At 65.4% G+C, this 57,201-nt stretch carries 49 protein-coding genes and 1 pseudogene (2 of these 50 cut by a window edge); 14 read left to right on the top strand and 36 right to left on the bottom strand.

From position 1 onward, the window contains the following. The 7 genes from LGQ10_RS16055 to LGQ10_RS16025 form a co-directional block, all read left to right on the top strand. Nucleotides 1–236: the 3' portion of a PsiF family protein gene (locus LGQ10_RS16055; RefSeq protein ID WP_058438073.1), read on the top strand. The gene continues 64 nt to the left of window position 1, outside the view; the window shows 236 of its 300 coding nt (coding positions 65–300); its start codon lies off the left edge, out of view; it ends in the stop codon at nt 234–236. 236 nt (nt 237–472) lie between these two features. Next, nucleotides 473–2,176, top strand: a complete 1,704-nt coding sequence (locus tag LGQ10_RS16050; RefSeq protein WP_226522536.1) for a ShlB/FhaC/HecB family hemolysin secretion/activation protein — start codon at nt 473–475, stop codon at nt 2,174–2,176. Between the two features lie 35 nt (nt 2,177–2,211). After that, complete coding sequence (locus tag LGQ10_RS16045; protein ID WP_226522535.1) at nt 2,212–11,829, top strand: hemagglutinin repeat-containing protein; 9,618 nt, start codon at nt 2,212–2,214, stop codon at nt 11,827–11,829. Further along, complete coding sequence (locus LGQ10_RS16040) at nt 11,826–12,680, top strand: hypothetical protein (protein ID WP_226522534.1); 855 nt, start codon at nt 11,826–11,828, stop codon at nt 12,678–12,680. Before LGQ10_RS16045 ends, LGQ10_RS16040 begins: the two co-directional genes overlap by 4 nt. 2 nt (nt 12,681–12,682) lie before the next feature. Further along, a complete protein-coding gene (locus LGQ10_RS16035) occupies nt 12,683–13,138 on the top strand; it encodes a hypothetical protein (RefSeq protein ID WP_226522533.1) in 456 nt (151 codons plus the stop codon). Then, complete coding sequence (locus tag LGQ10_RS16030; RefSeq protein WP_226522532.1) at nt 13,138–14,028, top strand: hypothetical protein; 891 nt, start codon at nt 13,138–13,140, stop codon at nt 14,026–14,028. Before LGQ10_RS16035 ends, LGQ10_RS16030 begins: the two co-directional genes overlap by 1 nt. Nucleotides 14,029–14,152: 124 nt before the next feature. Further along, complete coding sequence (locus LGQ10_RS16025) at nt 14,153–15,163, top strand: AI-2E family transporter (protein ID WP_058436007.1); 1,011 nt, start codon at nt 14,153–14,155, stop codon at nt 15,161–15,163. Between the two features lie 13 nt (nt 15,164–15,176). Here LGQ10_RS16025 and LGQ10_RS16020 read toward each other — a convergent pair whose 3' ends face one another. Continuing rightward, nucleotides 15,177–16,085, bottom strand: a complete 909-nt coding sequence (locus tag LGQ10_RS16020) for a hypothetical protein (protein ID WP_226522531.1) — start codon at nt 16,083–16,085, stop codon at nt 15,177–15,179. 55 nt (nt 16,086–16,140) lie between these two features. Continuing rightward, on the bottom strand, nt 16,141–17,406 hold the full coding sequence (locus LGQ10_RS16015) for an Hsp70 family protein (RefSeq protein ID WP_226522530.1): 1,266 nt from the start codon (nt 17,404–17,406) through the stop codon (nt 16,141–16,143). 299 nt (nt 17,407–17,705) lie between these two features. Here LGQ10_RS16015 and LGQ10_RS16010 point away from each other — a divergent pair, with 299 nt between their 5' ends. Together LGQ10_RS16010 and LGQ10_RS16005 are read left to right on the top strand one after the other, a co-directional pair. Next, entirely contained in the window at nt 17,706–18,644 is a 939-nt protein-coding gene (locus LGQ10_RS16010; RefSeq protein ID WP_226522529.1) for a DnaJ C-terminal domain-containing protein, read from the top strand. A 20-nt stretch (nt 18,645–18,664) separates the two neighbouring features. Next, nucleotides 18,665–18,970 (top strand): chaperone modulator CbpM, encoded by a 306-nt coding sequence (locus LGQ10_RS16005; RefSeq protein WP_226526146.1) that lies wholly within the window; start codon nt 18,665–18,667, stop codon nt 18,968–18,970. Nucleotides 18,971–19,118: 148 nt separating this feature from the next. On the opposite strand, the gene ureC is transcribed toward LGQ10_RS16005, so the two are convergent. The 25 genes and pseudogenes from ureC to LGQ10_RS15880 form a co-directional block, all read right to left on the bottom strand. Then, nucleotides 19,119–20,819: an urease subunit alpha gene (gene ureC, locus LGQ10_RS16000; protein ID WP_226522528.1), complete on the bottom strand. Its 1,701-nt coding sequence runs from the start codon at nt 20,817–20,819 to the stop codon at nt 19,119–19,121. Between the two features lie 114 nt (nt 20,820–20,933). Further along, nucleotides 20,934–21,239 carry an urease subunit beta gene (locus LGQ10_RS15995; protein WP_058434539.1) on the bottom strand — a complete coding sequence of 102 codons (306 nt, stop codon included), beginning with the start codon at nt 21,237–21,239 and terminating at the stop codon, nt 20,934–20,936. Next, on the bottom strand, nt 21,236–21,769 hold the full coding sequence (locus LGQ10_RS15990) for a GNAT family N-acetyltransferase (RefSeq protein ID WP_058434540.1): 534 nt from the start codon (nt 21,767–21,769) through the stop codon (nt 21,236–21,238). The genes LGQ10_RS15995 and LGQ10_RS15990 overlap by 4 nt, the downstream gene beginning before the upstream one ends. Before the next feature lie 7 nt (nt 21,770–21,776). After that, a complete protein-coding gene (locus LGQ10_RS15985) occupies nt 21,777–22,310 on the bottom strand; it encodes a GNAT family N-acetyltransferase (RefSeq protein ID WP_058434541.1) in 534 nt (177 codons plus the stop codon). A 9-nt stretch (nt 22,311–22,319) separates the two neighbouring features. After that, nucleotides 22,320–22,622: an urease subunit gamma gene (locus LGQ10_RS15980; RefSeq protein WP_058434542.1), complete on the bottom strand. Its 303-nt coding sequence runs from the start codon at nt 22,620–22,622 to the stop codon at nt 22,320–22,322. A 43-nt stretch (nt 22,623–22,665) separates the two neighbouring features. Next, on the bottom strand, nt 22,666–23,505 hold the full coding sequence (locus LGQ10_RS15975) for an urease accessory protein UreD (RefSeq protein ID WP_058434543.1): 840 nt from the start codon (nt 23,503–23,505) through the stop codon (nt 22,666–22,668). A 30-nt stretch (nt 23,506–23,535) separates the two neighbouring features. Beyond that, a complete protein-coding gene (gene urtE / locus LGQ10_RS15970) occupies nt 23,536–24,234 on the bottom strand; it encodes an urea ABC transporter ATP-binding subunit UrtE (RefSeq protein ID WP_226522527.1) in 699 nt (232 codons plus the stop codon). Nucleotides 24,235–24,373: 139 nt separating this feature from the next. Further along, nucleotides 24,374–25,234: an urea ABC transporter ATP-binding protein UrtD gene (urtD, locus tag LGQ10_RS15965; RefSeq protein ID WP_226522526.1), complete on the bottom strand. Its 861-nt coding sequence runs from the start codon at nt 25,232–25,234 to the stop codon at nt 24,374–24,376. After that, nucleotides 25,231–26,310, bottom strand: coding sequence for an urea ABC transporter permease subunit UrtC (urtC, locus tag LGQ10_RS15960; RefSeq protein WP_226522525.1), 1,080 nt, complete (start codon nt 26,308–26,310; stop codon nt 25,231–25,233). The genes urtD and urtC overlap by 4 nt, the downstream gene beginning before the upstream one ends. Beyond that, nucleotides 26,310–27,803: an urea ABC transporter permease subunit UrtB gene (urtB, locus tag LGQ10_RS15955; protein ID WP_226522524.1), complete on the bottom strand. Its 1,494-nt coding sequence runs from the start codon at nt 27,801–27,803 to the stop codon at nt 26,310–26,312. The genes urtC and urtB overlap by 1 nt, the downstream gene beginning before the upstream one ends. Before the next feature lie 114 nt (nt 27,804–27,917). Next, complete coding sequence (urtA, locus tag LGQ10_RS15950) at nt 27,918–29,183, bottom strand: urea ABC transporter substrate-binding protein (RefSeq protein ID WP_226522523.1); 1,266 nt, start codon at nt 29,181–29,183, stop codon at nt 27,918–27,920. A 293-nt stretch (nt 29,184–29,476) separates the two neighbouring features. Beyond that, complete coding sequence (locus tag LGQ10_RS15945) at nt 29,477–30,487, bottom strand: FecCD family ABC transporter permease (RefSeq protein WP_058438634.1); 1,011 nt, start codon at nt 30,485–30,487, stop codon at nt 29,477–29,479. Continuing rightward, the gene (locus LGQ10_RS15940) at nt 30,484–31,443 is read right to left on the bottom strand and encodes an ABC transporter substrate-binding protein (RefSeq protein WP_226522522.1); all 960 of its coding nucleotides are present in this window, start codon (nt 31,441–31,443) and stop codon (nt 30,484–30,486) included. The genes LGQ10_RS15945 and LGQ10_RS15940 overlap by 4 nt, the downstream gene beginning before the upstream one ends. Continuing rightward, nucleotides 31,440–32,228: an ABC transporter ATP-binding protein gene (locus LGQ10_RS15935; RefSeq protein ID WP_226522521.1), complete on the bottom strand. Its 789-nt coding sequence runs from the start codon at nt 32,226–32,228 to the stop codon at nt 31,440–31,442. Before LGQ10_RS15935 ends, LGQ10_RS15940 begins: the two co-directional genes overlap by 4 nt. Nucleotides 32,229–32,268: 40 nt before the next feature. After that, on the bottom strand, nt 32,269–34,407 hold the full coding sequence (locus tag LGQ10_RS15930) for a TonB-dependent receptor (RefSeq protein ID WP_226522520.1): 2,139 nt from the start codon (nt 34,405–34,407) through the stop codon (nt 32,269–32,271). A 154-nt stretch (nt 34,408–34,561) separates the two neighbouring features. Continuing rightward, nucleotides 34,562–35,944 carry a PepSY-associated TM helix domain-containing protein gene (locus tag LGQ10_RS15925; protein ID WP_226522519.1) on the bottom strand — a complete coding sequence of 461 codons (1,383 nt, stop codon included), beginning with the start codon at nt 35,942–35,944 and terminating at the stop codon, nt 34,562–34,564. A 171-nt stretch (nt 35,945–36,115) separates the two neighbouring features. Continuing rightward, nucleotides 36,116–38,233: a TonB-dependent copper receptor gene (locus tag LGQ10_RS15920; protein ID WP_226522518.1), complete on the bottom strand. Its 2,118-nt coding sequence runs from the start codon at nt 38,231–38,233 to the stop codon at nt 36,116–36,118. An 88-nt stretch (nt 38,234–38,321) separates the two neighbouring features. Continuing rightward, on the bottom strand, nt 38,322–38,768 hold the full coding sequence (locus LGQ10_RS15915) for a DUF2946 domain-containing protein (RefSeq protein ID WP_226522517.1): 447 nt from the start codon (nt 38,766–38,768) through the stop codon (nt 38,322–38,324). A 22-nt stretch (nt 38,769–38,790) separates the two neighbouring features. Then, complete coding sequence (locus tag LGQ10_RS15910) at nt 38,791–39,285, bottom strand: copper chaperone PCu(A)C (RefSeq protein WP_058435052.1); 495 nt, start codon at nt 39,283–39,285, stop codon at nt 38,791–38,793. Nucleotides 39,286–39,334: 49 nt separating this feature from the next. After that, nucleotides 39,335–39,733, bottom strand: coding sequence for a DUF2946 domain-containing protein (locus LGQ10_RS15905; protein WP_058435053.1), 399 nt, complete (start codon nt 39,731–39,733; stop codon nt 39,335–39,337). Between the two features lie 99 nt (nt 39,734–39,832). After that, a complete protein-coding gene (locus tag LGQ10_RS15900; RefSeq protein WP_058435054.1) occupies nt 39,833–40,123 on the bottom strand; it encodes an addiction module antidote protein in 291 nt (96 codons plus the stop codon). Nucleotides 40,124–40,126: 3 nt separating this feature from the next. Further along, nucleotides 40,127–40,440: pseudogene (locus LGQ10_RS15895) on the bottom strand (type II toxin-antitoxin system RelE/ParE family toxin). A gap of 178 nt (nt 40,441–40,618) precedes the next feature. After that, nucleotides 40,619–41,347 carry a cobalt-precorrin-6A reductase gene (locus tag LGQ10_RS15890; RefSeq protein ID WP_226522516.1) on the bottom strand — a complete coding sequence of 243 codons (729 nt, stop codon included), beginning with the start codon at nt 41,345–41,347 and terminating at the stop codon, nt 40,619–40,621. Then, the gene (locus LGQ10_RS15885) at nt 41,344–42,441 is read right to left on the bottom strand and encodes a cobalt-precorrin-5B (C(1))-methyltransferase (protein WP_058435056.1); all 1,098 of its coding nucleotides are present in this window, start codon (nt 42,439–42,441) and stop codon (nt 41,344–41,346) included. The genes LGQ10_RS15890 and LGQ10_RS15885 overlap by 4 nt, the downstream gene beginning before the upstream one ends. Before the next feature lie 105 nt (nt 42,442–42,546). Continuing rightward, nucleotides 42,547–43,752 (bottom strand): bifunctional cobalt-precorrin-7 (C(5))-methyltransferase/cobalt-precorrin-6B (C(15))-methyltransferase, encoded by a 1,206-nt coding sequence (locus LGQ10_RS15880; protein ID WP_058435057.1) that lies wholly within the window; start codon nt 43,750–43,752, stop codon nt 42,547–42,549. A gap of 137 nt (nt 43,753–43,889) precedes the next feature. Here LGQ10_RS15880 and cobG point away from each other — a divergent pair, with 137 nt between their 5' ends. The 5 genes from cobG (at nt 43,890) to LGQ10_RS15855 (ending at nt 48,841) form a co-directional block, all read left to right on the top strand. Continuing rightward, nucleotides 43,890–45,203: a precorrin-3B synthase gene (gene cobG / locus LGQ10_RS15875; RefSeq protein WP_319003954.1), complete on the top strand. Its 1,314-nt coding sequence runs from the start codon at nt 43,890–43,892 to the stop codon at nt 45,201–45,203. Continuing rightward, nucleotides 45,196–45,822, top strand: coding sequence for a precorrin-8X methylmutase (locus tag LGQ10_RS15870; RefSeq protein WP_058435058.1), 627 nt, complete (start codon nt 45,196–45,198; stop codon nt 45,820–45,822). Before cobG ends, LGQ10_RS15870 begins: the two co-directional genes overlap by 8 nt. Then, a complete protein-coding gene (locus LGQ10_RS15865; RefSeq protein ID WP_226526145.1) occupies nt 45,822–46,553 on the top strand; it encodes a precorrin-2 C(20)-methyltransferase in 732 nt (243 codons plus the stop codon). Before LGQ10_RS15870 ends, LGQ10_RS15865 begins: the two co-directional genes overlap by 1 nt. Next, a complete protein-coding gene (gene cobJ / locus LGQ10_RS15860; protein ID WP_226522514.1) occupies nt 46,553–48,274 on the top strand; it encodes a precorrin-3B C(17)-methyltransferase in 1,722 nt (573 codons plus the stop codon). Before LGQ10_RS15865 ends, cobJ begins: the two co-directional genes overlap by 1 nt. A gap of 321 nt (nt 48,275–48,595) precedes the next feature. After that, a complete protein-coding gene (locus LGQ10_RS15855) occupies nt 48,596–48,841 on the top strand; it encodes a hypothetical protein (protein WP_058435060.1) in 246 nt (81 codons plus the stop codon). A gap of 73 nt (nt 48,842–48,914) precedes the next feature. Here the strand turns inward: LGQ10_RS15855 and LGQ10_RS15850 are convergent, their stop codons facing one another. The 9 genes from LGQ10_RS15850 to purH all read right to left on the bottom strand — a co-directional run. Next, the gene (locus tag LGQ10_RS15850; protein WP_226522513.1) at nt 48,915–49,343 is read right to left on the bottom strand and encodes an SMI1/KNR4 family protein; all 429 of its coding nucleotides are present in this window, start codon (nt 49,341–49,343) and stop codon (nt 48,915–48,917) included. Continuing rightward, nucleotides 49,340–49,885 (bottom strand): CPCC family cysteine-rich protein, encoded by a 546-nt coding sequence (locus tag LGQ10_RS15845; RefSeq protein WP_058435062.1) that lies wholly within the window; start codon nt 49,883–49,885, stop codon nt 49,340–49,342. Before LGQ10_RS15845 ends, LGQ10_RS15850 begins: the two co-directional genes overlap by 4 nt. 26 nt (nt 49,886–49,911) lie before the next feature. Further along, complete coding sequence (locus LGQ10_RS15840; protein WP_058435063.1) at nt 49,912–50,364, bottom strand: hypothetical protein; 453 nt, start codon at nt 50,362–50,364, stop codon at nt 49,912–49,914. 28 nt (nt 50,365–50,392) lie between these two features. Further along, entirely contained in the window at nt 50,393–51,070 is a 678-nt protein-coding gene (locus LGQ10_RS15835; RefSeq protein WP_226522512.1) for a hypothetical protein, read from the bottom strand. Nucleotides 51,071–51,073: 3 nt separating this feature from the next. After that, nucleotides 51,074–51,979 (bottom strand): hypothetical protein, encoded by a 906-nt coding sequence (locus LGQ10_RS15830; RefSeq protein WP_058435064.1) that lies wholly within the window; start codon nt 51,977–51,979, stop codon nt 51,074–51,076. A gap of 52 nt (nt 51,980–52,031) precedes the next feature. Continuing rightward, a complete protein-coding gene (locus LGQ10_RS15825) occupies nt 52,032–52,628 on the bottom strand; it encodes a MarC family protein (RefSeq protein WP_022642054.1) in 597 nt (198 codons plus the stop codon). Nucleotides 52,629–52,669: 41 nt separating this feature from the next. Next, complete coding sequence (locus tag LGQ10_RS15820) at nt 52,670–55,456, bottom strand: hybrid sensor histidine kinase/response regulator (RefSeq protein WP_226522511.1); 2,787 nt, start codon at nt 55,454–55,456, stop codon at nt 52,670–52,672. 99 nt (nt 55,457–55,555) lie between these two features. After that, on the bottom strand, nt 55,556–56,845 hold the full coding sequence (gene purD / locus LGQ10_RS15815; RefSeq protein WP_226522510.1) for a phosphoribosylamine--glycine ligase: 1,290 nt from the start codon (nt 56,843–56,845) through the stop codon (nt 55,556–55,558). Nucleotides 56,846–57,034: 189 nt separating this feature from the next. Then, nucleotides 57,035–57,201 carry the 3' end of a bifunctional phosphoribosylaminoimidazolecarboxamide formyltransferase/IMP cyclohydrolase gene (gene purH / locus LGQ10_RS15810; RefSeq protein ID WP_226522509.1) on the bottom strand. 1,441 nt of this gene lie beyond the right edge of the window, so the window shows 167 of its 1,608 coding nt (coding positions 1,442–1,608); its start codon lies off the right edge, out of view; it ends in the stop codon at nt 57,035–57,037.

Genomic DNA, 57,201 nt, shown 5'->3' with positions numbered 1-57,201 from the left:
CCACCGCCCAGCAGAACAAGATGACCACCTGTAACGCCGAAGCCACCACCAAGAGCCTCAAGGGCGACGAACGCAAAGCCTTCATGAGCACCTGCCTCAAGGCCGCCCCGGCTGCCGCTGCGACCCCCACTACCCCCCAGGAAAGAATGAAGTCGTGCAACGCCGACGCCACGGCCAAGGCGCTCAAGGGTGACGCGCGCAAGACCTTCATGAGCGACTGCCTGAAGAAAAAGTGAACCTGGATCGATGAGGGCGAGGTGCCGAGCCACAGCCCATCCTGGCCCTCCTCGATACCTGACGGTTTTTCAGCGAGAAAAAAGGCAATTGTTTCAATTGGATACGTATGTTTCGACCGTTCGTCGGTTTTTATAAGGCTAATCTTATTTACATTTAGACTTTATCCCCTTCGAAAACAGGCGCCTGGATGCGCCATACGGACACGCCCTCGTGTCTGTTTCAAGGGAATGACAGCATGCCGCGTCTTGGCTGGTTAAAGCCTGTTGTAGCGTTTTGTGCTCTATCTGGTTCTTTTGTCGTTGCCGCCGCGCCTTTCCAGACGCCGGGCGACCGCGACCTGATTCGCGATCGGCAGCAGCAATTGTTGCAGGAACAGCAACGGCGCCTCGATGAACTCCAGCAACTGCCTGGCAAGACCCTGCCTGCCGAGCCTGTCCCCCAGCCTGGTGAACAACGCTGCTTCACCATCAGGACAGTGGTCCTCAAGGGCGCTGAGCACCTCAGTGCTGACGACCAGGAGCGTCTGATAGCGCCTTATCGCGACCAATGCCTGTCGGTCGCGCAGATCAACACCCTGCTCAAGGCCATCACCCACCACTACCTGCAACTGGGCTACGTCACCACCCGCGCCTACCTGCCGGCCCAGGAGCTGGCCTCCGGTCAACTGACGATCGTGGTGGTCGAAGGCCGGCTGGAGAGCCTGGACAGTTCTTCCCTGGCCAGCTCCCGGGAGCTGGCCATGGCCTTTCCCGGCACTACTGGCGAGGTGCTGAACCTGCGGGAACTGGAGCAACTGGTAGACCAGCTGACCCGCCTGCCATCGCGCCAGGTCGAGCTGGAACTGGCCCCGGGCGACCAGCTCGGTGACAGTCGCATGGGGCTCAAGGGCCAGCGGCTCAAACCCTGGCGGCTGTCGGCAACCCGCAACAACAACGGTGACAAGAGCACCGGCGAACAGCAGATGGGCCTCGGCCTGGACTGGGACAGCCCGCTCGGGCTGGCGGACCAGTTGAGCCTGCGAGCCAACCAGGACGCAGTCAGTGACCGCTGGCGTCATTCCGACAACCAGAGCCTGTTCTACAGCCTGCCCTGGGGCTGGTGGACCTTCAATTACTCCTACAGCCAGAGCTACTACCGCACCCGCAACGACGCCACGGGTTTCAACTTCGCCATGGACGGCCAGAGCAAGAGCCAGCAGTGGCGGGCCGAGCGCGTGCTGCACCGGGACAACCTCAGCAAGACGGGCATGAGCCTGGGCATCAGCCACCTGCGAACCCGCAACTACATCGACGACAACCTGATCGATGTCTCCAGCAACCGCATCACTGAAAGCCAGCTGGGCTTCAACCACGGACGACGCATCGGCAATGCCCTGGTCAACGCCGACATCGGCTGGCAGCAAGGCATTGGCGCCCTGGATGCCCAGGGCGGCGGCCATCCCCACGGCAGCGAACCGGTGGCCCGCTACAACAAGTACAGCCTGACCCTGAGCTACCTGCAGCCCTTTCGCCTGTGGAACGAAAACTTCAGCTTCGACAGCATGGCCACCGGGCAGCGCAGCGAGGACGTGCTCTTCAGCCCCCAGCGCATCAGCCTGGGTGGCATCAACTCGGTACGCGGCTTCCAGGACCAGACCCTCTCCGGCAACAGCGGCGGCTACTGGCGCAACCAGTTGCGCTGGCGCCGGGCCGTGACCTGGTCGGCGCTGCAGCCCTTCGTCCAGGAGTACGGCCTGGCCTTTGCCTATGACGTCGGGGCGATCAAGGGCGACCGCTACAACAAGGACGCCAAGGGGCGCTTGAGTGGCAACGCCATCGAACTCAGTGCCCGTGGCCAGTACCTGGCTGCGTCGGTCAGTTTCGCCCGCTCCCTGGAGCGGCCGGCAATTATCGAGAGGCGAGAACACCCGGTGTACTTCCGGGTAGACCTGTTCTTCTGACCTTACTCAAACGTTAGTGGATGGATGATTTGCACATGGACGTACGCAAGCCCTTTGCCCAATGCATTGCCTTGTCGCTTTCGGGAATCCTGTTCCTCAACCCGATCGTCAGCGTCGCTGCCGACCTGGCCCTGGACCCGGCCGCCGGCGGCAACGCGTCCATTGGTGCGGCCGGCAACGGCGTGCCGGTGGTCAACATCAATGCAGCCAACGGCAGCGGCTTGTCCCATAACAAGTTCAGCGAGTACAACGTCGGCAGCAACGGCCTGATCCTCAACAACGCCACTGGCGCGACGCAGCACACCCAACTGGGCGGCTACATCCTGGGCAACCCCAACCTGCAGGGCCAGGCGGCGCAGGTCATCCTCAACGAAGTCACCGGCAGCAACCGCAGCAAGCTGGCCGGTTATACCGAGGTCGCCGGCCAGGCGGCCCGGGTCATCGTCGCCAACCCCCATGGCATCACGTGCAATGGCTGCGGCTTCATCAACACCCCACGGGCGACCCTGACCACCGGCAAGCCGGTGATCGAAGGCCAGAGGCTCGACCGGTTCCAGGTCGATGGGGGCGACATCACCATCGAAGGGTCCGGGCTCAATGCCAGCAACATCGACCAGTTCGACCTGATCACTCGCAGCGCCAAGCTCAATGCCAATCTCTACGCCAAGAAACTCAACGTCATCACCGGGCGCAACGACGTCAAGGCCGACGACCTGAGCGTCACGGCCCATGATGGCGACGCCGAGGCCAAGCCGGAGCTGGCCATCGACAGCTCGGCGCTGGGGGGCATGTATGCCGGGGCGATTCGCCTGGTAGGCACGGAGAAGGGCGTGGGCGTGAACATGTCCGGGGACATGGCCGCCAGCACCGGTGACATCCAGATCGACGCCAACGGCAAGGTCACGATGGCCGGCATCAGCGCCAATCAGGCCATTGCCGTGAAGGCCACGGACATCGATCTCAAGGGCAAGGCCTACGCCGGCACCGAGGCGACCTTGCAGGCCAGTGAGCAGGTCCAGGTGCGCACCAGCCTGGCGGCCCGGGACCGGGTAGAAGTGGTGGACGCTGCGCAACTGGTCAACCACGGCATCATCGAGGCCGGCGTCAATGCCGACAACAGTCGCAATGACCACGGCGAGCTCAAGGTGGTCGCCGGCAACCTGGAGAACCGTGGCAACGTCCTGGCCAGCCGCAACCTCGAACTCACGGCGCGCCAGGCCCTGAACAATCAGGGCGGCGTGATCCAGGGCCCCAAGGTCGAGGTCAAGACCGCACGCCTGATCAACCAGGGCGCCGACGCCCGGGTGCTGGCTCAGGCCGAGCTGGTACTCAACACCCCGGCCATCGCCAACTTCGGCGGGCTGATCCGCTTTGGCGACCGGCAGGCCGCGAACCTGACCCTCGATAGCCTGAACAACAACGGCGGCCGCCTGGAAGTGGCCGGCGCCGACCTGACCCTCAACGCCCGCGAAGTGAGCAACCAGAACGGCTCGATGATCGCCGACCAGGTCGACATCAGCGCCGCGCGCCTGGACAACCAGCACGGCCTGATCGGCGCCAGCCAGGGCGATGCGACCTTCACCATCGGCCAGCAGCTCGACAACACGGGCGGCCGTCTCCAGGCCCAGACCCTGCTGAAGACCTCGGGCGGCGAATTGCTCAACCAGGGCGGCAAGCTGCTCGCCGACCAGGTCACGGTGACCGGCAAGCGCCTGGATAACAGCCAGAAGGGCCTGGTCAGCGCCGAGAGCGGCGCGTTGCACCTGGACCTCGAACAAGACCTGGCCAACGCCAGCGGCCAGCTCCAGGCCACCTCGCTGATCGACCTCAAGGCCGCCAGCGTCGACAACCGCAACGGCACCCTGGTCGCTCCACAATTGGTCGTTGCCAGCGCCGGCAAGCTCGACAACCAGGGTGGCACCCTGGATGCCGACCGCCTGGAACTGCACACCACCGATATCGACAACCAGGGCGGGCTGCTGCAAGGCAAGGCCCACTTGCTGCTGGTGGCCCGGGACCTGGCGAACAACCAGGGCCAGGTCATCGGCAATGAAGTGGACGCGACCCTCGACAGCCTTGGCCAGAACCAGGGCGGTGTGGTGAGCGCCGAGACTGGCAAGCTGACGCTGACTGTCGCGCAGCACCTGAACAACGCCCTGGGGCACCTGCAGGCCAAGCGCGGCGACGTCGAGCTCAAGACCGGCGGGCTGACCAACCGTGGGGGCGTGGTCGTGGGCAACCAGGTGCAGGTCATCAGCCATGGCCTGCTGGATAACCGCGGCGGACAACTGGTGGGGGACCGACTGACCGTCGGCGCCCAGCGCCTGGACAACCGTGAAACCGGCCTGCTGGCAGCAGGCAGCGATGGCCTGAGGCTGACCCTCAAGGCCGACGGTGCCACCCAGGGCCAGTTGCTCAACAGCCAGGGTCGCCTGCAAAGCGATGGCCACTTGCAGCTCAACGGCGGCCAGTTGGACAACAGCGCTGGGGTGTTGCTGGGTAACAGCGTCGGGATCGATGCGGCCGGCCTGGACAACAGTGCCAAGGGCGCGGTGGTGGCCAAGGCGGGCGGCGTGGAACTGGACCTGCACAACGGCGTGCTGGACAACCGCGGCGGCACCCTCGATGCCGGTGAGCAGAAGTTGCGGGCCAGCCAGTTGGCGCTTCTCGATAACCAGGGCGGCACCCTCAAGGGCAAGCGCCTGGATGTCCAGGGCACGACCCTGGACAACCGCCAGGGGCAACTGCTGGCGGGCGCCGATGGCTTGAGCCTGGTGGCTGGCAGCCTGAACAACCGCCAGGGACTGATCCTGGCCAAGGACAGCCATGGCGAGATCGCCCTCGGCCAGGGCACCCTCGACAACCAGGGCGGCACCGTACAAGGAGCCTCCGTGGGCGTGACCGCCGGGGTCCTGGACAACAGTGCCCTGAGCGGCAAGGCCGGGCTGATCAGCAGCCAGGCCGGCACGCTCAAGCTAGTGGTGGACCGCCTGACCAACCAGGCCGGCAAGCTCTACGCCAACGGCTTGCTCAACAGCTCCGGGCAGGTCCTGGACAACCGCCAGGGCGGCGAGATCAGTGCGCGGCAGCTGGACCTGAATGCAGCGGCCAACCTCTACAACCAGGGAGGCCTGGTGGAGTCGGCCGGTTCCTTGCTGCTGGTCGGCGGCAGCCTCGACAACAGCGCTGGCGGGCGTGTCCGGGCGCTGGCTGGCGAGCAGAGCCGGATCACCCTGGGGGGTGTCCTGAACAACCAGGGCGGCTCCCTGGCCCTGGGGTCCAGCGCCCTGGCGCTGAGTGCCGGGCAACTGAGCAACATCGGTGGTGGCATCGAGCACGCCGGCACGGGCCTGTTCAAGCTCGACCTGGGTGCGCTATCCGGTTATCAGGGGCGTATCACCGGCCTGGGCCGTGGCGACTGGGACATCGGCGCGGTGGAGCGCAGCGGCCTGATGCAGCTCAACGGCACGCTGGACCTGAGCACCGGCGGCGACCTCACCCTCAATGCCGGCGACCGCATCGCCAGCGCCAGTGGCCTGCGCCTGGGCGCCGCGACCCTGAACAACGCCGGCGAGCTGGCCAGCGACGGCAACCTGACCCTGGACCTGGGCGGCAACCTGAACAACAGCGGCCTGCTGTCGTCCCGGGGCAAGCTGACCGTCGGTGCCGGCGACCTGAACCAGAATGGCGGGCGCATCGCCAGTGGCGGCGATACCGAGCTGAACCTGCGTGGCACCCTGGACAACCTGGGCCGGCTGATTGCCAGCCAGAACCTCTATGCCTCGGCGGCGCAGATCACCAACCGCGGCACCCTGGGCGCCCTGGGGCAACTGCAACTGCGTTCCGCCAACGGCATCACCACCGGCGCCGACACCCTGATCTACAGTGGGGCCGACATGCTCCTGCGGGGCAACAGCCTGAGCAACAGCTACGGTGACATCTACAGTGGCGGCAACCTGAGTTTCGCGGCGCTGAACGGCGGCCGGGCGAGCCTGCTCAGCAACCGCTCCGGGACCATCGAGAGCGAGGGCGACATGACCCTCGACATGGCGACGCTGGAGAACGCCATGGACTGGTACAAGACCCGCCAGAGCCTTGCCAAGCGCTTTATCGAGGTCAATTGCACCGACTGCTCCGGCGGACACCACACCGGTACGTTCATCGTCAACACCACCTACCAGGACGTCATGGACGATCACGCGGCCGCCGCCCGGCTGGTGTCCAACCGCAACCTGACCATCACCGCCGACACGGTGGAGAACAAGCAGAGCCTGATCGCCGCCAACCGCAACACCTCGGTCACGGCCAACAACTTCTATAACCGTGGCCTGACCCTGGACCAGCGGATCGAGACCAACACCTACTACTTGCTGGGGGTGAAAAAAGGCTCGTTCCGCGCAACCCTGAGGGCGGTCGACGCCTGGAATGCGAGCAACGCGAACCGCGCGCCGGACCAGCAGGCCCCGCTGCCCAACCTGCTGACCCGGTATCCGCAGCTGGCACCCCACACCGTGGTCCGGCCAGGTAGCCAGACCGCCTACGCGGCAACCCTGCAGGCCGGTGAACACCTGAACCTGCAGGTCAGCGGCAACCTGGAGAACGGTGTGCTGAATGACCAGACCCGGTCCCAGCTCACCGGTCAATCGCTGAACAACAACGTGTCCCAGGTGGGCGGCCAGGTGATCACGGTCAACGCGCAAAGCTCCGCCGCCGCCAACCAGGTGGCCAAGGATGTGCAGCGCATCGAACGGGTCGCGGCCGACGGCACGACCCAGGTCAGCTTCGTCCCGGTGGACTTCTCCGGCGTGCCGTTCGCCGCAGTAGACCCCACCGCGCTATCGAGCTTCCGTGTGCCCCAGGGCGAGTACGGCTTGTTCGTCAAGAGCCAGAACCCCCAGGGGCGCTACCTGATCGAGACCAACCCGACCTTCACCGACCTGTCGCGGTTCATGAGCTCGGACTACATGCTGGGCCACTTGAACTACAACGATGACAAGACCTGGCGCCGCCTGGGCGATGGTCTCTACGAGACCCGGATGATCCGTGATGCGGTACTGGCCCAGACCGGGCAGCGCTTCCTGGCGGCCGGACTGACCAGCGACTACGACCAGTATCGCTACCTGATGGACAACGCCATCGCCTCCCGGGACCAGTTGAACCTCAGTGTCGGCGTGTCCCTGACTGCGGCGCAGGTGGCTTCGCTGACCCACGACATCGTGTGGATGGAAACCCGCCAAGTGCAGGGCGAGCAAGTGCTGGTGCCGGTGCTGTACCTGGCCCAGGCGGACAGTCGCAACCTGCGGGGCGGCAGCCTGGTGCAGGGCCGGGACATGAACCTGGTCGCCGGTGGCGACCTGAGCAACGTCGGCACTTTGCGCGCCAGCCATGACCTGACGGTGAACGCCGGGGGCAACCTGTACCAGGGCGGCCTGATCGAAGCCAACGAGCGCGTCAGCCTGATGGCCCAGGACAGCGTGCGCAACGCCCTGGCCGGAGAGATCCGTGGCAACCAGGTCAGCGTCAGCGCCATCAAGGGCGACATTCTCAACGACCGCACGGCCGTGGCGGTAGGGTATGGCTCGGGCAGCCGGACCATCCTCGACCAGGGCAGCCAGGTCAGCGCACGGCAGACACTGGACCTCAGTGCCGGACGCGACCTGACCAACAAGGGCCAGATCGCCAGTGCCGGCGATGCCAAGCTCAGCGCCGGCCGGGATATCGACCTGCTGGCGGTGCAGGACCACACCTTCACCCAGAGCGCCATCCGCCGGGGCCTGGTGACCAACGACACGGTGCAGACCCTGGGCTCCAGCGTGAGTGCTGGCGGCAACCTACAACTGGAGGCCGGGCGCGACCTGGCGGTGGTCGCCAGCAAGGTCGGCGCTGGCCATGACCTCTCCCTGGAGGCCAAGCGCGACATGGTCATCGCCTCGGCGCAGGATGAACATTCCTCGACCTTCCAACAGAAGAAAAAGGGCTCCTGGGGCAAAAGCAAGACCACCCGCAGCAGCGATTCCTCGACCACTAACGTCGCCTCCGAAATCAGTGCCGGGCATGACCTGATGGTCAACGTCAGCCAGGACAAGGACGGACGCATCAGCCTCAATGGCGGGCGTGACGTCACCGTGGTCGGCAGCGAGCTCAAGGCCGGCAACGACCTGCTGGTGGGCGCGACCCGGGATGTCAGCGTGGTGTCGGCCCAGGAACATCAGGACAGTGCCTACAGCCAGAAGAAGAAAGGCAGTTTCGGCCTGAGCAAGAGCGGCACCAGCCGCACCTCCAGCAGCACCACCCAGGTGGGCAGCGAGCTCAGTGCCGGCAACGATGCGGTGCTGATCGCCGGGACCAACGTCAACCTTTCGGCCAGCTCCATCGAGGCCAAGCGCGACGCCGAAGTGCGCGCCGGTCTGGTGGACAAGAATGGCGATATCAACCTGATGGATGCCGCCAACACTTCCAGCAGCCATAGCGAGAAGTACAAGAGCAAGGTCGGGCTCTCCAGCTCCGGCGGTTTCATCTCGGTCGCCTCGGGGAAAAAATCCGGGCAGGAGCACTTGCAGAGCCAGAGTGTCGGAAGTGTGGTCAGCGCCGGACGCGACACCACCCTGCAAGCCGCACGTGACGTCAACATGATCGGCAGCACGGCGGCGGCCGTGCACGACCTAAATGTCGGCGCTGGGCGCGACGTGAACGTCCTGGCCGGCAGCAATAGCCAGGATCAGAGCCACTGGAAATCGGAGAAACACACCGGCTTGTCCCTGTCCAGCGATCGCAATGGCGTCACCGCGTTCCTCGGCCATGAAAGCCTCAAGGAAAAATCCCGCAATGCCCAGGAGACGGTAGCGTCGAGCCAGTTGCTGGCCGGCCAGGATGCGACCATCAAGGCCGGTCGTGACCTGACCCTGGAAGGCTCGCGGGTGGACGCCAAGCGTGATGTCAACCTGCAGGCCGGGCACGACATCAACATCGACGCCGGCAAGGAAACCAGCATCGAGGAGCGCAGTAAAAGTCGGGATCGCAATGGCCTGACGGTCAATGTCAGCCACAACTTCGGCAACACCATGGATGCCCTCAAAGGCACGGGCAAGGGCGAGGACGGGGTCAGCAAGACCTCCAGCGTGCTGAGCACCGTGGATGCCATCAACCAGTTCACTTCGGGGCCGACCGCCGCCACCCACCTGGGCTCGGCCAGCCAGTCCACCAGTTCGCGCCAGGAGACCCACGGCAACAGCCCGAGCAGCCTGGGAGCGGGCCGCGATATCAGCGCCGTGGCCGGCAATGACATCAGCATTCGTGGCGGGCATTTCGATGCCGGGCGCGATATCTCCATGGTGGGCCGCGACATCGTCGTCGATGTGGCCCGTGGCTCGGTGGCGACGGAGCAACAGAGCAACCGCAGCCAGGGCGGGATCAATGGCCAGAGTGGCGGCGGCAGTGCCCGCGCCGGGATCGGCGGCAGCAACGGCACCGCCAGCGAGCAGATGAGCCAGGGCACCAGCACGCCATCGGTGTTGCTGGCCGGGCGTGACGTCAGCCTCGAGGCCCGGGAGAACCTGACCCTGGTGGGGACGCAGGTGCAGACCGGGCGCGACATCGACCTCAGCGCCGGCAAGGACCTGACCATCCGCGCCGCAGAGAACGATTCCAGCAGTGAATCAAAGCGCCACAGTGGCGGCGGTGAAGTGGGGCTGGCCTTGGGCGGCAAGGACTTTGTCTCGGTCTACGCCAGTGTCGACATGGGCAAGGGCAAGCTGGAACGCGAAGGCCTGGCACAGCAGAACGCGCACCTGGTCGCCGGCGACCAACTGCGCTTCAGCAGCGGCAAGGACACCACGGTGGCCGGTGCCACCCTGCGTGGGGGAGAAGTCATTGGCCGGGTGGGCGGTGACCTGACGGTGTCTTCGGTGCCGGATACCGGCAAGGCCAGCGGCAAGCAGATGGACGCCAGCGTCACCGTGAGCATCGGCCTGGCCGGCGGAGGCAGCGTCAGCGGCTCCCTGGGGCTGGGCAAGACCACGGGCAAGACCAACTGGGTACAGGAGCAGACCAGCATCACCGGCCAGAACGGTGTGGATATCCGCACCGAGAAGCACACCCAGCTCGACGGTTCGCTGCTTGCCGCCGACAACGGCAAGCTCAAGCTGGACACCGGCACCCTGGGCTTTCGCGATATCGCCGGGCAAGACAAGGAGCACAGCTATTACCTGAACGCCGGTGGCACCTTCGGCTGGGGGCCTGGCGATGGAGCCAAGTCCACCGGCGGCAAGGACGTGGCCTTCACCACCGACAAGAGCCTGGAAGGTCGGGGCAAGACTGGCAGTTCCGGCTGGAGCGTCAGCGGCTACAACTATCGCAAGGAGCGGGAGCAGGAGGTGCGTGCCACGGTGGGCACCGGCACCATCACCGTGCGCGACGATGCCCGGACCGGCCAGGATTCCACTGCCGGCCTGAACCGTGACCTGTCACGGGCCTATGAGATCACCAAGGACAAGGAGCGGCGCACCGACCTGTATGTCTCGCAGTCATCCCTGGACTCGGTGAGCCATCCGATCCAGACCCTGAACCAGTGGAAGGAGGGGATGAAGAACTATGGCAAGAATACCTCGGGTCTCTTCACCCAGTTTGGCGACCTGAGCAAGGCGGCGGACCAGGTAGTGGCCGACAACCCGTCGTTGCTGCCGTTGGCCTGGATTCCCGGGCTCCTGGAAACCGTGCTCGACAAGGCTGGCAAGTACACCGGTGGCGTCATGCCTGGCGTCGAGAACCATGGCGGCCTGATCACCCAGGTGCCGGCCTTGATCACGGGCGACATGCGCTTCTATCGGGTCGAGACCAAGTACCAGTACGAGTCCGACGGCAAGACCATCAAGGTGGACCCCTTGTCTGGCAAACCGATGATCGAGAGCGTGCAGAAACTGATGGAGATCGAGCGTCCCGATGGTGATGGTGCGGTGTTCACCAACGGCATCCAGAACTCGCTGATGGCGGCGCTGGTCAACGGTGCGATGCAGACCGGCTCCGATTCCTTCATGCAGGCCTACAACCCCGAGCACGGGATTCTTGGCGACTTGGTCGAGTCGCTGTGGGATGTGGCGCTGGGTGGGACGGTGCGCTCTGGCAACGCCCAGCAGTTGCACGATTTCTTCCAGGCCGGGATCAAGGATGAGTACAAGCTGGACGTTGCCGGCCACAGCCAGGGCGGTCTGTTGACCTACCGGGCGATTTCCGGCCTGGACTTCAAGCTCAATGGCCAGGCGGGCAGCATTCAGCTGTCGGGGGCACCGGTGGGTTCCAAGAGCTTCTTCGAAGCCGCCGATGCCGCCGGATTCGATATCGGCAACGGCTCGTTCTTCCAGGTCAACCGTCCGGGGTCCAAGACGTTCTTCGGCATGTTGCCGGTGACCGACACTGTGTCAGACTTGCTGGGGCAGAATTTCACTCACTCGTCCGACCCGGTGGCTCGCTTCTTCGGTTCGCTGGCGACCAGCACCTCGTTGATGGGAGTGGACAGCCCGCACTCGAACTATCTGTGTGTTGCCAAGGGCATGTGCGGTAATGCGCCCAATGCGCTGCAGGACCAGTTCAAGAAAAATCCCCGGTACATTGAACCTACGTTCATCGATGCCAATGGCAAGGACACTATCCGCAGATGAGGGGCAGTCAAGGTGTGGTGGTGGGGCTGGCATTGCTGCTCGGAGGGTGCCTGAACCTCCCCGCCAAGCCGCAGGAACGACGCACCGAGCAGCGCATGCTGTGCAGCGAAGGATCTCAGCGGGTGACCTTGCCCCAGCGTTTTTCCTTCGACCTGCCGGAGCCCTTCCGGCATGCCGAATGCAGTGCGCAGATGGGCGGTTTCTCCTACGACCGAATCAGCGACAGCTTGTCGGTCGCTACCTCGGGCACTTTCGCCTACGGCGATGTCCAGGTATCGGCGTCGTCGCTGTACATGAAGGTCAGCAGCTTTCTCGACGGAGAAGGTTATGGGTTGATGTACCCCCGGGACGCCTTTCTCCAGGCCAAGCTGGCTGCACTGGCGTTGCCCGGTAGTGGAGCAAGGCCACGCGAGGTGGAGTGGGTCACCCGGGGCGGTTATCAGTGCCTGCGTTTCCATGAGCACTGGCAGGGCGCGGCAGTGGGGCTGCAGGAAGATGAGGTCAGGTACTGGTGCTGGGAAGGGGAAAGCGGCCTGGGCCAACCGTTCTACGTACACGCCGGGCAACGCCTGGCGTTGGGGGCCAAGGGCTACGACCTGGACCAGACCTTTATCCTGCCGTTCTTCGCCAGTTTGCAGATCAAGCGCCTGGCGCCCTCGACCCTGGCCCAGGCACAAAGCCGATTGCAGGCGGTCTGTGCCCGCGGCAAGGCTCGTTATGACCGGGGCAGCGCCTGGGGCAGCGATTATCCCGACAAGCGCCTGACCCTGACCCGCCTGCACTACTGCGGCTACGACGTGCCGCTACCCGACCTCCAGGTCCCTGCGCCACCCGACAGCACAAGGAAATGAACATGCACAAATATTGGGTCATCGCCTGCTTGCTCCTGGCCTTGGGCGGCTGCGCCTCGCAGCCGGCGCAGAAGAGCCAGGACGAGGTTCTGGCGGAGGTCGCGGCCCTGGTACGCCAGGACGGAGCCGCCAGTGACCGGCCCTTGTCGTTGCTGGTCACGCAGATCAACAGCCACGGCCTGTTGGCCGACCGTGTGGTGATCGCGGCAGGCGGCGCCAGCGAGCGTCTCAATGTGCGTGGACTGTTCGCCACGGCTTCTGCCAGCCAGGCGGGGCGGGTGCTGATCGTCGGCGCCAACCCGGCCCTGGACCAGGCCATCGTCGGAGGGGCGCTGAGCGAGCAGCGCTACCCCGGGGTCTGGCTGTTCTTCGTCGGTGAGCCAGAGCAGTCCCGGCAGATGCAGACCCTCGCCGAGGCAGCGGGGCTCAGGTACTCGTTCATCAGCAAGTATCAATGATGAACCCGGTCCGTGGGACGAGGCTGGCAGGGGCCTGTTTCAGGCTCGGCGCGACCGGCCTGGTTCTGCTGGCGAGCGGTGGCTGCGGCAGCAGCAAACCCTGGACCTATGAAAATGAGCACTCCGCGGCTCGTCTGCTGTGCCAGGAGGCATCGCAGCGGATCACTTCGCTGCAGCGCTACTCCTTCGACCTGCCGCTGCCGTACCGGCAAGCACAATGCGCAACTTCCTCTCCAGGGTTCTATCTGGACAAGCGCCGTGATGAGCTTTCTGTAGGAACGTCGGGAGTTTTCACCTACGGCAACATCCAGGTGACGGCTTCTGCGCTCTACATGAAGGTCAACAGCTTTCTCGATGGCCGGGCGGATGGCCTGCTCTATCCGAAGCAGGCCTTTCTTGAGGATCTGCTGGCCAGGCAGGCGCTGCCCTCCCATACCGGCATCAAGCCCAGCAGGCTCGACTGGGTGAGCATGCAGGGTTATCAATGCCTGCGCTCCTACGAACGTTGGGAAGGGACAGCGGTTGGCATCCTCGAGGACAAGGTCAAGTACTGGTGCTGGGAGCAGGAGAGCGGCCTGCAACAGCCGTTCTATGTGCATGCAGGCCAGCGCTTGCCCTTGGGGAGCAAGGGTTACGACCTGGACCAGGTATTCATCGTGCCGTTCTTCCAGAGCCTGAGGATCAACCCCTTGCCGGCGCCGGTGCTGGCCAAGGCACGGGCCGATCTCCAGGGGTTCTGTGCCCACATCAAATCGCGCTACGACCAAAACCTCAGATGGGGGGATGACTATCCCGACAAGCGCCTGACCCTGACTCACCTGCACTACTGCGGCTACGACGTGCCGCTGCCCGACCTTCGAGCCCCGCTGCCCCAGGCCAGGGCCGACTGAACCTTCATCCGTCACGACACTCAAGTACCCTGTAAGCCCGTGCCCTTGCGGCGCCTGCCACTATTCCTGCGGGGTGAAGGCTGGCAGACTGCCGGTCTTTTCCCGCTGTCCGTCTTGAGGCTATATGCCAACGTTTTCACAGCGTCATCTGTTGTTCATCAGTTGGATCATCATCTTTGGCGGGCTGCTGCTGGCCTTGCCGTTGCGGCTGCTACCGAGCCTGCTGGCGGGGCTGCTGGTGTTCGAACTGGTGAATATGCTTACCCCGCAACTGCAGCGACTGATCGAGGGCCGGCGCGCGCGCTGGCTGGCGGTGGCCCTGCTCGGCACCCTGGTGGTCAGCCTGCTGACCCTGCTGTTCGCCGGCGCCATCAGTTTCCTGCTGCATGAAGCCGAGAATCCCGGCGCCTCGCTGGGCAAGTTCATGGTGGTAGTGGACAAGGCGCGGGGCCAGTTGCCGCCGTTCCTCGATTCGTACCTGCCGGCCAGTGCCGCAGAGTTCCAGGCCGCCATCGGCGCCTGGGCCAGCAAGCACCTGAGCGAGCTGCAACTGGTGGGCAAGGACGCGGCGCACATGTTCGTGACGCTGCTGATCGGCATGGTCCTGGGGGCGATCATCGCCCTGCAGCGCATCCCCGACCTGACCAAGCGCAAGCCTCTGGCGGCGGCGTTGTTCGACCGCCTGCACCTGCTGGTGCAAGCCTTTCGCAACATCGTCTTCGCGCAGATCAAGATCTCCCTGCTCAACACCTTCTTCACCGGGATCTTCCTGGCGCTGGTCCTGCCGATGTTCGGGGTCAAGCTGCCGCTGACCAAGACCCTGATCGTGCTGACCTTCCTGCTGGGCCTGCTGCCGGTGATCGGCAACCTGATCTCCAACACCCTGATCACCATTGTCGGGCTGTCACTGTCGATCTGGGTGGCGGTGGCCGCGCTGGGCTACCTGATCTTCATCCACAAGCTGGAATACTTCCTCAACGCGCGGATCGTCGGCGGGCAGATCAGTGCCAAGTCCTGGGAGCTGCTGCTGGCGATGCTGGTGTTCGAGGCGGCGTTCGGCCTGCCCGGGGTGGTGGCAGGGCCGATCTACTACGCCTACCTGAAAAGCGAGTTGAAGCAGGTGGGCCTGGTCTGAGTCATGCCCGGCTTCAACGGCGGTCGGCATCCTGATAGCTGACCGCCAGCAAGCGATCCAGGCCTGAACCGACATGGAAGGAGAACGGTCGGCCCAGCTGTTCGATCTTCTTCGCACATTCGCTGGTCCAGGCATCCTGGCGACTGTCGGCACTGAAGTCGGCGGCCAGCACCTGGTCGCCCAGGTTGCCGATTTCAATCGACAATTGCAGCTTGGTCCGCAGCAGGTCGTCGACGATCTGCTCTTCACTCCACAGGCGAATCTCGCCTTTGCTCATGCTCTCGCGCAGTTGGGCGTCCTTGACCTGCATCAGCACCCGCATGGTCTTTCTCTGGAAGTTCTGGGTGCGGTAATTGAGGTAGGCATGCTCGGGCGATTGCTCGGGGATCTGGCGCACGCTCAGCCCCTTGAAGGGCAGCTCGCCGTTCAATTGCCCCTCGATGCTACAGATGATCTGCACCGGAACCCCGCTCTGGTTGAACAGGCCTATGGCCCGGTCGAGGTATTGGTAGCGAGCCGAAAGCTGCACCTCGGGCGTGATGGCCAGCTCCAGGGGAATCGGCTGCGCGGTGGCAGCCCCGGGCTGCGCCTGGAGTGTCAGGTCGACGGCCATGCTGCTGGCCGCGCGAGCCTTGAGGATATCGTCGAACAGGGCGCGCAAGGCCGTCCGCTGTTCAGTGCTCAACTCGCCGTCGAGGGCCAGGTGGATGATCCGGGTGTCTTGTTCATCCAGCTCCAGCACGATCCGCTCAGGGGCGATGCCGCGTGAGCGGATCGCCTCTGTGAGCAACGTGCTGACGTTGGAGTGAATCTGGTGGTTCTGATAACCCACGGGCCGCTCGAACTGCAGGGACATGAAATCTTCCTTGCAGCCGGCCAGCAACAGGGCGCCCAGCAGGGGCAACAATTTGTACAGGGTCATCGTTTCGGTTCCTTGTGAAGTTCCCCCATCCCTGGGGTGCGAGCGTTGGATGGGGTCAGCCGTAGCGCTTCTTGGCTTCGATCGCCAGGCCGCTGCCGATGCTGCCAAAGATGTTGCCTTCCACGTGCCGGGCATTGGGCAGCATCGCCGCCACGCTCTGGCGCAGGGCTGGAATGCCGCTGGAGCCGCCCGTGAAGAACACCGTGTCGACCTGACCGACAGTGACATTGGCGTTGCCGAGCAACTGGGTGACGCTGTTGCGGATACGCTCGAGCAGGTTGTCGATCGACGACTCGAACAGGGCCCGTGTCAGGTCGATGCTCAGGTCGCGCTCGATACGGTCCAGGGGCACCAGGCGGTGGTCGGCGTGGGTCAGCTGGATCTTGGTCTCTTCCACTTCCATGGCCAGCCAGTGGCCGGCACGCTGCTCGATCAGCTTGAACAGACGGTCGATGCCGCCAGTGTCCTCGATGTCGTAGCGCATGCTGCCCAGGGCCAGCTGGGATTTCTGCGAGTACACCGAGTTGATGGTGTGCCAGGTCGCCAGGTTCATGTGGTGGCTGGTGGGCATGTAGGCGCCGCTCTTCATCCGGCTGCCATAACCGAACAACGGCATCACGCCGGACAGCGACAACTGCTTGTCGAAGTCGGTACCGCCCACGTGCACGCCACCGGTGGCGAGAATGTCGTCGTGGCGATCGTCGACCCCACGGCGCTCGGGAGACAGGCGCACCAGGGAGAAGTCCGAGGTACCGCCGCCGATGTCGACGATCAGCACCAGCTCTTCACGCTCGATGCTGGACTCGTAGTCGAAGGCTGCGGCAATGGGTTCGTACTGGAAGGACACATCCTTGAAGCCGAGCTTGCGGGCGACCTCCACCAGGGTGTCTTCGGCCTCCTGGTCGGCGGCCTGGTCGTCGTCGACGAAGAACACCGGGCGGCCCAGCACCACTTCGGTGAATTCCCGACCAGCGGTGGCTTCGGCGCGATTCTTGAGCTGACCGATGAACAGCCCCAGCAGGTCCTTGAACGGCATCGCGGTGCCCAGCACGCTGGTGTCGTGCTTGATCAGCTTGGAGCCCAGCAGGCTCTTCAGCGAGCGCATCAGGCGACCTTCGTAGCCCTCCAGGTACTCGTGCAGGGCCAGGCGGCCATAGACCGGACGACGTTCCTCGATATTGAAGAACACCACCGACGGCAACGTGATCTTGTCGTCCTCCAGGGCGATCAGCGTCTCCTGTCCGGGGCGCAGCCAGCCGACGGTGGAGTTGGAGGTGCCGAAATCGATGCCGCAGCCGCGGGCCGGGGAGGCGTTGTTCATGTCTTTCAGTTCCGGTCAAAAAAACGGCCGCGCAGCGTACGCCAGTCCTCGGTCGTTGCAAAGGCCGGATGTCTGCTAATTCGTCCCCCGGTTGCCTTGAAAGACTATCCTTGACCCCCAAACTTGCAGGCATGAGCCTGGCAGCCACCCAAGAGGTCACAAGATCCGCCGGTAGCTGCCGATAAACTTCTGATGCGCCGTTCAGTCAGAGGATTGAGACTGGTCAATCCCCATGCTGCCAGACCGAGCATGCTGGGCTGCACGCCGCGCGACTTTGATAACGGATGGTGATTCCCTCGATGGACTTCAAAGACTATTACAAGATTCTCGGCGTGGAGCCGACGGCGGACGACAAGGCGATCAAGGCCGCCTATCGCAAGCTGGCGCGCAAGTACCACCCCGACGTCAGTAAGGAAAAGGATGCCGAGGCCAAGTTCAAGGACGCCTCGGAAGCCTACGAGGCACTGAAAAGTGCCGACAAGCGCGCCGAGTACGACGACTTGCGCAAGTACGGCCAGCATGGCCAGCCGTTCCAGGGCCCGCCAGGCTGGCAGAGCCGTGGTGGCTTCGGCGGCGATGGCGGCGGGGATTTCTCGGACTTCTTCAGTTCGATCTTTGGTAACCGGGGGCCAGGATTCGGCGGCCCGGAACAGCGTCGCAGCAGCGGCCGTCGCGGACAGGATGTGGAAATGGAACTGCCGATCTTTCTTGAGGAAACCCTGTCGACCGAATCCAAGAAGATCAGTTTCCAGGTGCCGCAGTACAACGCTTCGGGCCAGCATGTGAGCAACACCAGCAAGAGCCTGAACGTGAAGATCCCGGCCGGTGTCACCGATGGCGAGCGTATCCGTCTCAAGGGCCAGGGCGCGCCGGGTGTCGGGGGTGGGGCCAATGGCGACCTGTACCTGACGATCCGCTTCGCGCCTCATCCCAAGTTCGATGTCGAGGGCGAGGACCTGATCATCACCCTGCCGCTGGCACCCTGGGAGCTGGCGCTGGGCACCGAAGTCGCGGTGCCGACCCTGACCGGCAAGATCAACCTCAAGGTGCCTGCCGGTAGCCAGAACGGCCAGCGCATGCGTGCCAAGGGCCATGGCCTGTTGAACAAGGCCGGCCAGCGCGGCTACCTGTTCGTGCAGCTCAAGGCGGTGATGCCCAAGCACACCAGCGATGACGTCAAGGTCTTGTGGCAGGAACTGGCGAAGAAGGCGGCGTTCGACCCACGGGAACATTTCTGATTCGACACTAGGAGGCGCTGATCATGAGCACCCTGATCGTTCAGCTGGACATGGAAGAATTCTGTGAAGTGGCCGACTTGTCGGCGGCCTACGTGATCGAGATCGTCGAACACGGCATCCTCGAACCTCAGGGCCGGGCGCCCCGGGAGTGGCGATTCACCGATCATGAACTGGCCCTGGCCAAGCGCGCGGCGAAGTTGCGCCGCGACCTGGAGCTGGAATGGGAGGGTGTCGCCCTGGCGCTGGACCTGCTCGATGAAGTGCAGCAGCTGCGCGCCGAAAACCAGATGCTCAAGCAGCGTCTGGGCCGCTTGCTGGTGGACTGACCCGCTGCTTGCCGTTTCGCGATCCCTGTAGCCGCTGCTGAGCACCAGCGAAGCTGCGACCGGGGACGCAGTCCTCGCCAGTCCCCCTCTCTTGCGGCCGCTGCGCGCCCGTGCGCAGCCTCGCTGGCGCTCGACAGCGGCTACGGTGCTAGAACAGGAAGTAGCGCTGGGCCATGGGGAGCACGTCCGCCGGCTCGCACCACAGCAACACGCCATCGGCCTTGACCTGGTAGGTCTGCGGGTCGACTTCGATGTCCGGCAGGTAGTCGTTGTGGATCAGGTCGCCCTTGCGCACGTTGCGACAGCCCTTGACCACGGCGATGCGTTTTTTCAGCCCCAATTGTTCCGGCACCCCGGCCTCCAGTGCGGCCTGGCTGATGAACGTCAGGCTGGTGGCGTGGCGGCTGCCGGCAAAGCTGGCGAACATCGGTCGGTAGTGCACCGGTTGTGGCGTCGGGATCGAGGCATTGGCATCGCCCATCAGGCTGGCGGCAATGGCCCCGCCCTTGAGGATCAGGCTTGGCTTGACCCCGAAGAACGCCGGCCGCCAGAGCACCAGGTCGGCCCATTTGCCCACTTCGATGGAGCCCACTTCATGGCTGATGCCATGGGTGATGGCCGGGTTGATGGTGTACTTGGCAATGTAGCGCTTGACCCGGAAGTTGCTGTTGCCCGGTCCATCCCCCGGCAAGGGGCCACGCTGTTTGTGCATCTTGTCGGCGGTTTGCCAGGTGCGGGTCACCACTTCGCCGACCCGGCCCATGGCCTGGCTGTCGGAGCTGATCATCGAGAATGCCCCGAGGTCGTGGAGGATGTCCTCGGCGGCGATGGTTTCCCGGCGGATGCGGCTCTCGGCGAAGGCCACGTCCTCGGCGATGCTCGGGTCCAGGTGATGGCAGACCATGAGCATGTCCAGGTGTTCGTCGATGGTGTTGCGGGTGAAGGGCCGGGTCGGGTTGGTGGAGCTGGGCAGCACGTTGGCCAGGCCACAGGCCCTGATGATGTCCGGCGCGTGGCCACCACCGGCGCCTTCGGTGTGATAGGTGTGGATGGTGCGGCCCTTGAACGCCTCCAGGGTGGTTTCGACGAAGCCGGATTCGTTCAGGGTGTCGGTGTGGATCGCCACCTGTACATCGTATTCGTCGGCCACGCTCAGGCAGTTGTCGATGCTCGCCGGGGTGCTGCCCCAGTCCTCGTGCAACTTGAGGCCGATCGCCCCGGCCCGCACCTGTTCCGCCAGCGGTTCCGGCAGGCTGGCGTTGCCCTTGCCGGTAAAGCCGATGTTCATCGGGAAGGCGTCGGCGGCCTGGAGCATGCGCGCCATGTGCCAGGGCCCGGAGGTGCAGGTGGTGGCGTTGGTCCCGGTGGCAGGTCCCGTGCCGCCACCGATCATGGTGGTGACGCCGCTCATCAGCGCCTCTTCGATCTGCTGCGGGCAGATGAAGTGGATATGGGTGTCGATGCCCCCGGCGGTGAGGATCATGCCTTCGCCGGCGATGACTTCGGTGCTGGCACCGATGGCGATGGTCACATCGGGCTGGATGTCCGGATTGCCGGCCTTGCCGATGCCCGCGATGCGCCCGTCCTTCAAGCCGACATCGGCCTTGACGATGCCCCAGTGATCGATGATCAGCGCGTTGGTGATCAAGGTGTCCACCACCTCGGCCGCCAGCAGCTGGCCCTGGCCCATGCCGTCGCGGATCACCTTGCCGCCGCCAAACTTCACCTCTTCACCGTAGGTGGTGAAGTCCTTCTCGACCTCGATCCACAGCTCGGTATCGGCCAGTCGGACCTTGTCGCCCACCGTGGGGCCGAACATGTCGGCATAGGCTTGTCTTGAAATCTTCATGTACTGGCCTTGGGATTCAATTGGATTTTATCGCGGGCAAGCCTCGCTCCTACAGTTGATCGCCCCTGTAGGAGCGAGGCTTGCCCGCGATGGCGTCAGAACAGGCAACCCACCTCAAAGGTCGCCCATGACCCGTCCGGCAAAACCGAACACCCGGCGCTGACCGGCCAGATCCACCAGCTCCACCTCGCGGGTCTGCCCCGGCTCGAAGCGCACCGCGGTGCCGGCGGCGATGTTCAGGCGCATGCCGCGGCTGGCGGCACGGTCGAACACCAGGGCGTCGTTGGTTTCGAAGAAGTGGTAGTGCGAACCGACCTGGATCGGCCGGTCGCCGCTGTTGGCCACCTTCAGGGTCAGGGTGCGACGCCCGGCGTTCAGCTCGATATCGCCGGGCTGGATCTGGTACTGGCCGGGGATCATAGGGGTTGGTCCAGGGTCTTGAAGTAGATGGCAGTGGGGGTATAGGTGCCGTCCGGGCTCTGGCAGTAGTTGGGCAGCTCGCCCACCCGGGTGTAACCCAGGGTGCGGTAGAACGCCTCGGCAGGTGAGCCAGCCTCGGTGTCCAGGTACAGCAATCCGCGCTTGAGATGGCGCGCGGCCTGCTCCAGGACGTTCATCAACTGCTGGCCCAGGCCGCGGCGCCGGGCGCTGTACAGCACCTGGAGCTTCTGCACCTCGGCGCGGTTGCGCCCGTTGGCCTTCATGCACAGCGCCAGTTGCACACTGGCCAGGACCCTCTCGTCCTCGACCACCACCCACAGCAACAGGCTGCCGTCTTCGACGCCCGCTTGCACGCTGGCGAGGTAGTCCCTGGCCTGGCTATCGTCCAGGTCGGCCATGAAGCCGACGGAGGCGCCATGCTGCACCGAGTCGAACAGCAGTTCGATCAAGCCCAGGCGGTAGTGGGCAAAACTTTCTCCATGGACTCGTCGCAGTTGGGCGGCGTTCATCGAAGTGTCACTCCTTGTGAGGAACCGGTGGCTGGGCCCCGGGGTTGAGGGTCAGTTGCATGAAGGTCAGGTCCAGCCAGCGTCCGAACTTGGTGCCCACCTGCGGCATCTGCCCGGTCGTGATGAACCCCAGGCGTTCATGGAGGCGGATCGAGGCGGTGTTGGCGCTTTCGATGGCGGCCACCAGCACATGCTTGTGGCAGGCGCGGGCGCGTTCGAACAGCACTGCCATCAGTTGCGGGCCCAGGCCGTTGCCGCGCTGGTCGCTGCGTACGTAGACCGAGTGCTCGACCGTGTGGCGAAAGCCATCGAAGGGCCGCCAGTCGCCGAAGGAAGCGTAGCCGAGCACCTGCTCCTTGGCGTCGACAATCACCAGGATCGGATAACCCTGGGCCTGGCGGGCGCTGAACCAGGCCTGGCGGTTGCCCAGGTCCACCGGGCTGTCGTTCCAGATCGCCGTGGTATTGAGCACGGCGTCGTTGTAGATGTCGCGGATCGCCGGCAGGTCGGCATGCAGCGCGTCGCGGATCTGATACGTCATGGCGCGGCCTCAGGCGATGGGTTGGTGGACGGTGACCAGTTTGGTGCCGTCGACGAAGGTGGCTTCTACCTGGATGTCCGGGATCATCTCGGGGATACCGTCCATCACCTGCTCGCGGCTGAGCAACGTGGTGCCGTAGTGCATCAGTTCGGCCACGGTGCGGCCGTCCCGGGCGCCTTCCAGCAGCGCCGCGGAGATATAGGCCATGGCTTCCGGGTAGTTGAGCTTGAGGCCGCGGGCCAGGCGCCGTTCGGCCACCAGGCCGGCGGTGAAGATCAACAGCTTGTCTTTTTCGCGAGGGGTCAGGTCCATGGTGGGCAGTCCGTCGTTGGGCAGTTGGAAAAGAGCGGGCGGTTCATGTGTTCCAGATCCTCGGTGGTACGGCCGGCCGCCCCAGCAGGGCCGGGCGCAGCAGGTGCCACAGGTCGATCAGCCAGGCCCGGGCGTGCAGCGCCTCGCTGGCCAGGCAGCGGGCCAGCAGCAAGCCCGGCAGTTGTGTCAGGTCGCCGCGCACCGGGTGTTGCAGGGCGCGGCAACGCTCCAGCAGGTCATCTTCGGCTTGGCCGGTGATCAGCAACGTGGCGAAGACCGGGTGGCCGTCCAGGCCCACGGGAGACTCCAGCAGGCCGTCGTCGCCCTCGATGCGCTGGCGCTCGTGCCACAGCGGCCGACCATCGCGACGGATGTCCAGGTGGGCCTGCAAGTACCCCTGGGCGAAGCGCTCGCCACTGGCAGGGCGCCCCAGGGCAATGATGTCCCAGTAGCACACTCGGGCATCACCCTGCAGCTCGATGCAGGTGGTCAGCTCGGCCTGGGCGGCACTGAACACGATGGTCTCCTGGGGCAGCCACTCCAGGGTCGCCCCCGGCGCGACCTGCAACTCCAGGCGCTGGCTGGCGGGGCCATTGGCGCGGTACCACTTGGCCGCCCCGGGGCTGGTCAGTTGCGCCCAGGCGCCGGTGTCGACACGGGCGTGGATAGCCAGCCGGTCACCCCCGGCAATGCCGCCGGGCGGGTGGACGATGATGTGCTGGCAGACATCCGGGCCTTCGGCGTACAGGTGCTTCTGCACCCGCAGTGGGCCCTGGTGGCGGCGCAGGACCGGGCGCGTCGCGCCGCCTGCATGGGCATAGGCCAGTTCCAGCTCGGCATGCCAGCTGGGAGTGAACAGGGCGGTGGTGGCAGATGAGTTCATGCTGGGTCGTTATTGTTAGCAGGCTACAGATTAGATCCTAACCAGGCCGTGTACACCGTCGGCCTGCATATTTTCGCCGCGGCCCTGCTGAATGATTTCCCCACGGGACATCACCAGGTACTGGTCGGCCAGCTCGGCGGCAAAATCATAGAATTGCTCCACCAGCAGGATCGCCATGTCGCCCCGGGCTGCCAACTGGCGGATCACCGTGCCGATCTCCTTGATCACCGACGGCTGGATGCCTTCGGTGGGCTCGTCGAGAATCAGCAAGCGCGGGCGGCTGGCCAGGGCCCGGCCAATGGCCAGCTGTTGCTGCTGGCCGCCGGACAGGTCGCCACCGCGGCGTTGCTTCATCTGCTGCAGTACCGGGAACAGCTCGTAGATGAAGGCCGGCACCTCCCGGGCTTCTGCCGCGCCGAAGCGTGAGAGGCCCATCAGCAGGTTCTCCTCCACCGTCAGGCGGGCGAAGATCTCCCGGCCCTGGGGCACATAGGCGATCCCGGCATGGACTCGCTGGTGCGGCTTGTCGCCGGTGATGCCCCGGCCTTCCCAGGTGATCGCGCCCTCTCTGGCTGGCAGCAGGCCCATCAGGCACTTGAGCAACGTGGTCTTGCCCACCCCGTTGCGCCCGAGCAGGCAAGTGACTTCGCCGACCCTGGCCTCGAACGAAAGCCCGCGCAGGATGTGGCTCCCGCCGTAGTACTGGTGCAGCTTGCGTACCTGTAGCATGTCCGATCTCCTTCAATGACCTGTAGCCGCTGCCGCAGCCTGTGACAAGGTCCGCAGGACCTTCATAGGCCTTGCAGAGCGCGTCCTCTTCGAGGCCGATCGCAGCCTGCGGCAGCGGCTACAGTGAGGGGTGGGTGGATCAGCGGCCGAGGTAGACCTCGATCACCCGTGGATTTTCCTGCACCTGCTCCAGGGAGCCCTCGGCCAGCACGCTGCCCTGGTGCAGCACGGTGACGTGGTCGGCAATCGAGCCGACAAAGCCCATGTCGTGCTCCACCACCATCAGCGAATGCTCGCCCGCCAGGCGCTTGAACAGCTCGGCGGTGAACTCGGTCTCGGCATCGGTCATGCCCGCCACCGGTTCATCGAGCAACAGCAGTTGCGGTTCCTGCACCAGCAGCATGCCGATCTCCAGGAACTGCTTCTGGCCGTGGGACAGCAAGCCGGCCGGGCGTTTCGCCGAGGCCGTCAGGCGAATGGTCTCCAGCACGTCGTCGATGCGATCTTTCTGCTCGCCGCAGAGCCTGGCCCGCAGGCTGGCCCACACCGACTTGTCGGTGTGCTGCGCCAGCTCCAGGTTCTCGAACACGCTCAGGGCCTCGAACACCGTGGGCTTCTGGAACTTGCGGCCGATCCCGGCCTGGGCGATCTGCACTTCGCTCATCTGGGTCAGGTCCAGGGTTTCGCCGAACCAGGCCTTGCCCTGAGAGGGTCGGGTCTTGCCGGTGATCACGTCCATCAGGGTGGTCTTGCCGGCGCCGTTGGGGCCGATGATGCAGCGCAACTCGCCAACGCCGATGTACAGGTTCAGGTCGTTGAGGGCCTTGAAGCCATCGAAGCTGACGTTGATGTCCTCCAGGGTCAGGATGGTGCCGTGGCGGGTGTTGAGGCCCTTGCCCGCAGCCTGGCCGAGGCCGATGGCATCGCGGCTGGTGCCGGCGTCCTTGTTGGTGTCGAGAATGGGTTCGAGCATGAAGGCCGCCGTCGCTGTGACTCTCATTGTTCACCTCGTTTGTTCAGCAGGCCGATCACGCCCTTGGGCAGGTACAGGGTCACCCCGATGAACAGCGCACCGAGAAAGAACAGCCAGTATTCGGGGAAGGCCACGGTGAACCAGCTCTTCATGCCGTTGACCACGCCGGCCCCCAGCAGCGGGCCGATCAGCGTGCCGCGCCCGCCCAGGGCCACCCACACCGCGGCTTCGATGGAGTTGGTCGGGGACATTTCGCTGGGGTTGATGATGCCCACCTGGGGCACGTACAGGGCCCCGGCCAGGCCGCACAGCACGGCGCTCAGGACCCAGACGAAGAGCTTGAAGCCTCGTGGGTCGTAGCCGCAGAACATCAGGCGATTCTCGGCGTCGCGCAGCGCCGTCAGGACCCGGCCGAACTTGCTTTGGGCCAGGCGCCAGCCCAGGTACAGGCTGGCCACCAGCAATAGCACCGTGGCCAGGAACAGCACGGCCCGGGTGCCGGGCTCGGTGATGCCGAAACCCAGGATGCTGCGAAAGCTGGTGAAGCCGTTGTTGCCGCCAAAACCGGTCTCGTTGCGAAAGAACAGCAACATCGCGGCGAAGGTCAGGGCCTGGGTCATGATCGAGAAGTACACGCCCTTGATCCGCGAGCGGAAGGCGAAGAAACCGAACAACAGGGCCAGCAGCCCGGGGGCCAGTACCACCAGGCACAAGGCCCAGAGGAAATGGTCGGTGCCGGCCCAGTACCAGGGCAGCTCGTTCCACGACAGGAACGTCATGAAGGCCGGCAGGCCGTCCCCGGCGGCCTGGCGCATCAGGTACATGCCCATGGCGTAGCCGCCCAGGGCGAAGAACAGGCCGTGGCCCAGGGACAGCAGCCCGGCATAACCCCAGACCAGGTCCAGGGCCAGGGCGACGATGGCGTAGCAGAGGATCTTGCCCACCAGGGTCAGGGTGTAGGCCGAGACCTGCAGCGGGTTGTCCGCCGGTAGCAGCGAGAGCAGCGCCAGGGCGATCAACAGCGCAAGCACCGTTGCGCCGAGGGCAATCGTGACTTTCGGGCCGGCCTTTTGGGTGGCCGTGACCAAGAGAGGCTGGTTCATCAGTCGATCACCCGTCCTTTCAATGCGAAGAGCCCTTGGGGGCGCTTCTGGATAAACAGAATGATCAGCGCCAGGATCAGGATCTTGCCCAGCACGGCGCCGATCGCAGGCTCGAGAATCTTGTTCGCGACCCCCAGGCCGAAGGCCGCCATGATGCTGCCCGCCAGTTGCCCGACACCGCCTGCCACCACCACCAGAAACGAATCGATGATGTAGCCCTGGCCCAGTTCCGGGCCGACGTTGCCGATCTGGCTGAGGGCCACGCCGCCCAGGCCGGCGATGCCCGACCCCAGGCCGAAGGCGAGCATGTCCACCCGGCCAGTGGGCACCCCGCAACAAGCGGCCATGCTGCGGTTCTGGGTCACCGCACGCACGTTCAGCCCCAGGCGCGTCCTGTTCAGCAGCAGCCAGGTCAGCAGCACCACCGCCAGGGCGAAGGCGATGATCACCAGGCGGTTGTAGGGCAGCACCAGGTTGGGCAGCACCTGGATGCCGCCGGAGAGCCAGGACGGGTTCGCCACCTCGACGTTCTGGGCGCCGAACAGCAGGCGCACCGTCTGGATCAGGATCAGGCTGATGCCCCAGGTGGCCAGCAGGGTTTCCAGCGGGCGCCCATAAAGATGGCGGATGATGCTGCGTTCCAGGGCCATGCCGATCCCGGCCGTGACCAGGAATGCCACTGGCAGGGCCAGCAACGGGTAGTACTCGATGGCCTGGGGCAGGTAGCGCTGGAACAGCAACTGCACCCCGTAGGTGGCGTAGGCACCGAGCATCAGCATCTCGCCATGGGCCATGTTGATCACCCCCAGGAGGCCGAAGGTGATGGCCAGCCCCAGGGCCGCCAGCAGGAGGATCGAGCCCAGCGACAGGCCGCTGAAGGCCTGGCCCAGCACTTCGCCCACCAGCAGCTTGCGCTTGACCTGGGCCAGGCTGGTTTCGGCAGCGGTGTGTACCCCGGCATCGGCTTCGACGCCGGGTTCCAGCAGGGCTTCAAGGCGGGTGCGGGCCAGCGGCTCACCGGTTTCGCCCAGCAGGCGCACGGCAGCCAGGCGCACGGCCGGTGTGCTGTCCGCCAGTTGCAGGTTGGCCAGGGCCAGGCTCAAGGCGTCGTGGACACCGGGGTCTTGCTCGGCGGCCAGTCGGGCATCGAGGAATTTCAATTGCGCCGGCTTGGCGCTTTTCTGCAATTGCCGGGCGGCGGCCAGGCGCGTGCCCGGATCAGCCGCCAACAGCTGATGATTGGCCAGGGCGACATCGACCAGGCCGCGCAGGCGGTTGTTCAGACGCAGAGGCTTGGTACCGCCATCACCCAGGCGGCCCTGCTGCAGGTTCAGCAGCACTTCCAGGCGTGCTGGATCAGGCTGTGCGGCCCAGCTTTCCAGGAGCTTGGCCTGTTGCGTGGGATTGGCGGCGATGAAGTCTTCGGCGTCGCCGGCATGGGCGGCGATCGGTAGTGACAGCAAGCAGACCAGGAACAGGCGATACAGTGACATGGTCACGTCCTTGAATACGACAGAGAACCTTGTAGGAGCGAAGCTTGCTCGCGACCGCGTTGGATCAGGTGCATCCCCATCGCGGGCAAGCCTCGCTCCTACATGACGTCCTGCTCAGTTGCTCTTGACCGCGTAGTCCGGCTTCTTGTCGTTGCCCGGGATGAAGGGGCTCCAGGGCTGGGCGCGGACCGGTCCTTCGGTCTGCCAGACCACGTTGAACTGACCGTCGGGCTGGATCTCGCCGATCATTACCGGCTTGTGCAGGTGGTGGTTGGTCTTGTCCATGGTCAGGGTGTAGCCCGAAGGGGCGGCGAAGGTCTGCCCGGCCAGGGCCTCGCGGACCTTGTCGACGTCGGTGGACTGGGCCTTCTCAACCGCCTGGGCCCACAGGTGGATGCCCACGTAGGTGGCTTCCATCGGGTCGTTGGTCACTGCCTTGTCGGCGCCCGGCAGGCCCTTGGCCTTGGCGTAGGCTTTCCAGTCGGCGACGAACTTCTGGTTCACCGGGTTCTCCACCGATTCGAAGTAGTTCCACGCCGCCAGGTTGCCCACCAGCGGCTTGGTGTCGATGCCGCGCAGTTCTTCCTCGCCCACCGAGAACGCCACCACCGGCACCTCGGTCGCCTTGAGGCCCTGGTTGGCCAGCTCCTTGTAGAAGGGCACGTTGGAGTCGCCGTTGACCGTGGAGATCACGGCGGTCCTGCCGCCGGCGGCGAACTTCTTGATGCTGGCGACAATGGTCTGGTAGTCGCTGTGGCCGAACGGGGTATAGACCTCTTCGATATCCTTGTCGGCCACGCCTTTGGCGTGCAGGAACGAACGCAGGATCTTGTTGGTGGTGCGCGGGTAGACGTAGTCGGTGCCCAGGAGGAAGAAGCGCTTGGCGCTGCCGCCGTCCTCGCTCATCAGGTATTCCACCGCCGGGATCGCCTGCTGGTTCGGTGCGGCGCCGGTGTAGAAGACGTTGGGCGACATTTCCTCGCCTTCGTATTGCACCGGGTAGAACAGCAGGCCATTGAGCTCCTCGAACACCGGCAGCACCGACTTGCGCGACACTGAAGTCCAGCAGCCGAACACCACCGCCACCTTGTCCTGGGTCAGCAACTGGCGGCCCTTCTCGGCGAACAGCGGCCAGTTGGAGGCGGGGTCCACCACCACCGCTTCCAGTTGCTTGCCGTTGACCCCGCCCTTGGCATTGATCTGGTCGATGGTCATCAGCGCCATGTCCTTGAGCGAGGTCTCGGAGATCGCCATGGTGCCCGACAGCGAATGCAGAATCCCCACCTTGATGGTCTCGGCGGCCTGGGCGGTCCAGGTCATGCCCATCGCGGCCAGAGAGGCCGAAAGGGTGAAAGCCTTGAGCAAGCTACGACGCTTCATTGTGCGATCTCCAGGAGCTCTTGATTTTTTAAGAGGCAGATGCGAACGAGTGAAGGGTGTTTTGCAAGGGGTGTGCCGGGTTGGCCAAGGGCCGCGAAACCCGCGATACGAGGAGGGAAGAGCGGTGGCGGGCGCACCATCGCGGGGCCGTGGGGAGTCTTTGGTGCGGGCGAATGCGCTTGGTTGGTGCTGCTGGCGGCCGTGTGCGGTAAGTGTAGGAGCGAGGCTTGCCCGCGATGGCGGCGCATCAGGTACACCGCTATCGCGGGCAAGCCTCGCTCCTACAACTGCACTCAGCGCCGGCGCATCAGGCCGATGAAGAACAGCCCGCCGATGGCCGCGGTGGCCACGCCGATGGGCAGGTCCTCGGGGGCGATCAGGGTCCGTGCGGCCACATCCACCCACACCAGGAACAGGCTACCCAGCAGCACGCACACCGGCAGCAGCCGACGGTGTTCGGCGCCCACCAGGCGCCGGGCGATGTGCGGCACCATCAGCCCGACGAAACCGATGGAGCCGCTGATGGACACCAGCACCCCGGTCATCAGCGAGGCGATCAGGAACACCTTCAGGCGCACGTTGCGCGCGTTCAGGCCGAGGGTCACGGCAGTCTGTTCGCCGGCCATCAGGGCGTTCAGCGGGCGGGCCATGCCCAGCAGCAGCAACAACCCGAGCAGCACGCTGGCCGCGGGAAGCGCCAGCAGCTCCCAGCGCGCCAGGCCCAGGCCGCCGAGCATCCAGAACATCACCGCCGAACTGGCCCGGTGGTCTCCCATGAACAGCAGCAGGTTGGCCACCGCCATCATCACGAACGACACCGCCACCCCGCACAGCAGCAAGCGATCGCTGTCCAGTCGACCGCTGCGGGCGGCGATGCCCAGCACCAGGATCATGCTCGCCACGGCGCCAATGAAGGCGGCCAGGGGCAAGGTCAGCAGGCCGATGACTTGCCCCACGTGCAGGACCACGATCACCGCGCCCAGGGTGGCGCCGGAGGTGACGCCCAGCAGGTGCGGGTCGGCCAGCGGGTTGCGGGTCACCGCTTGCAGCACCGCGCCGATCAGCGCCAGCCCGGCGCCTACCAGGGCGCCCAGGAGCATGCGCGGCACGCGGATCAACCAGACGATATGTTCCTGGCCGGGGCTCCAGTCCACCGCGCCCAGGCCCAGGGTCTTGTGCAGCAGGATGCGACCCACCACGTCCACCGGCACCCGCGCCGGGCCGAAGCCCAGGGACAGCACGCAGGAAACCAGGAGCAGGGCACCGAGGATCAGCAGCAGCCAGTTGTAGCGATGCTTGCTCATTCGCCGTGGAAACCCTTGGCCAGGGTTTCCACCGCCAGCACGTTGTCGATGCTCGGTGTGGCCTGCACGTAGGGGATGACGATGAAGCGCTGGTTCTTGATCGCGTCGACCCCTTGCAGCGCCGGGTTATCCAGCAGGAACTGCTGCTTCTGCTCGGCGGTGACTTCGCTGTAGTCGACGATGACGATTACTTGCGGGTTGCGCTCGACCACGGTCTCCCAGTTGATGCGGGTCCAGCTGGCCTCGACGTCTTCGAGGATGTTGCGCCCGCCGGCGGCATCGATCAGCGCCTGGGGCATGCCGAGGCGGCCCGAGGTCATGGCCCGGTCTTCGCCGCTGTCGTAGAGGAACACCCGGGGTTTTTCCGTGGGCAGGTCCTGTTGCACCTGGGCCACCTGCTCCTGCATCTGGGCGATCAGGGCATTGGCGCGGTCCTGCACGTCGAAGATCCGGCCCAGGTTGCGCAGGTCGTTGTAGGTGTCGTCGAGACTGGCGGCCGGGCGTTTCATCACGAAGGCGCAGGATTCGGTCAGCTCGTAGACGTTGATGCCCAGGGGCGCCAGGGTCTGCGGCGTGAGGTCGCCGCCGACGCGCATGCCGTAGTCCCAGCCGGCGAACAGGAAGTCGACGTTGGCATTGAGCAGGGTCTCCACCGACGGGTACTTGGCCGCCAGCTCCGGCAGGCCGTCCAGCAGGGCGCTCATCTGCGGGGTCACGGCCTTCCAGCCGCTGATCCCGCTATAGCCCACCATGTGCGATTTGAGCCCCAGGGCGAGCATCATCTGGGTCATGTTGATGTCATGGCTGAGGGCGTGTTTCGGTGCTTGCTTGAAGGTCACTTCGCGGTTGCAGCTGGTGATCGTCAATGGATAGCGGGTGGCCTCGGCGAAGGCCTGGGCGGCCCCCAGTGACAGGGCCAGGAGCAGGCTGGAGCGAAGCAGGGAGCGCAAGGTCATGGTTGGGTGATCCAGGTGATTCGTGGGTAGCCGGACAGGGGATGGGCATCGATCAGGGCTTCGACGCCGAAGACCTTGCGCAGCAGTTCGGCGGTGAGCACCTCGCCAGGGGTGCCGCTGGCGACGATGCGTCCGTGGTCGAGGACGTACAGGCGATCGCAGAAGGCCGCGGCCAGGTTCAGGTCATGGATGCTGGCCAGGGTGCCGATGCCCAGGCGCTTGACCCGTTGCAGCAGCTCCAGCTGGTAGCGCGGGTCGAGGTGGTTGGTCGGTTCGTCGAGAATCAGCAATTGCGGTTGCTGGGCCAGGGCCCGGGCCAGGATCACCCGCTGTTTTTCCCCGCCTGACAGGGTGGCGAAGGCGTGGTCCTCGAAACCCAGCAGGCCCACGGATTCCAGGGCGTCACGGGCGATGGCGCGGTCTTGCTCGGTGTCGCCGTCGAACAGGCCCTTGTGCGGGGTGCGGCCCATGGCGACCACTTGCTCCACCGTCAGGCCGAAGGCGTCGGGAAACTCCTGGAGCACCACGGCGATGCGTTGCGCGCACCAGCGTGGCGACTGTTTCCACACGTTGTGATGGGCCAGTTGCACCTTGCCCTGTTGCGGCTTGCTGAAGCGATAGGCGCAGCGCAGCAGGCTGGTCTTGCCACTGCCGTTGGGCCCGATCAGGCCGACGAACTCGCCGGCCGCCACCTGCAGGCTGGCCTCACGCAGTTGGAACTGGTGGTGGCAGTGGCCCTGGCCCAGAGGCGTCCAGGCCAGGTTGGTGAGGTTCAGCGAGGTCATGCCGTATCCGTGTGGTCCCCGCGCGGTGGCAGCGGTGAGGTTAAAAGGTGTAGTCGGCGGTGACGAAGAACGAGCGCGGCTGGCCGAGTATCCATTGCTGGCCGTCATTGTATTGGCTTTGGGCGTACTGGCGGTCAAACAGGTTGTTCAATTGCAGGCCCAGGGTGGTGTTGGGCAGGGCTTTCCACGACACATTCGCATCCACCACGGTGTAGCTGGGCAGCTGGTTCTGGTTGGCCATGTCGGCGTAGCGCGCATCGACATAGCGCACTCCGGCACCGGCCCGCAGGTCATCGTTGATGGCCTTGCTCAGCCACAGGTTGGCGGTGCGGCGCGGTACGTCCACCGGGCGCTTGCCATCGCGGGAGACCTGCACGCCGTCGACGTCCTGCTGGAAGTCGTCGTACTGGGCGCGAACGATGGCGGCGTTGGCCTGCAACTGCCAGGCGCGGGGCAGTTGCAGGTCCAGGCTGGCCTCCAGGCCATTGGAGGATTGCTGGCCTACTTGATCCTTGCGGGGCGCAACCCCGGCAACTTGAGGCACATCTATCAGCAGCTTCTTCTTGACGATGTGGTAGGCCGCCAGGGTCCATTCGCCCCGCTGGTCCCAGAACGCCTGCTTGAGACCGACCTCGGTCTGCTTGGCAGTGGAAAGGTCGAACTGCTGCTGATCCGGACTCAGGGAAATCAATCCGCCGACACCATCGGTGCTGGTGGAGTACTGGCCGTACAGGGAGGTGTCCGGAGTGACGGCGAACACCAGGCCGGCCTTCCAGTTGTTGCCGGTCAGTGTCTTGTCGCTCCGGCTGCCATCCTTCAAATCATCGCGATCGATATGCGCATAGTCGCGGCGCACACCGGTCACCAGGGACCAGCGCTCGCTGAGTTGCAGGCGGTTTTCAGCGAAGGCCGACATTTGCCTGGTGGTGGTCTTGAACTGGTCGCGGTAGGGGCTGTTGCTGATGAACTCGCCCTTGGCCGGGTGGTACAGGTCGATGGGGTCACCATGGGTGGTGACGTCATTGAAGGGCGAGTTGCTCTTCATGTGAAAGCGAATGCGGTTGTAGTCCATCCCGACCAGGGTCTGGCTGTCGAGGCCGAACAGCGTGTGCTTGAAGGTGAAGGTCTGGCGGTCGCCCACCTGTTCCTGCTGGTGGCCGATACCGAAGTAGCCGCTGCGGCTCAGTTGCCGGTCCACCGTGTTCCAGTTGTAGTTCTCGGCGTTCTGCCAGCGGCGCTGGGCCTTGAGGTAGTACAGCTCGTTGCTGGCACTGACGTTGTCGGAAATCTGCCACTCGCTGGTCAGGCGGGTCCACTGGTCGTTGTAGTGCTGCTTGTCGTTGCTGACGTTGTAGTTCTTGTCCCGCAGGCGCTTGTGAAAACGCCCGTCGATCAGCGGCGTGCCGAAGTCGTTCATCGGGTTCTGGTCGCCGTAGTCGTGGGCCAGGGTAAAGGCCAGGTCGTCACGGGCCTGCCAGCGCAGCGCGGCGCTGACGAAGTCGCCGGAGGAATCGCCACGGTCGATCCAGCCGTTGCTGCGCTCGCGGTTGAGGTTGAGCCGGTAGCTCAGGGTGTCGCTCAGCGAACCGCCACTGTCCAGGGCCTGCTGCTGGCGATCGAAGGAGCCGTAGCCCAGGCGCAGGTGGTTTTCGATCTCGCCGCTGAAGGGCTTCTTGGGGATGGTGTTGATCACCGCGCCAGTGGCGCCTTCGCCGTACAGCACCGAGGCCGGGCCGCGCAGCACATCGACGCGTTCCACGGCCCAGGTATCCACCGGGAAGGTCACGGTGCCCATGCCTGTGTACATGCGGTTGCCGCCGTAGAGCTGCATCACCGAACTCTGCCCGGTGAAGCCCCGTGCCGACAACGAGGTACCGCCGTCGCCCGGGGTGCCGGTGCGGCTGATCCCGGCGCTGCGCGATACAGCGTCCTGGATGCTGCGATCGCCCCGGGCGCGGATGCGCTCGCCGCTCAGGCTGTCGGTGCTGGCCGGCGTTTCCAGGGCGCTCAGGCCCAGGCGCGAACCGGCGCTGGTGGCGGTCTTCAGGCTGACACTGTCGTCGGCCTCGCTGGCCGGTGCAGAGATGGTGCCGGTAGGCAGGGTCAGGGTGGACTCGTCGGCCTGGGACAGGGGCGGCAGGGCGAGCAGGCAGAGACTGGACAGCAGGTACTTGTTCATCGGGGCGGTGAATCGCTTCTTCGAGAGGGTTGCCCGCAGTGGGGGAGCTGCGGGCAAGGAGCTTACACTAAGTGTTATAAAGTAACACTATGGCTGTGCGCGGCTGAAGCGCGGGGAGTGTACAGAGCTCTCTGCAATGCGCATCTCGGCTGATTCATGTTGAAGATGAGGCAGATTCAGGATCGCGGTTCCAGCGCGAGAGCAGCAAGCGGTCCAGTAGCCACACCACGACCAGCGATGCCCCCACCAGTGGAAAGGCCACGGCCAGCAGGCCGATGACCAGCATCGCGGTTTTCCAGCGCGGCAGGTCGTGGCGCAGCGGTGGGACCCCGAGGCGGCCCGCAGGGCGGCGCTGCCACCACATGACGATGCCGCTCACCGCACCGAGCAGGATCATCAGGCACACCACCAGCACCAGGATCTGGTTGACGCGGCCGAACATCTTGCCCTCATGCAGCATCACCCCCACCTCGGTGGCCCGTGCCACTGTGCTGTAGTGCTGCCAGCGCACATCGGCCAGGACCTTGCCGGTGTACTGGTCGACATGCAGGGTGGCGTCGTTGCGTGGGTCGTCGGCGAACAGGGCGATGGTGAACACCCCCGTGGCGCTGCTGGGCAGGGTGATGCTGTAGCCGGGCTCGACCTGGCGCTGGCGGGCGAGGTCCTGGACCTGTTGCAGGCTGATGGCCGGAGCCGCTGGAGCGGCTGCGGCCATGGCGTGGCCCATGTGCTCGGCATGGTCGCCGGACATCGGCATTGGAGTGTTCTCCAGGGCCCAGGGCACGGTCTGGCGGGTGGCGCTGTTGAGCTCGCCGGCCTGCTGGTCGGAGGTCGGTACGTCGTTCCACATGGCCACCGGGAAGCGGTTCCACAGGTCGGCGTACTGCCTGCCCCAGAAGCCGGTCCAGCTCATGCCGCTGAGCAGCATCAACAGCAGCAAGGCTGAGCCCCAGAACCCCAGCACACCGTGCAGGTCGCGCCAGAACAAACGGCCCCGGGCGTTCAGGCGTGGCCATAGCACGCCTGCCGAAGACTTGCCCCGTGGCCACCACAGGTACAGGCCCGAGACCACCAGGATGATGCCCCAACTGGCCGCCAGCTCCACCAGCCGGTCGCCGACGGTGCCGATCATCAGTTCGCCGTGGATGGCCCGGGCCACGGCCTGCAAGTTGCGCTTGGCATCCTGTTCGCCGAGCACGTCGCCGTGGTAGGGATCGATGAACACATTGAGTTCCAGGCCTTTGTGCTGCACCACGAACTGGGCGCTGCGCCCGGCATCGACAGGTGGCAGGTACTGCTTGATGTGGCCCTGGGGATAGGCCGCCTGGACCCGTTGCAGCAACTGGTCGGCCGTCAGGCTGTGATGCCCGGCAGGCACCGTGAGCAAGCTGGGGTACATCAGTGGATCGAGTTGCGGTTTGAACAGGTAGACGATGCCGGTCAACGCCAGCATCACCATGAAAGGGGCGACGAACAGCCCGGCGTAGAAATGCCAGCGCCAGGCCAGGTTGTAGAAAGACACTTTGGGTCGATTCATCGGGAAGCGCTCCGCAAGGCTGTGGATCTGTTGTTATGGGTAGCTCCTGCAACCACTGCCGAAGGCCCAGCGGGCCTTGTCGCAATCTCGCCCGCTCGGCGGCGGTCACAGGTGCCTGGTGTAGCCGCTGCCGCAGGCTGCGTAGGGGCGCGCAGCGGCCGCAACGGTGCGTCAGAAGCTCAGGTCGACCTTGGTCCAGAAGGTGCGGCCGGGTTCCTTGATGGCTTGTGGATCATTGGCCGGGTAGCCGAAGCCGGCGTTGCCCGCCAGGTTCAGGTGCTCGGCGTAGGCCTTGCCGAACAGGTTGTCGACCCCGGTGCTGAGCTTGAGGTTCTTGTTGATGCGGTAGGCGCCGTTGAGGGAGAACACGCCGAAGCCGCCGCTCTTGCCGAAGTCCTTGCCGACCACGTTGCCCTGGTTCAGGTCGACGCGGTTCTGCGCTGCCACCACCCGCCACAATGCGCCGGCACTCCAGTCGTCCTGGCTGTAGGTCAGGCCGAAGCGCGCGTCCAGTGGCGGCATCTGCGGCAGGGCCTTGCCGTCGCTGCTGTTCTTGCCCCAGGCGTAGGCCAGGGTCGCGTCAGCCTTCCAGTTGGAGGTCAGCTTGTAGGCCGCACCCAGTTCGCCACCCATGATCCGGGCGTCGATGTTCTGTGCCTGGGAGTTGCCGCTGCGGTAGTCGAACAGAATGTAGTCACGCACCTGGCCGATGTAGCCCGAGGCCCAGGCTTCCAGGTCCGCGCCCTGGTACTGCAGGCCGAAGTCGAGCTGGGTGGTCTTTTCCGGCTTGATCGAATCGAAGGCGTTCAGCGAGCCGGCAGGGCCCATCTTCGGCGAGAACAGCTCCCAGTAGTCGGGGAAGCGCTGGGCATGGCCCAGGCCTGCATAGAGGGTGGTCGGGCTGTCTGCCAGGTCATGCTCGTAACGCACGAAGCCGCTGGGCAGGGTGTCGGCGCGGGTGTCGCCGGCAGTGGGGTTGGGGCGGCTCATCATTCCCGCCTTGATGCCCTGGCGATAGTCCTTGGCCGAGGCTCGATCAAGGCGGGCGCCGGTGATCAACCGGTCGCGTTCGGCGGCGTACCAGGTCAGCTCGCCGAAGGCCCCGTAGTTGTGGAAGTCGGCGTCCTTGGTCCAGGGCTGGCCCTTGTGCGCATCGACGCCCATGCCGCCGCGCTGGCGGTGTTCGTTGGTCTGGGCGTCGATGCCGCTGATCAGCTGCACATCGGCCCAGCGCCAGGTGGCCTTGATCCGTGCGCCCAGGGTGCGGCGGTCGACGTTGCTGACCATGGGCATGCCCATCATGCCGCTGCCCGAGGGCGTGCGCAGGCTGTAGTTGTCCATCACGTGGTCGGCGTAGTTGTAGTAGACCTGGGCCTCGATCTTGTCCAGGACATCGCCGATGTTGGATTTCTCGAAACGCAGGCCCAGGCTCTCGCGCTTGAACTGCGAGCCGTCCATGCCGCGACCGGCATAACGGGCCTCGCCATCACCCTTGCCGGCAGTCAGCTCCAGCAGGGTGTCGGCATCCGGGGTCCAGCCCAGGGCAATGTCGCCGTTCCACTTGTCGTAGCGCGAGGCCACGGTGTCGTTGTTGCCATCGCGGTAGTCATCGGAATGAGCGGTGTTGCCGATCACTCGCACATAGCCCAGCGGACCGCCGGCGGCCGCGTCCAGGGTCTTGTCGAAGCGGCCGTTGGAGCCGGCCAGCAGGCTGGCGTTGACCCGGGTGCCGAGTTCGCCGAAGTGCTCGGGCTCACGGTCGAAAAGCACGGTGCCGGCCGAGGCGCCAGGGCCCCAGAGCACGGTTTGCGGGCCCTTGATTACCGTCAGGCGGTCGTAGGTTTCCGGGGAGATGTAGGAGGTCGGGGCGTCCATGCGGCCGGGGCAGGCGCCGAGCATCATGCTGCCGTTGGTGAGGATGTTCAGGCGCGAGCCGAACATGCCGCGCAGCACCGGGTCGCCGTTGGTGCCGCCGTTGCGCACCAGGGCGAAGCCGGGAATGGTCTTGAGGTAGTCGCCGCCATCGCTGGCCGGCACCGGCTGGCGCGGGTCCTTGGGGTTGGTGACCACGGTCAGGGGCGAACTGGGAGCGACGGCGGTGATCACCGTGGGGCTCAGCTCGGTGCTGTGGTGGGCGTGCTCGGCCGAAGCCTCGTCGGCTATGGCCAGGGGCGTCAGCAGGGCACCACAGAGCACCGCCAGGGCACGGTTGAAGTGCTGGCGCGACGGGTTCAGGGCAAAGGGTCTGGTTGGCTGGGCAACGCCCAGGCGAGAGTCAGCAGAAAACATAGATGTTCCATCGATCGGTCTTGAATGACACGGCCACGAACGCACGCCTGTCGTGCTGACAGCCGGCCGTGTGAAATGAGTGGGTGACTCAGGCGAGGATCGGTGGGGCGCGGCTGAGCGCGCCGGGGAACACGGTCTGCCGGGCGTGGCCCTGGCGCGTGGCGGGGATCAGGAAATGCTGGGCCAGCGGTGCATCGAGGTGGGCGAACGATAGCCCCGAGGTCAACGCCGGGCAATTGAACAGCAGGCTGCAATAACCGCATTTTTCCCAGAGCACATGTTGCTCGCCCTGGGGTTTGGCGGGGTGCGAAGCGTGTGGGTTATCGCCGTGGCAGCCGGACACGCCGCTGCCCATGTCCATGGAAACGGACATGTTCATCGGCATCGCGTGATCCATCGGCATCGACTGGGATATCAGCGGACCGATAAAGATCATCAGCATGGCGAACAGGCTGATCCAGCTGCCGCGCCGGACTCCATTGGAGTTGCGGCGTGGCGCGGACCGCCTGCGGCCAGGCGCGAGCGGGGCGTTCACGGGCAGGGCTGCCAGTCAGTGCTTAATGGGCGTGCTGGTGCTCTTGCGCGGCGCCCGGAGCCTGCTTCTGCACGGCCACTTCGACGGTGACGTCGCCGGCCTTCTCGAAGTGCAGGGTCAGCGGGAAGCGCTTGCCGTCGACGAGCAGGCTGCGGTCCTTCAGCTCCATGAGCATCACGTGATAGTTCATGGGCGCGAAGGTCACCTGCCCACCGGCAGGCACGGCCACCTTGGCCACTTGCTGCATCTTCATCAGGTCGCCCTGCATCACATGCTCATGCAGCTCCGCGCGGCCGGCGATCGGCGTATCGACGCTGAGCAGGGTATCGGCATTCTTGCCCGGGTTGTCCAGCACGAAGTAGGCGGCGACGGTCGGTGCGTTCGGCGGCAGTTCCTGTGACCAGGGGTGAGCGATCTGCAACTCGCCGACCTTGTATTCGTGGGCGGTGGCGAAGCTGGCAGGCAGCAGCAGGGCGGCCAGCAGCAGGGCGTGCTTGACCAGGGAAGAGTTGAGCATGGCGGTTCTCCAGAACGATTCAAAAACGCAGGTCACTTGCGAAAGGGAATCATGCCAGAGGTGGTGCACCGGGGTTCAGGCTGGGCCATTGCTGGCGCGGGGTGAGGGGTTCGAACTGGGGGTGCGGGGCGCCCGGCTGGGCAATGAAGCGGGTGAAATTCAGTTGCGGTACATGACCGGGCAAGGCCACCAGGGGCGCCGAGCCGGAGCAGCACCAGCAGTGCTGCATGTTCGAGTGATCGTCGTTCTGCGGGGCTTTCTGTTCGAGCTTGCCCAGGGAGATGGCGACCATCTTGGTGCCGCTGGAGGAACAGAAACTGCCCCACAGCAATTGTTCGTCCAGCCCCTGTTCGCTGTTCTGCATGGCCCCGGAAAGCGGCATGGCAAGCATGTTGAACAGCACTGCGAAGCAGGCGATCCAGGCAAATGCGAGCCGTTGTCGGGACATGGGGACGATCCGTCGGTTGAGCGATCAGGCGGGTATTTAGCCTGATCGCTGTGGATAAGTAAAAAAACACCGTGTGCGGTGTGGTGTCGCAGTACTGGCTCAGGCCGGGCTGACGTGGAGCTTGAGCCCCAGGGCCTTCATCACCTTGATGATAGTCGCGAACTCGGGATTGCCCTGGCTGCCCAGCGCCTTGTACAGGCTTTCGCGGCCCAGGCCGGTGTCCCGGGCTACCTGGGTCATGCCACGGGCGCGGGCGATGTCGTTGAGGGCGGCGCGGATCAGCACGCCGTCGCCGGCATCTTCCTCGAAGCAGGCATCGAGGTAGGCCACCATGTCTTGCGGGGTCTTGAGGTAGTCGGCCGCATCGAAGCGGGTCACTGGGGTGCGCATGTTTCAGTCCTCGCTCTTGAGGTCGTGAGCCAGTTGCCGCGCTCGTTGGATGTCGCGACTCTGGGTGCTCTTGTCGCCACCGATCAACAACAGGTAGATCCGTTCGCCTCGCCGTGAAAAGTACACCCGGTAGCCGGGCCCACGCCGGGCCCACGGGGGATACGCATCTCATGGACTCCACCTCCTGCCGGTGCACAGTCGTCGAACCGCCCTAGTTGCGCTGCCCTGATCCGGGCCAGTACGCGGGTCTTCCCCTGAGGGTCCTTGAGGCGGGTGAGCCAGTGGCTGAACTCCTGGGTTTGCTCGAAGACGAACATGGCGACTGTATTCCTTGGGATACGCCCCTGGGCAACTCATTTGCCAGATGAAAGGCAACGCTGCGACGACCGGGCGTGCAGCCGGTCGTTGCAGGGCGCCCACGTAAGTTAAGGCGGGCGGCTGGCGGGCACAGCCAGCGCGTTCCCAGGCTGAGGTGAGGTGCGGCGCTTTTTGCTGTCAGGCGCTGGACAGTTGCTTGAGGGCGGCCAGCAGTTGGGGCACTTCCGTGAAGCTTCGATCAACCTCGGGCAGTGTGGGGCGCTTGAGTATCAACACCGGGACTCCCCGTTCGCGGGCCACTTCCAGCTTGGGTTCGGTAGCGCTGCTGCCGCTGTTCTTGCTGATCAGCACATCGATGCGCCGGCGCGCGAACAGCTCGCGCTCGTCATCGATCCGGAACGGGCCACGGGCGCCGATCACTTCGCAGCGCTCATTGCCCGGGCAGGCTTCCAGGGCGCGCAGGGTCCAGAACTGGCCGGCGGGAATCTCCTCCAGATGCTGCAAGGGCTCGCGACCCAGGGTGAACAGCGGGCGCTGGAAAGGTGTGAGGGCGTGCATCAGTTGCGGCCAGTCGGCGACCTCGTGCCAGTCGTCCCCAGGCTGCGCTTGCCAGGCCGGACGGCGCAGGGCCCAGCAGGGAATGCCGGTAAGCCGGGCGGCGGCCTGGGCATTGGCGCTGATCTGCGCGGCATAGGGATGGGTCGCATCCAGCAGCAGAGTGATGTTCTCGGTGCGCATGAACTGCGCCAGGCCCTCGGCGCCGCCATAACCGCCGACACGTACCTGGCAGGCCAGGTCGGTGGGCACCCGGCCGATGCCGGCCAGGCTGTAGATATGCCCGGGCCCCAGGGTACGGGCGATGGCCAGGGCCTCGGTGACGCCGCCCAGCAGCAGGATACGGCTCATCGGTCGGCTCCGGCATGGCCGACGATGCCGCCCTGGCGGTCGATGGCGAAGACCTCCACCTGGACCTGGGGCGGCACCACGCTGCGGGCGAAGTCCAGGGCATGGCGGCAGACGGCATCGCCCAGCGCGACCCCGGCAGCGCTGGCCATGGCCAGGGCCTGCTGGCTGGTGTTGGCTTGGCGGATGGCCTCTTGCAGCGGCTGGTCGGCGCCCACTTCGGCGGCCCATTGCGCCAATTGCGGCAGGTCGATGCTGGAGTGGCGGCTGTGCAGGTCCATGTGCCCGGCGGCCAGCTTGCTGATCTTGCCGAAACCACCGCACAGGCTGAGTTTTTCCACGGGCGCCTTGCGCAGGTGCTTGAGCACCGCACCCACGAAGTCGCCCATTTCGATCAGGGCGATTTCCGGCAGGTCGTAGACCCGGCGCATGGTGTCTTCGCTGGCGTTGCCGGTGCAGGCGGCGACGTGCTGGTAGCCGTTGCTCCTGGCGACATCGATGCCCTGGTGGATCGAGGCGATATAGGCCGCGCAGGAAAACGGCCGGACGATGCCGCTGGTGCCCAGGATCGACAATCCGCCGAGAATCCCCAGGCGCGGGTTCATGGTCTTCTGCGCCAGGGACTCGCCGTCCTCGACGTTCACCGTCACTTCGAACCCCCCGCCGTAGGCCTGCTCTTCGGCCAGCCGTTGCAGGTGCTCGCTGATCATCCGCCTCGGTACCGGGTTGATCGCCGGTTCGCCCACTGCCAGGACCAGGCCGGGACGGGTCACGGTGCCGACCCCGGTGCCGGCGACGAAGCGGATACCCGGTTCTCGGGTCAGGCGCACCTGGGAATACAACAGGGCGCCGTGGGTGACGTCCGGGTCGTCGCCGGCATCCTTGAGGGTCCCGGCCTCGGCGCCGTCTACGGTGCGCCGGCAGAACTCCAGGCGCATCTGCACCTGCTTGCCCTTGGGCAGCACGATATCCACCGCATCGGCATCGATGTTGCCCAGCAGCAGGCGGGCCGCCGCCAGGCTGGTGGCGGTGGCGCAGCTGCCGGTGGTCAGGCCGCTGCGCAGGGGAGCGGGTTGCTCGGCGGTTTCGTCACGCATCCACAGCGCCCTTTATTGGCGAGCTTGCTCGCGATGGCGTCCGCCAGGCGGACCGGGTTGTCTGGATCGCGAGCAAGCTCGCTCCTGCAGGAGAGGGGAATGGACTCATAGCGGCTTGGCGAGATCGAGCAAGGTGATCGGCAAGGCCTGGCGCCAGGTGTCGAACTCCCCCAGCGGCTGGGCCTGGGCCACGTGGATGCGGGTCAGCTCGCCACCGTGGCGCTGGCGCCAGTCCATCAGGGTCATCTCGCTTTGCAGGGTCACGGCATTGGCCACCAGGCGGCCGCCGGGCTTGAGTCGTTCCCAGCAGGTGGCGAGTACCCCGTCGCGGGTCACGCCGCCGCCGATGAAGATCGCGTCCGCAGGCTCCAGGCCAGCGAGGGCCTGGGGGGCGCTGCCACGGATCAATTGCAGCCCGGGCACCCCGAGGGCGTCGCGGTTGTGTTCGATCAGTTGCTGGCGCCCCTCGTCAGCCTCGATGGCCAGGGCGCGGCAGCTGGGGTGGGCGCGCATCCATTCGATGCCGATCGAGCCACTGCCGGCCCCGACGTCCCACAGCAACTCGCCGGGCATGGGCGCCAGGCGAGCCAGGGTCATGGCGCGCACGTCGCGCTTGGTCAGCTGGCCGTCGTGGCGAAAGGCCGAGTCCGGCAGGCCGGCCAGGCGCGACAGGCGTGGCGCATCTGGGGCGGCGCGGCACTCGATGGCCAGCAGGTTGAGGTCGGCGATGACCGGGTCCTGCCAGTCGTCGGCGGTGTTGTCGATGCGGCGCTCCAGCGGGCCTCCCAGGTGTTCCAGGACGCTGACCAGGCTTGGGCCGAAGCCTTGCTCGCGCAGCAACCCGGCCACTGCCGCCGGGCTGTGGCGATCGTTGCTCAGCACCAGCAGGCGCAGGCCGTTGGCCAATTGGGCATTGAGCGCGGCCAATGGCCGCGCCACCAGCGACAGGCTGACCACCTCCTGCAGGGGCCAGCCCAGGCGTGCGGCGGCCAGGGAACAGGAGGAGGGCGCGGGCAGGATGTGCAGTTCTTCGGGGGGCAGCTGCCGTGCCAGGCTGGCGCCGACGCCGAAGAACATCGGGTCGCCACTGGCCAGCACGCATACGGGGGTACCGCGCTGGCTCAGTACCGGTTCCAGGGAGAACGGGCTCGGCCACGGCTGGCGTTCGCCACGGATGCACGCCGGCAGCAGCTCCAGCTGGCGCTGCCCGCCGACAATCCGCGAAGCGCCCAGCAAGGCATGCCGGGCGCTGCGGCCCAGGCCCTTGAAGCCGTCTTCACCGATTCCCACTACTGTCAGCCAGGGCGACATGGATATTCCTCGAACACAAAAGCCGTAGTTCCGACAGGCAGGCTTTTCATGCCTTCGGACAAAGCAGGCATAATACCGCGCCTTCGCTGACGAAGCGCTTTTCCCACTCTGCCGGTCGCCCCTTGAACGAACGTCCGCTGTCCACTGCCATCCGTCCCTCGGCCTGTCCGGGGTTGCTGCGTATCGTCCCGGCCCTGGATGGCGGTATCTGCCGGATCAAGCTGGCCGGTGGGGTTATCAGCTGCGCCCAGGCCGTGGCGGTGGCCGAGGCTGCGCAGGCATTTGCCGGTGGGGTGATCGAGGCCACCAATCGCGCCAACCTGCAGATCCGTGGCATCGGCAGCGAGCACCAGGCGCTGATCGCCAGGTTGCTGGATGCCGGCCTGGGGCCGACCACGGCGGCAGGGGACGATGTGCGCAACCTGATGCTCAGCCCCAGTGCCGGGATCGACCGCCAGTGCCTGGTCGACACCCGGCCACTGGCGGCGCAGATCCTGCAAACCCTGCAAGGCCATCCACGGTTCCACGAGCTGTCCGCCAAGTTCGCCGTGCAACTGGATGGTGGCGAGGCCCTGGCCATGCTCCACCATCATCACGACCTGTGGCTGGCGGCCCTGGAGCGCGACGGCCAGGTGCTGCTGGCCTTCGGCCTGGCCGGTTGCCTGGCGGATCCACCCCTGGCGGCGGTGCCGCTGGAGCTGGGCCACCCACTGCTGGTGGCGGTGCTGGAGTTGTTCCTCGACCTGGCGTCCCCCGAGCAGACTCGCATGCGCCACTTGCTGGCCCAGGTGCCGGTGGCGGAGTTTCTTGCCCGCTTGGAGCATCACCTGGGGCATCCCCTGCTGAGTGTGGAGGGTTGGCGCCGTCCAGCGGCCGCCGAGGGCTTGCACCTGGGCACTTATCCACAGGTCGATGCCGGGCGGGTCTATGTCGGTGCGGTCACGCCCCTGGGGCGTCTCGACCCGGCCATGCTCAAGGGCGCCGCGCACCTGGCCCAGCGCTATGGCGACTCCAGCCTGCGACTCACCCCCTGGCAGAGCCTGCTGCTGCCGGACATTGCCGTGGCCGATGCCCCTGCGGTCACCGCGGGCCTGGCCGAGCTGGGCCTGCTGTGCCATCCCGAACAGGCCCTGGCCCACCTGATCGCCTGCACTGGCTCCAGCGGTTGTGCCAAGGCCCAGGCCGATACCAAGGGCGATGCGCTGCGGTTGGCGGCCCTGTTGCAGGCCCAGGGACGACAGCAGGCGGTGCATCTGTCCGGTTGCCTGCGCACCTGCGCCGCCGCCCATGTGGCGCCGGCCACCCTGCTGGCGGTGGCCCCGGGACGCTACGACCTGTATTTGCGCGACGCCACGCAGCCGGGGTTCGGCAGGCTGCGGGCGCGCAACCTTTCTATAGAAGCGGCACAAGCGCTGCTTGATGTCCGCCAACGGAGTCACCTTGATGATTGATTACATTCGCGACGGTCAGGAGATCTATCGCAACTCCTTCGCGATCATCCGCGAGGAAGCAAGGCTGGAACGCATTCCTGCCGACCTGGAAAAGCTCGCGGTCCGGGTGATCCACGCCTGCGGCATGGTCGAGGCCATCGATGGCCTCCAGTTCTCTGAAGGCGCCGGCAAGGCCGGGCGCGAGGCCCTGGCGGCCGGAGCGCCGATCCTCTGCGATGCGCGGATGGTCTCCGAGGGCATCACCCGGGCGCGCCTGCCGGCCAACAACCCGGTGATCTGCACCCTGCGTGACGACAGCGTGCCGGAGTTGGCCCGGGAGCTGGGCAATACCCGTTCGGCGGTGGCCCTGGAACTGTGGCGGCCGCACCTGGAAGGCAGCGTGGTGGTGATCGGCAATGCCCCCACCGCGCTGTTCTACCTGCTGGAAATGCTCGACGCCGGTGCACCGAAACCGGCGCTGATCCTTGGCTTCCCGGTGGGCTTCGTCGGCGCTGCCGAATCCAAGGCAATGCTGGCCGCCGACAGCCGTGGCGTGCCGTTCGTGATCATGCAGGGCCGCCTGGGCGGCAGTGCCATGGCGGCCGCCGCCGTCAACGCCCTGGCCACGGAGATCGAATGATGCAGCAACCTGGACGTTTGATCGGCCTCGGCGTGGGCCCTGGTGATCCGGAACTGATTACCCTCAAGGCCCTGCGCCTGCTGCGCGAGTCGCCGGTGGTGGCCTACTTCGTCGCCAAGGGCAAGAAGGGCAATGCCTTCGGCATCATCGAAGCGCACCTGCAGGAGGCGCAAACCCTGCTGCCGCTGGTCTACCCGGTGACCACCGAAGTGCTGCCGGCGCCGCTGTCCTATGAGCAGGTGATCAGCGATTTCTACGACGAAGCCAGCGTGCAGGTGGCCGAGCACCTGGATGCCGGCCGCGATGTGGCGGTGATCTGCGAGGGCGACCCGTTCTTCTACGGCTCCTACATGTACCTGCACGACCGCCTGGCCGAGCGTTACCAGGCCGAAGTGGTGCCGGGGGTCTGCTCCATGCTGGGTGGTGCCTCGGTGCTGGGCGCGCCCCTGGTGTATCGCAACCAGAGCTTGTCGGTGCTGTCCGGGGTGCTGCCCCCTGACGAGCTCAAGCGCCGCCTGGCGGACGCCGACGCGGCAGTGGTGATGAAGCTGGGGCGCAACTTCCCCAAGGTGCGGCAGGTCCTGGAACAGCTGGGGCTGGCGGAGCGGGCGCTGTACGTCGAGCGCGCCACCATGGCCAACCAGAAGATCGTGCCGCTGGATGAAGTGGAGCCGATGTCCTCGCCGTACTTCTCGCTGATCATCGTTCCCGGACAAAGGTGGCAAGGCTGATGGCCCGTTCAACTCCGGCCATCGTCATCCTTGGCCAAGGCAGCCTCGACACTGCGCGACGGATCCAGCGCCTGTACCCCGACTCGTTGATCCACGGTCTGGCGGAACGGGTCGAAGGCGCTGACCGGGTGTACCACGAGTTCGGCGCGACCCTGCGCCAGCTCTACCAGCAGGACACGCCAATCATCGCCCTGTGCGCCGCCGGCATCGTGATCCGCACCCTGGCGCTGCTGCTCCTGGAAAAGGGCGCCGAGCCGCCGGTACTGGCGGTGGCCGAGGATGGCAGCGCGGTGGTGCCGCTGCTGGGGGGCCTGGGCGGGGTCAACGTCATGGCCCGGGAAATCGCCGCCGGCCTGGGGGGGGCTGCGGCCATCACCACCAGCGGTGAACTGCGCTTCGGTACCTGCCTGCTCAACCCGCCCAGCGGTTATGCCCTGGGCGACCTGGAGCTGGGCAAGCGTTTCGTCTCCGACCTGCTGGGTGGCGAAAGCGTGCGCATCGAAGGCGCCGCGCCCTGGCTGGCGGCGGCGAAGCTGCCCGAGGACGAGCAGGCCCGCCTGACGATCCGGGTCGGCTCCGCGGAACGCGAGCCTGCGGCCAATGAACTGGTGATCTACCCGCGCAGTGTCCTCATCGCACTCACCTGCAGGAGCGAGCTTGCGCGCGATAGCGGTCTCGAGTTGGCCGAGCATCTCCGGGCTGCTCTGCACCAGGCCGGGATCGCTCGCCAATCCGTGGCCTGCCTGCTGGCCGCCGACAATGAAATGGCCAGCCCGGCCTTGCGTGAAGCCGCCGCCGAGCTGGGCGTGCCGTTGCGCTTCCTGGCGGCAGCCGGCAGCGTCACCGAACTGGCGCAACAGGCCGTGCCGCAATTGCTGCCACCGCTGAAGGTGGGCGAGGACATCGCCATCGCCGTGGCCAGCCAGCCCCTGGACCCGGAGCAGATCGGTCGCCCTCGCGGGCGCCTGGCCGTGATCGGCCTCGGCCCAGGCGCTGCCGAGCTGATGGTGCCGGCGGTGAAAGCCGAACTGGCCCGGGCCAATGACATTCTTGGCTACGAAACCTACGTGCGCATGGCTGGCCCGTTCCGTGCCGACCAGGTCATGCACTGCACTGACAACCGCGAAGAAATGCAGCGTGCCCGCCATGCCTTCGAACTGGCCGCACAGGGCCGTTCGGTGGTGGTGGTGTCGTCCGGTGACCCGGGCGTGTTCGCCATGGCCGCGGCGGTGCTCGAAGCCTTGCATGAGTCCAGCGACCCGGCATGGCACCGCGTCGACCTGGAGATCCTGCCCGGGGTCTCCGCTTCCCTGGCCACCGCAGCCCAGGCCGGTGCGCCCCTGGGCCATGACTTCTGCGTGCTGTCGCTGTCGGACAACCTCAAGCCCTGGGACATCATCGAGAAGCGCCTGGACCTCGCCTCCCAGGCGGACCTGGCGCTGGCCTTCTACAACCCGATTTCCCGCTCGCGGCCCTGGCAACTGGGCCGGGCCCTGGAGATCGTGCGTCAGCACCGCACGCCACAAACCCCGGTGGTGCTGGGGCGAGATGTCGGGCGTCCGGGCCAGACCCTGCGGGTCATCACCCTGGGCGAGCTCACCCCGGAGCAGGTGGACATGCGCACCATGGTGTTGGTTGGCTCCTCCACTACCTGCGTCTTCCCCCGGGCCGAGGGTGGCGAGTGGGTCTATACGCCGAGGTGGTACGGCGAGAAGCCATAGGCCTGCCTTGCTCCTGTAGCCGCTGCCGAGCCTGCGAGGCTGCGATCGACCGCGCAGCGGGCGCAGGGATCTTGAAATCGCTGGAGGACCTTCGGTCCTATCGCAGCCTCGCCAGGGCTCGGCTGCGGCTACAGGAGGTATGAGGTCGCCCCCGGGCGCTGAGGCAGTCTGGTTTGGCGGAAGGCAATGGCAACACTTTGGCGGTTGCCGCTGGTTTTTTGCAAAGCCATGGTTGGCCGGTCGCCGACGCATCGGCGGCCGATCTTAGCCGGTCGGAAAGCAACTCTATGAATACAGAAATGCTAACCATGGAGCTTTCCAATGACCGACTTCACCCCGCTACAAAGCAATCTCACTCCCACCCCGGTTTACCACCTCGACCGCAATGCCCCGACAGCGGATCTGCATGGCGGTGCGTTGCAGCGCATCAAGGCTTCGCGTGATCTGCTGCACAGCCTGGATTGTCTGCGTCTTGAAGGGGGGCAGCATTTCGTCCATGCAGCCCACATGCTGTTGCAGGATGGCTGCGATGCGCTGGATGCCTTGCAATGGCGGCTCGAGGCCTGAGGCGGCCGGATAGAACCAGGCTCTTGGCCCCCATTGAGCCGGTTCCTGCAACTTGCCGCTTGGAGCTTGTCGCTTAGGGCTGCAAATACCAGGTGATGAATTCGAAGAAGCTGGCCCATCTGGCGGGGATGCGGCCGGCGACGAAGGCTTCCCAGTCGCCCAGGTCGAAATCCCAGACACCGCCGCTGTCCTTGTCCAGCAAGTAGCCGCCTTCGCCTTGCAATGAGGTGAAGGCGATGAAGTTCTCTGGCAACTCCCAGACTTCATGAATGAACTCGGTGCACATCAGGATTTCATCACTGGGCCCGTCGATATCCATCAGCACTTCGTAGCTCGCTCGGCTTTCGAAGTCGGCGGGGTGGTAGGCCAGGTAGATCTGTGCGAACTCGCTGTCCAGGGCAATCCCCAATGTTGCCAGCGCTCGGGTGACCTCGGCGGTGTCGGGGCGCGGGCGGAAGCTGGGCAGGGCTTCGATCAGGGCGATCAACTGCGGGGGAATCATGGGTGGTCCTTGCTGATGCGTGGCCATTTGTCCAGGGGCAGGTGGTCCTGGTGGCGGGCGAAGTGTTCCCGGGCCTGGCCCAGGGTTTTGTGGTTGGGCCCGCTCAGCACGTCCAGCGCCTGGCTGCCGTCGTCTTCCCAATTGCACAGGTCGCAGATCTCGTATTCGCCTCGTGCGCCCAGGGTCAGGTAGCCACAGCAGGGACAGGCCTCCCGGTGCTCGAGGCCTGGGCTGACGATGTAGTCGCCCAGCCCGGCTTCACGCAGGCAGCGCCTCAGGTACAGGTGGGTCACGCCGCGATACTCGGCGCGCAGGGCAATCAGCAGCAGGGCGTTGTAGCGCGGGTCTTGCGTATCGTCCGGGGGCTCCGGTTGCGAGATGAGCTGTTGCTGCAGGCAGGGTGGCAGTGCCGCGAACTCAAGGTCGTCGCTGTCTATCCCCCACCAGTTCAGGAGGTGGGAGGCGCGAGCAGCGGCATCTAGGCCGGGCAGCCTGTGTGCGCTCAGGAGGTCGATGGCGGCGGTGGCGGTGAGTGTTTCCATGGGGCTCGGCTTGTTGAGGGCAGGAGTCAGGGCCAGGTCAGGGTCAACTGGTCGGGCCGCAGGAGGGGGACTTGCACCCTGACCCCGGAGGTCGACTCGGCGTGGAGCTGCTGGCCGCGGATCTCTACCCGGTCGAAGGGGTTGGTCTGGCTGAGGACCATCAGCCAGATCAGTGCATCCGAGCCTTTTTCCAGCAAGGCCAGGAAGCCGTCACCGCCGTGCCCGGCGGTTTCGCCGCCCTGGGCATGAAAAGACTGCGGGCCTTCGGCGGCAAACCCCAGGGCCGTGACGAAATCAGGTTCGTCCCTGCCTGGGAAATCCAGGGCTGGCATCCAGACTTTATTGACCAGCCTTGGATGTTCGTAGGGCAGGTCGAACAGGCAATAGAAACCGCTGCTGAGGACCAGGGTGTTTTCCCGGGGGAAACACCCGTCCAGCCATTGTTCCTGAATGAAAGCAGCATCGGCGCTGTAGGGCATTGGGCGGGCTCTGGCTGGGAGGGGGGTTCTACAGGTTCGAGACCTGGCGGAAACCGGAGTTGTAGGCGCATTGCCCTGCGTACTCCGGGCGCGCATCGCAAGCTTTCAGGCAGCCTTGGACTCCGTTGGGAAAGCGCGCCGCCACCGACATCGCGAAACCGTAGGTCGGCGTCGTCACCGCAAAGCTGCTGTTGCAGGCCACTTGCGTGCTGTAGGTGAAGGTCATGGCCTCGCGTCGACCGTTGTGGGCGAAGGCCACTTCGAAGCTGTCGAGGCTGTTCCAGCCCGATAGCGGCAGCACTACAAAGCGGTAGCGGGTGTCGTCCAGGCGTTGGCCGATGACCCGCAGGTTTTTGCTGGAGGAGTCGGCCTTGGGCGAGGGGTAAGGCAGGGCGAGCAGCGCCCGCGGGTCACCGATCACGCCGAGTTCGAAGCCGATACCCTTCTGGTAGAACGGAATCTGCAGGGCCGGGGCGCCTTCGATCTTCACGTACTGGCTGTATGCATAGGGGCCGCTGGTTTCGGGCTTGTAGTCCGGTGCCCGGGCGAAGCTGACCTCAAGCTCCAGTACTGCGTCTGCCGCCTTGGCGTCTTCGGTGCGGATGTCGCTGGGCTGTTCGCTGCCGTGGCTGGCGCAACCGGCCAGCACAAGGGCCGAGGTCAGTTGCAGCAGGTATCGAACGGGCCATGGGCGTAGAACGCTCATCACTCAGTGCTCCTTCTTCAGCGGGCTGGAGGTCAGTCCCAGGCCCTTGAGTTGCCAGCTTCCCTGCACCTGCTGCCAGCTGAACTGGCGGCCGACCCAATCCACTTGCAAGGCATGATGCAGGCGATTCTGGTCGATGCGCCGGCCTTCGTTCAGGGCCTTTCGCGCGCGGTCGCTGGCTTGGTTGAACAACGGCCATAGCTGGCTCAGGTTCATCTCCTTGCTGATCGGCAGCTGGGCGTAGACGCCCTGATCCGCCGAGCTGAGCAGCAACCCTTCCTTGCCCAGGAAGGCGGCGCTGCGGTTGTCCGGCGACACCGACACCAGCATGGCGTAGTGGGAGAAGCCCCAGCCGGGCAGCCGCTCATCGAACCACAGGACTTGCCCGGTGGAGGGCACCAGCGCCCGTGCCCCTTCGGGAAACAGCAGCAGATCGCTGCGTCCGGGCTGTGGCTGGCCCCAGTCGGGCTCCTCGCGGCTCTTGACCGGGCTGAGGATACGGGCCAGTGGAGTGTCATTCTGCACCGCGATCAGCACGGTGCCGACGCCCATCCATTCGATGGTGGTAGCCAGCAGTACGGGTTGCCCGCCCTGAATCGCCCCGGTGGGTTTTACCTCGGTGATCTGCCAGGCGTTCAGCGGCCGATAGAGCTGGCCCTTATAGGTGATTTCCCGGGGATTGCTGCCATCCCGGCGGTGGTACACCTGGAAATCGCCAAAGCGCTCACTGGATTCACTGGTCTTGTCCAGCCAGGCCACAAGCTTGGCCTGGGGCGATTCGCCAGCCAGCACCGGGAGAGACATGAACACTGCGGCCAGCAAGCAGCCGAGGCCGCGCCCGATCTGCGCGAGGCGTTGGGCGCGTGCCGGAGCGGCGCCCGGGCCGGTGGGGGGGTGAAGAGTCTGCATTCCGTTGCCTATTACTTGATTTTTGTGGTGCCGGGCTGTTTGCCGGATGGGTCTAGGGGACTAGATAACCCCTGACCCCGGTGAAGATGATCTGCGCTGCCAGGGCACAGACGAACAGGCCCATGAGCCGGCTGACGATCTGCAGGCCCTGGTCGCCGAGGATGCGCTCGATGCGGTTGGACAGGTACAGCACCACGCCCACGGTGAGGCTGGCCAGGGCGATGCTGAGGATCGCGGTGAGCTTGTCGTCCCAGTGCGGCTGGCTGACGCCCATCACCAGCAGGGCGCCGATGGTGCCGGGGCCGACGGTCAGGGGAATGGTCAACGGGACGATGGTCACGTCCTGCTGCACGTTGTCGGTCTGCACCGCCGACTTGCCCTGGGCCATGCCCAGGGCCGAGATGAACAGCACCGAGCCCGCGCCGATGCGGAATGCATCCACGGTGATGCCGAACACGCCGAAGATCACCCGTCCGAACAGGTACAGCAGCACGCTGGAGACCAGGGTCGCGAGGGCGACTTTCCAGGCCAGGCGCCGGCGTTCCTTGAGGGAATAGCCGCGGGTCAGGCTGATGAAGCACGAGAGCACGAAGAAGGGGCTGTAGAGCACCAGCATCTTCAGGTAAACGCTGAACAGCACGTGGAGCATGGTGGAGGCTCACGACGAGGGAGGGCGAGCCAGAGTTTAACTCAGCTGGTGTGTGCGGTGCTGCGTTCGCGCAGGTCGCGCTGGGTGACCCAGTGTTCCACCAGTTCGCGCAGTTGCGACAGTTCCACCGGCTTGGCCATGTGGCCGTCCATGCCGGCCTGGCGCGCGCGTTCCTTGTGCTCGGCCAGGATATGGGCGGTGAGCGCCACCACCGGTGTGCGCACCCGCTGGTTGCCGACTTCCCAGGCCCGCAGTTGCTGGGTGGCGGAGAACCCGTCGAGCACGGGCATCTCGCAATCCATCAGCACCAGGTCGTAGCGCTTGGCCTTCATCGCCTGCAGGGCTTCCTCGCCATTGCTGGCCGTATCGGGCTGCAGGTTGAGCTTGCCGAGCATGCCGCGGATCACCTTGGTGGAGATGCTGTTGTCCTCGGCCACCAGGATACGGAAGTCGCTGGGCACGGTGATCGGCGCCGGGCCCTGGGCCTGGGGCAGGGGCTGGTTGTAGGGCGCGGCAGGCGCCTTGTCGCGCTGGTTGAGTTCGTCGGCCAGGGTGGTCTTGAGGGTGTAGCCGGCCACCGGCTTGGCGAGGATGCGCTTGATCCCGGCGTTGCGTGCAATCACCTTGCTGGGCGCGTTGCTGATGCCGGTGAGCATGACCAGCAGGATGTCGTGGTTCAGGCTCGGGTCTTCCTTGATCTTCGCCGCCAGTTGCATGCCGGTCATGCCGGGCATGTTCTGGTCCAGCAGGACCACGTCGAAATAGTCCCGCAGGTGGGCCTTGGTGCGCAGCAGGGCCAGTGCTTCCTTGCCCGACGGTACCGCGCTGACGTTCAGGCCCCAGGCACTGCACTGCTGTACCAGGACCTTGCGGCAGGTGTCGTTGTCGTCCACCACCAGCACCCGGGCTCCCTGCAATGGGCCGTCGAGGTCGGCGGTGGGGTGCTCCAGGCGCTCGGGGTCCAGCGGCAGGGTCAGCCACAGGGTGCTGCCTTGCTGGTTGCCGCTCTTGATGCCGAATTCGCCATGCATCAGCAGGATCAGCTGGCGGGCGATCACCAGGCCCAGGTTGCCCCCCAGGCGGGTGGTGGCCAGGAAGTTCTTGCTGTGCAGTTCGGTGTGCAGCAGGGCATCGCGCTCTTCGGCCTCCATGGGCTGGCCGCTGTCCTGTACCGCAATGCGCAGGCGTGGTTTGCTGCTGCGCTCGTCGAGGGCCACGACGATCAGCACTTCGCCTTCGTCGGTCTTCTTCAGGGCGTTTTCCAGCAGGCTCAGCAGGGCCTGGCGCAGGCGCGTCGGATCGCCGCTGATGACTCGCGGCACCTGGGGCTGGATGAAGCTGATCAGTTCGACGTTCTGCTGCTCGGCCTTGGCCCGGAAGATGCTCAGGCAGTCCTCGATCAGGGCATTGAGATCGAATTGCACGTCGTCCAGCTCGATCTGTCCGGATTCGAGCTTGGAGATGTCGAGGATCTCGTTGATCAGGGTCAGCAGCTCGTTACCGGCGCTGTGGATGGTCTGCACGTAGTCGCGCTGCTTGACCGACAGCGGGGTGCCCAGCAGCAGTTCGGTCATGCCCAGCACGCCGTTCATCGGGGTGCGGATTTCATGGCTGATCTTGGCCAGGAACTCGGCCTTGGCATTGACCTCGGCGGTACTGGCCGCCAGGTCGCGGCTGACGCTGAAGCGATTCTCGGTGATGTTGCGCTGGCGTTCGCCGAGCGCGACGCTCATCAGCAGGCCGGCGACGCACACCACGCTCATCAGGGTGACGATCAGCCCTTGCGGTGGCACCAGCGTCAAGCCGAGCAGGGCCGGGAGTATCACCAGGGTGCCGAGGTTGAAGATCGCCATGGCGGCGACGAAACAGCGGGCCGGGCGATAACCCTTGTGCCAGTGGTAGCCGCCGACGAACAGCATGCTCAGGCCGGCCAGGGCCACCAGGACATAGGTGATGATGTTCAGCGGCAGGGTGCTGACGAACAGCAGCGACAGGCCGGCCAGGCCGATCAGCAGGATATTGCCCAGCAGCAGGCGGTTCAGCGGGTGCGAGCCCAGCGGAGCGAAAAAGCGATAGGCGAACATCATCCCGCTGGGTGCGGTCAGCAGCAGCGCCAGGTAGGCGCCGGGCGTCTGCAGGGGTTGCCAGTCAGGCAGCCAGGGGCCGAGCAGGTTCAGCAGCATCATCAGGCTGAGGGTCAGCAGGCCCTCGCAGATGGCCAGCCACAGGCTACTGCGCGAGCGGGTATAGGCGAAGCGCGTGAGGTTGTGCAGGATCAGCATCGCCAGGCAGCCGAAGAGCAGGCCGTAGGTCAGCGTCTGGCCCTGGTTGGCGGCGGCCATCACGGCTGATTGCAGGGTGATGTAGGGACGCAGTTCGTGTTCGGATACCAGGCGCACATAGACATCCAGCGGCTTGGCACTCTGCGGCAATGGCAGGGCAAAATCGCTGCTGGGCAGCGGCTTTTCCGTCTGGGGCTGGCTGGAACCGGTGTTCACTTGCTCGATCAGCTGCTCGCCTTCGAGCACATAGAGATTCAGGTGGGACAGGTCGGGAGCGAAGACTCGCAGGATCTGCTCGTGGGTGCCCGGCTGGAGCTTGAAGCGCAGCCACAGGGCGCCGTCAGGCTCGGCAGCGGTCAGCTTGTCGAGTTCGATGGGGCTGAACTGGTTGGTGTAGCGCGCAGAGCGGATGTCGCTGAGTTGCAGGTCGGCCTGTTCGTCGAGCAACACTGCCCACCCACTGCCTTGAGCGGCCATGGCCGGACTCATGCAGAGCAGGGTCAACAGTGTGACAGTGAAGCCTAGGGCAATCCTGAGCCAGCGCACGGCGAAATCCCTTCGTTGGTTGATGCCTGATTATAACTATGCGCGGCGTAATGATCGCCCGGCAAGGGCATGGGGCCCTTGCCGGAGTCTCGTACCGCCTTACTCCTCGCCGCGTTCGCGGGCAATGGCACGATAGCCGATGTCCTTGCGGTAGAAGCAGCCTTGCCAGTCGATCTCGGCCGCCAGGCGATAGGCCTGCTGCTGCGCTGCGTCGACGCTGGCACCCATGGCCGTGGCGCACAGCACTCGGCCGCCGGCGGTCACCACCTGGCCGTCCTTGAGTGCAGTCCCGGCGTGGAAGACCTTGCCGTCCAGCGCTGCGGCAGCGTCCAGGCCGGTGATGGCCGCGCCCTTGGCGTAGTCACCAGGATAGCCGCCGGCCGCCAGGACGATACCCAGGCTCGGGCGTGGGTCCCATTGCGCTTCGACCTTGTCCAGGGCCTGGGCCATGGCCGCTTCCACCAGCAGCACCAGGCTCGATTGCAGGCGCAGCATCACCGGCTGGGTTTCCGGGTCGCCGAAGCGGCAGTTGAACTCGATGACTTTCGGGTTGCCGGCCTTGTCGATCATCAGGCCTGCGTAGAGGAAACCGGTGTAGACGTTGCCTTCCTCGGCCATGCCGCGCACGGTTGGCCAGATCACCTGGTCCATCACGCGCTGGTGCACGTCGGCGGTGACCACCGGTGCCGGCGAGTAGGCGCCCATGCCACCGGTGTTCGGGCCAGTGTCGCCGTCGCCGACGCGCTTGTGGTCCTGGCTGGTGGCCATGGGCAGTACGTTCTTGCCGTCGACCATGACGATGAAGCTGGCTTCCTCGCCGTCGAGGAACTCTTCGATCACCACACGCGAACCAGCGTCGCCGAAGGCATTGCCGGCGAGCATGTCACGCACGGCGTCCTCGGCCTCGGCCAGGGTCATGGCGACGATCACGCCCTTGCCGGCAGCCAGGCCGTCGGCCTTGATCACGATCGGGGCGCCTTTTTCCTGCAGGTAGGCCAGGGCCGGTTCGATCTCGGTGAAGTTCTGGTAGTCGGCGGTCGGAATCTTGTGGCGTGCCAGGAAGTCCTTGGTGAAGGCCTTCGAACCTTCCAGCTGCGCGGCGCCGGCCGTCGGGCCGAAGCAGTCCAGGCCACGGGAGCGGAACAGGTCGACCACGCCAGCCACCAGCGGCACTTCCGGGCCAACGATGGTCAGGGACACATGCTTCTCGGCAAAGTCTGCCAGTTGCTCCAGGGCCAGCACGTCGATGGCCACGTTCTCGCACTTGGCCTCGATGGCAGTCCCGGCGTTGCCAGGGGCGACGAATACTTTTTCGACCCGTGGGTCCTGAGCGACTTTCCAGGCCAGGGCATGTTCACGACCGCCGCTACCAATGATCAGTACATTCATTTCATAAACCTCGGATGACGCTAATTCTGTTTTGGAACCTAGAGCGCTTCACGCTGTAGGAGGTTGCAATGACATGGGTCGATGCAAGGCGGAGCCCACCTCGATGAGCGGAGTTGCCTGTTGGCAATGAGCATCATCGAGGTGGGCTCCAACGCAGCGGATGCCGGTGTCAGTGCGACCGTTGTCGTATCAGTGACGGAAGTGGCGCATGCCGGTGAACACCATGGCAATGCCGGCTTCATCGGCAGCGGCAATCACTTCTGCGTCGCGCATCGAGCCGCCTGGCTGGATCACGGCGGTGATGCCGACCTTGGCTGCGTTGTCCAGGCCGTCGCGGAACGGGAAGAACGCGTCGG

Origin of the sequence: Pseudomonas sp. L5B5, assembly GCF_020520285.1 — a bacterium.
In the GTDB taxonomy this organism is placed as follows: Bacteria; Pseudomonadota; Gammaproteobacteria; order Pseudomonadales; family Pseudomonadaceae; genus Aquipseudomonas.
The sequence above is the reverse complement of the archived record's forward strand: the minus strand, read 5'-3'. Positions and strand labels throughout refer to the sequence as shown.

Excerpts from the sequence above, each read along its gene's own strand:
- LGQ10_RS16035 (WP_226522533.1), top strand. The coding sequence starts at position 12,683 with ATGCACAAATATTGGGTCATCGCCTGCTTGCTCCTGGCCTTGGGCGGC.
- LGQ10_RS15990 (WP_058434540.1), bottom strand. The coding sequence starts at position 21,769 with ATGAACGCCGCCCAACTGCGACGAGTCCATGGAGAAAGTTTTGCCCAC.
- LGQ10_RS15905 (WP_058435053.1), bottom strand. The coding sequence starts at position 39,733 with ATGTCCCGACAACGGCTCGCATTTGCCTGGATCGCCTGCTTCGCAGTG.
- LGQ10_RS16010 (WP_226522529.1), top strand. The coding sequence starts at position 17,706 with ATGGACTTCAAAGACTATTACAAGATTCTCGGCGTGGAGCCGACGGCG.
- LGQ10_RS15825 (WP_022642054.1), bottom strand. The coding sequence starts at position 52,628 with ATGCTCCACGTGCTGTTCAGCGTTTACCTGAAGATGCTGGTGCTCTAC.
- LGQ10_RS15845 (WP_058435062.1), bottom strand. The coding sequence starts at position 49,885 with ATGGAAACACTCACCGCCACCGCCGCCATCGACCTCCTGAGCGCACAC.
- ureC (WP_226522528.1), bottom strand. The coding sequence starts at position 20,819 with ATGAAGATTTCAAGACAAGCCTATGCCGACATGTTCGGCCCCACGGTG.
- purD (WP_226522510.1), bottom strand. The coding sequence starts at position 56,845 with ATGAATGTACTGATCATTGGTAGCGGCGGTCGTGAACATGCCCTGGCC.
- LGQ10_RS15980 (WP_058434542.1), bottom strand. The coding sequence starts at position 22,622 with ATGGACCTGACCCCTCGCGAAAAAGACAAGCTGTTGATCTTCACCGCC.
- LGQ10_RS15835 (WP_226522512.1), bottom strand. The coding sequence starts at position 51,070 with ATGAGCGTTCTACGCCCATGGCCCGTTCGATACCTGCTGCAACTGACC.
- LGQ10_RS15975 (WP_058434543.1), bottom strand. The coding sequence starts at position 23,505 with ATGAACTCATCTGCCACCACCGCCCTGTTCACTCCCAGCTGGCATGCC.
- LGQ10_RS16030 (WP_226522532.1), top strand. The coding sequence starts at position 13,138 with ATGAACCCGGTCCGTGGGACGAGGCTGGCAGGGGCCTGTTTCAGGCTC.
- LGQ10_RS15945 (WP_058438634.1), bottom strand. The coding sequence starts at position 30,487 with ATGAGCAAGCATCGCTACAACTGGCTGCTGCTGATCCTCGGTGCCCTG.
- urtA (WP_226522523.1), bottom strand. The coding sequence starts at position 29,183 with ATGAAGCGTCGTAGCTTGCTCAAGGCTTTCACCCTTTCGGCCTCTCTG.
- LGQ10_RS15935 (WP_226522521.1), bottom strand. The coding sequence starts at position 32,228 with ATGACCTCGCTGAACCTCACCAACCTGGCCTGGACGCCTCTGGGCCAG.
- LGQ10_RS15830 (WP_058435064.1), bottom strand. The coding sequence starts at position 51,979 with ATGCAGACTCTTCACCCCCCCACCGGCCCGGGCGCCGCTCCGGCACGC.
- urtE (WP_226522527.1), bottom strand. The coding sequence starts at position 24,234 with ATGCTACAGGTACGCAAGCTGCACCAGTACTACGGCGGGAGCCACATC.
- LGQ10_RS16015 (WP_226522530.1), bottom strand. The coding sequence starts at position 17,406 with ATGAACAACGCCTCCCCGGCCCGCGGCTGCGGCATCGATTTCGGCACC.
- urtB (WP_226522524.1), bottom strand. The coding sequence starts at position 27,803 with ATGTCACTGTATCGCCTGTTCCTGGTCTGCTTGCTGTCACTACCGATC.
- LGQ10_RS16040 (WP_226522534.1), top strand. The coding sequence starts at position 11,826 with ATGAGGGGCAGTCAAGGTGTGGTGGTGGGGCTGGCATTGCTGCTCGGA.
- LGQ10_RS16045 (WP_226522535.1), top strand. The coding sequence starts at position 2,212 with ATGGACGTACGCAAGCCCTTTGCCCAATGCATTGCCTTGTCGCTTTCG.
- LGQ10_RS16020 (WP_226522531.1), bottom strand. The coding sequence starts at position 16,085 with ATGACCCTGTACAAATTGTTGCCCCTGCTGGGCGCCCTGTTGCTGGCC.
- LGQ10_RS15985 (WP_058434541.1), bottom strand. The coding sequence starts at position 22,310 with ATGACGTATCAGATCCGCGACGCGCTGCATGCCGACCTGCCGGCGATC.
- LGQ10_RS15865 (WP_226526145.1), top strand. The coding sequence starts at position 45,822 with ATGCAGCAACCTGGACGTTTGATCGGCCTCGGCGTGGGCCCTGGTGAT.
- LGQ10_RS15930 (WP_226522520.1), bottom strand. The coding sequence starts at position 34,407 with ATGAACAAGTACCTGCTGTCCAGTCTCTGCCTGCTCGCCCTGCCGCCC.
- cobJ (WP_226522514.1), top strand. The coding sequence starts at position 46,553 with ATGGCCCGTTCAACTCCGGCCATCGTCATCCTTGGCCAAGGCAGCCTC.
- LGQ10_RS15870 (WP_058435058.1), top strand. The coding sequence starts at position 45,196 with ATGATTGATTACATTCGCGACGGTCAGGAGATCTATCGCAACTCCTTC.
- LGQ10_RS15885 (WP_058435056.1), bottom strand. The coding sequence starts at position 42,441 with ATGCGTGACGAAACCGCCGAGCAACCCGCTCCCCTGCGCAGCGGCCTG.
- LGQ10_RS15900 (WP_058435054.1), bottom strand. The coding sequence starts at position 40,123 with ATGCGCACCCCAGTGACCCGCTTCGATGCGGCCGACTACCTCAAGACC.
- LGQ10_RS15890 (WP_226522516.1), bottom strand. The coding sequence starts at position 41,347 with ATGAGCCGTATCCTGCTGCTGGGCGGCGTCACCGAGGCCCTGGCCATC.
- LGQ10_RS16050 (WP_226522536.1), top strand. The coding sequence starts at position 473 with ATGCCGCGTCTTGGCTGGTTAAAGCCTGTTGTAGCGTTTTGTGCTCTA.
- LGQ10_RS15925 (WP_226522519.1), bottom strand. The coding sequence starts at position 35,944 with ATGAATCGACCCAAAGTGTCTTTCTACAACCTGGCCTGGCGCTGGCAT.
- LGQ10_RS15995 (WP_058434539.1), bottom strand. The coding sequence starts at position 21,239 with ATGATCCCCGGCCAGTACCAGATCCAGCCCGGCGATATCGAGCTGAAC.
- urtC (WP_226522525.1), bottom strand. The coding sequence starts at position 26,310 with ATGAACCAGCCTCTCTTGGTCACGGCCACCCAAAAGGCCGGCCCGAAA.
- LGQ10_RS15850 (WP_226522513.1), bottom strand. The coding sequence starts at position 49,343 with ATGATTCCCCCGCAGTTGATCGCCCTGATCGAAGCCCTGCCCAGCTTC.
- LGQ10_RS15855 (WP_058435060.1), top strand. The coding sequence starts at position 48,596 with ATGACCGACTTCACCCCGCTACAAAGCAATCTCACTCCCACCCCGGTT.
- LGQ10_RS16025 (WP_058436007.1), top strand. The coding sequence starts at position 14,153 with ATGCCAACGTTTTCACAGCGTCATCTGTTGTTCATCAGTTGGATCATC.
- LGQ10_RS15840 (WP_058435063.1), bottom strand. The coding sequence starts at position 50,364 with ATGCCCTACAGCGCCGATGCTGCTTTCATTCAGGAACAATGGCTGGAC.
- LGQ10_RS15920 (WP_226522518.1), bottom strand. The coding sequence starts at position 38,233 with ATGTTTTCTGCTGACTCTCGCCTGGGCGTTGCCCAGCCAACCAGACCC.
- LGQ10_RS15910 (WP_058435052.1), bottom strand. The coding sequence starts at position 39,285 with ATGCTCAACTCTTCCCTGGTCAAGCACGCCCTGCTGCTGGCCGCCCTG.
- urtD (WP_226522526.1), bottom strand. The coding sequence starts at position 25,234 with ATGAGAGTCACAGCGACGGCGGCCTTCATGCTCGAACCCATTCTCGAC.
- LGQ10_RS15940 (WP_226522522.1), bottom strand. The coding sequence starts at position 31,443 with ATGACCTTGCGCTCCCTGCTTCGCTCCAGCCTGCTCCTGGCCCTGTCA.
- LGQ10_RS15880 (WP_058435057.1), bottom strand. The coding sequence starts at position 43,752 with ATGTCGCCCTGGCTGACAGTAGTGGGAATCGGTGAAGACGGCTTCAAG.